We start from the raw sequence: 55,653 nt of genomic DNA on the forward strand, positions 1-55,653 counted from the left end.
GTGCGGGGGCGAGCCGTCGGGGCGGGCGACTCGGGCGTCGCGGGCGACTCGGGGAGGCGGAGGTCGGCGGTGTCGACGAGGGTCATCGTGTCCGCCTCCTCCGCACCGCCCTGATCGGGACGACGACCGCTCTGCTGGCCGTCCTGGTCGCGGCGGCGCTCCTGTTCCACGCGTCCGGCGGACGCTGGTTCATCGTGCAGACGCCCTCCATGGGCACGGCCGCTCCGGTCGGCACCCTCGTCCTCACCGAGCCGACGGCCCTCGAGGACGTCCGGGTCGGCGACGCGGTCAGCTTCCACCCCACCACCACGCCCGACGAGACCTACACCCACCGGGTCGTCGAGATCGCGGACGACGGCACGCTCCGCACCCAGGGCGACATCAACGGAGCCGTCGATCCGTGGGCCACCGGCCAGGACCAGCTCATCGGAGTCGTCACCACGGCGCTGCCGGTGCTCGGCTGGCTCGTGCGCGGCCTGCCGCTGCTGATCATCGGCGCCGTCCTCGTGCAGCTGCTCACCCGCTTCATCGCCTCGCCCACCCAGCGGGCGTCGATGCGGATCCTCGGCCTCTCGCTCGTCGCGTCCGTCACCGTCTTCGTGCTCCGCCCGCTGGTCGGCATCGTCGTCCTCGAGGCCACCGTCGACAGCGGCACGACGAACGCCACGCTCGTCTCGACAGGCGTCCTCCCCATCCGCGTGAGCGCCGAGGGCGCCGACCCCGTGGACCTGGTCTCCGGACAGGTCGGCCGCCTGCAGATCCCGGCGCACGACGGAGACGCCTACGCCCTCTCCTCCGCTCTGCACCTGCCGTTCTGGGGCTGGGTCCTCTTCGTCCTGCTCTGCGCGATCCCGGTGCTCTACACGGTCTTCGTCGGCCTCCCCGGGGAGCCGGAGCGGACCGCCGAGCGCGGCCGCCGCGCCGCCCGCGAGGAGGAGACGGCATGAGCCGGCACCGCCTCTCCTCCGCCTCGCCGGCCGCGCGGCTGCGCACCCTCCTCGCCCGCCCGAGGTCTGTCGTCGCCGCCCTCGCCGCCGCCGCCCTGGCCGCCGTGCTGCTCACCGCCCCTGCCACCTCCGGCGCGTACACCGCCTCGATCCTGAACTCGACCAACACGGTCGGCAGCGCCGCCGCGTTCTTCACCTGCGACGGCGCCCTCGCCGCCGACCGCGGGGCCGCGCTCTTCTCCTACACGCTCGCGCAGCCGAGCGGATCGACGACCGCGCCCGACACGGACTCCGGCCAGTACCCGGGCACCTACCGCTCCACCAGCCTCTTCCCGACCGCGATGGTCAGCTCCGCCGCGACGCCCAAGGCCTGCCCGCGCGACGCGGGCGGCTCGTGGACGCCGAACGGCACCAACCAGTACCTGAGCACGCCGCTGGAGATCAGGAACCCCGGCACCTTCAGCACCGAGATCTGGTTCAAGACCACGAACGCCGGCGGCAAGCTCTTCAGCTTCAGCGCGGGCGCCACCGCTCCCGGCGGCCAGTACGACCGCCACACCTACATCGGTGCCGACGGCAAGCTCGTCTTCGGCGTCTACAACGGCGCCGCGCAGACCATCACGAGCACCCGAGCCGTCAACGACGGGCTCTGGCACCACGTCGTCTCCACGCTCTCGCCGACGGCGGGCATCGCGCTCTGGGTCGACGGCGTGAAGGTCGCCTCGAACAGCACGTACCGCACGGCCGAGAACACGACGGGCACCTGGAAGATCGGATACGACAGCCTGGGCGGCCAGTGGCCGAACGTCGGCTCCTCGTACTTCGGCGGGAGCCTGCGCTACGCCGCGGTGTACTCGACGGTCCTCACGCCGGAGCAGATCCAGACGCACTACACGGCAGGACGCTGAGCGAACGGCCCGGTCGGCGGCGCCTCCGCAGCCCTAGGGTGAGCGGATGAGCACCCCCGCCCTCTCTCGCCGCGCCCGCTTCCACCAGCGGTTCCTCGTGGAGGAGCGCGTGATGGCCCCGGAGGCGCGCCGCGGCCTCGACCGGGCCGGCTTCGGCCTCATCGGCGTCGGCGTCGTCCTCTTCGCGGCCTTCACCGCGCAGGTCGCGAGCGGCACCGGCCTCACCGTCCTCGATCCGGTCGTCGCCGAGTGGTTCCGCGAGAAGCGCTCCGCCGAGGGCACGGTCGTGATGGACGCGCTCGCCACCGTCTTCGGGCCGGTCTACCTGCCGGTCATCATCCTGGCGGTGCTCGTGCTCTGGTTCGTCCTCGCGCGGCACCTCTGGCGGCCGATCCTCCTGGCCGGCGGCATGCTCGTCGGGATGCTCAGCGTGCAGCTGGCCGCTCACCTCGTGATGCGGATGCGCCCGCCGGTCGAGTACATGCTGCTCGGGCCCGACGGGACCTTCTCGTTCCCCTCCGGCCACGTCACCGGCGTGAGCGACTTCTTCCTGATCACCACGTTCCTCCTCGCCTCCCGCCGCTCCTCCCGGAGCTGGATGATCGGGGGCTTCGCGCTCTCGCTCGGGATGATCGCCGGCCAGATCGTCGCCCGGCTCTACCTCGGCTACCACTGGCTGACCGACACGCTCGCCTCGGTGTCGCTCGCCCTGATCGTGCTCGGCTCGGTGATCGTGATCGACACCCGCCGGACCGCGGTCGTGCGGGGCCACGCGGACTGACCGGCGCGGCGCCTCCCTCTGCGGCGAGGAGCCGACCGCGGGAGCAGGCCCTGTCGTCAGCCCCGGTCGGCCGGATCCTCCTCGGTGACGATCGGCACCGGCTCCGTCACGCCGATCGTGCTGACGATCGGGACGATCCCGGTGCGGGTGAACGGCTCCTCGGCGGCCGGCGCCGGCTCGTCGGGCAGCGGTGCGGGGTCGACCGCGGCCGGCGCCGACGGGTCGGACGCCGTGAGGCCGGATCCGCTGCCCGGCGCCGTGACGACCTGCGCGGTGTCCGCCTGCCCGGCCTCGGCGCCGTCGGGGTAGAGGACGTCGGCGGCGAGGGCCTGCTCGATCCCGCGGTCCCGGCGGGTCCGGGCGCGGACCGGCGCCACCGCCCGCACGATCGGGGTGCGCAGGCGGCGGTAGGCGATCCGGCCGAGCGTGACTCCGCCGGCGAGGCCCAGCGCGATCATGCCCGCCTGGAGCAGGAGCTCGATCCCGGCGCTCGGGCCGGCGTTCGAGGTGAGGCCGAGGACGCCGCGGTAGAGGGTGAGGCCGGGCAGGAGGGGGACGATCGCGCACGCGGTCGTCACCACGGCGGGCACCCGCATCCGCTCGGCCAGCATCTCGCCGAGCAGGCCGATCGCCAGCGCCGGGAGGGCGTTGGCCATGAGCGGCGCGAAGCCCGAGGTGGTCAAGGAGTCGGAGACGAGGAACGCGCCGGCTCCGGTGAGGGCGGCGATGAGCGTGGGCCGCGGCGGGGTGTGCGACGAGAGCGCCCAGGCGCCGGCCGCGACCCCGGCACCGAGCACCTGCACAGCGGCAGGCCAGGGGCGGGCGTAGGAGTCGACCAGCACCAGCTCGACCCCGAGCGAGCGCGCGCCGTCGAGCACCACGGCGATCCCGACGACGATGCCCAGCGTCAGCAGCCCGACCTCGAGCAGCCGGCCGCCCGCCGTGATCGGGAACCCGTTGATCGCGTCGTCCGCCGCTCCCACGAACGAGAGCCCGGCGAGGAGCACGACCACCCCCGACGCGACGACGAGCGCGGGCGGCAGTACCGCCAGCTCCACGGGCAGCCGCGGCACGACCGCGAGCAGCACCACCGCCACTCCGGTCGCCACCGCGGCACCGGCGATCTGCTGGAAGAAGGCGGGCAGGCCCCAGCGGGCGAGCAGCTGGTTGACCAGGTCGATCGCGGCGGCCGTCGCGGCGGCGAGGAGCACGACGAGGGGTCCGCCCCCGAGCAGGAGCGCGACGCCCGCGGCCATCAGCGCGAGCGTGAGGGTGACGACTCCGCGGCGGTAGCGGTGCGGCTGGACGAGGATCGCGTCGAGCCGGTCGTGCGCGGCCTCGAACTGGTGCCGGGCCTCCTCGCGGGCCTCGGCGGAATCGACGGCGTCGGCGACCCGCACCTCCGGCGAGCCCTCGGTGATGGCGGTGACGAGCGCCGTCACGCGGGCGAGCCGCTCGTAGTCGGCGCTGCGGGAGGGGACGACGCGCAGCACGCTCACGCTGGGGGAGTCGTCGCCTCCGTCGTGCACGACCAGGATCGACGTGAAGGTGAGGTCGACCTGGCACTCGATGCCGTACGCGCGGCACACCCGCTGGATCGTCTCGGTCACCTCGGCGGCCGCGGACCCCAGCGAGAGCAGCGTCTCGCCCAGCCGCACGGCCAGCTCGAGCACTCCGCGGACCGTCTGCTCGGCGAGGAGCGCGCGCTGCGCTCGACGGCTCACCGGGGCCGCGGGCCGCTGCCCGCCGAGCTTGCCGACGACCTGCTGCAGAAGACGAGGAGAGCGCACCGTCCAGGGTAGGCACGCGGGGGCCGGTCCGGGGACGGGTTGCGCCGGCTTTCCCGCGGATGTCCGAGCAGCAGTCCTCAGAAGCAGGCGAGCACCCGGGTCGTCAGCCAGAGGGCGGCCTCGAGCTCGGTGTGCAGCTCCCGGCCGAGGGCGAGCCAGCGCTCCTCCGCCTCGGCGCTCCTCCAGCCCTCGAACACGTCGCATCCGGACGCCCAGAGCTCCTGCCAGCGGAGCAGCGGTCCGTGCAGGGCCTCCGGGACGCCGATCGCACCCGGATCGTCGATCGGGCCGTCGACCGCCCAGAGCGGATACTCCGCGCAGTGGTCCGGGTACAGGCGGAGGTCGGCGAGCCGCCCCTCCCGATCGGCCCGCGCGCGGGCGAGGGTGTCCTCCTCGGTCGCGAACGGCGGGACGATCCACTCGATCTGCGTGACGGGATCGACGACTCGGCGTTCCACGGCTCCTCCTCCGCTCCTCGATGCGCGCACGACGGTAGCAGGGCCGTTCCGCGCCGCATCGGAGGGGGCCTGCCTACACTGGCGAGCGACTGCGTCCGCGAACGGGCGGGCGGGGCGAGGGGTGGGAGCGCATGAGGGTTCACGAGCGCGCGGTGCGGCACGGGCGGCTCCGGCGGCGGTCCGGGGTGCGGACAGTGGTGGTCGGGATCGCGGCGGTGGTCGGCGTCCTCGCTGTCAGCGCCACCTCGCTCGTGGCGATCGCGACGGTGAGCATCAGCCGGAACGTCGCCGACAACGCGGTCGACCTCGGCGTCGCTCCTCCCACCGCCGGGAACGTGCAGATGGGCGCGGTCGAGGGCGGTTTCGACGTCCTGGTGGTCGGCACCGACAACGACGCCACGCAGGGCGACACGTTCGGCGTCCGCGACGACACGCTCAACGACGTCAACATCCTGCTCCACGTCTCGGCCGACCATCGCAGCGCGACGGTGATCAGCTTCCCGCGCGACCTGATCCTGGACCGTCCCGCCTGCACGGACCCCGAGACGGGCGTCGTCACCGAGGCGGCCGCCGGCGTCCCGCTCAACTCCGCGTTCCAGTACGGCGGGCTCGCCTGCGTCAACGACACCCTGCAGCAGTTCACCGGCCTGACGGTGCCCTACGCCGGCTGGGTGTCCTTCAACGGCGTCATCGAGATGAGCAACGCCGTCGGCGGCGTCCCGATCTGCCTCACGGGTCCGATCCTCGACACCGACTCGGGACTCGACCTGCCCGCCGGCACCTCCACCGTCTCCGGGTCCATGGCCCTCTCGTTCCTCCGCAGCCGCCACGGCGTCGGCGACCAGAGCGACCTCAGCCGCATCTCGTCGCAGCAGCAGTACCTGGCCTCGCTGATGCGCACCGTCCGCTCGGCCGACACCCTCTCGAACATCCCCGCCCTCTACGGACTCGCGCAGGCGACCTCGTCGAACGTGCACCTGTCGACGTCGCTCACGAGCCCGGCGACGATGATCTCGCTCGCCCTCGCGCTGAAGGACGTCGACCTCTCGAAGATGGTGTTCGTGCAGTACCCGGCGCTCGACGACCCGGACTACCCGGGCAAGGTCGTGCCCAACGCCGAGGTCGGGGCCGAGCTCATGAACCGCGTCCTCAACGACCAGCCGGTGACCCTCGCATCCGACGCTCCGGCGGAGGAGGCGCCCGCGGCGGAGGCGCCCGCGGACGGCGGCGCGGCTCCGACGGATCCCGCTCCCGTCGCCGTCGACGCTCCGGGCCAGACCGCGGCGGAGGAGACCTGCGCGGTGCCGTCCGACTGACCCGACGGGTCTCGCGACGGCGAAGGCGCCCGGGCGGTGTGCCCGGGCGCCTTCGTCGTGCGTGGTGCGCGGCCGTCTACGCGCGGCGGCGGCGCACCGTCAGGGCGAGACCGCCGAGGATGCCGAAGGCGGCCAGGGCGAGCGGCGCGGTCGTCGAGACGCCGGTCGAGGCGAGGACGGGGCGGTGGCCGCCCGTCTGCGCAGCGGGTCCGGAGCCGGCCGGGTGCCCTGCAGGCGCGGCGCCGACAGGGTGCGCCGTGACCGCGGCGACCGCGGCGGAGCAGTCGGCCTCTCCGGCGATCGGGTCCTCCTCCGTCAGGGTGTAGTCGTAGGAGGTGCTCGCCACGAGACCGCTCGACGTGCCGCGGGCGATGACGCAGTAGATCTCGCTCGCCGGGTCCTGCAGCGGGTACTGGCCGAGGGAGATCAGGCTCCAGCCGAGCGCGTCGACGCCGACCTCGAGGCTCGAGCCGCCGCCCGTGAGCGTCTGGCGCGCACCCGAGGTCGAGAAGACGCCGATCGAGACGGTCTCGTCCGCGCCGAAGCCGAGGAGAGCGCCACCGCTGGTGGGCTGTCCGTCCGCCGGGGCGGGCTCGGGCGAAGCCCCCTGGGGCCAGATCCGGATCGCGGTGCGCGAGGGAACCTGCTCGAGCGACGACGTCACGGAGCGTCCGCTGGTCTCTCCCGCGGCGGTCACGGAGAAGGTGCCCAGCTGGTCCGCCATGGTGTCGGCGTCGAGCAGGACGAAGGCCTCGCCCGAGAGCGGGGTCGGCGCGGGGGGCACGAGGGCGGAGGTGCTGCCGTCGGGCGCGGTGAGCGTGACGGACACGTCCTCGCCGCGGTCGAATCCGCGGAACGAGGCGACGACGCCGTAGATCCGGAACTCACCGACCTGGATGTCCGCACCGGCCGGGAGCACCCCGCCGTCCTCCCGGTTCTGGAAGGCGACGCTCGTGTCGGGCTGCGTCACGGTCAGCTCGACGGCATCGGAGGCGACACGGGCGCCCGAGGCGTCGAGTCCCTCCGCGACGACGGAGATCGTCTCGCCGGGGAGCGGGAGGTGGGGGTCCACCGCGACGCCGTCCGCGTCGGTGGGGAGCCAGTCCTGGAGGCGGAGCTCGCCGGAGGCGGTGATCACGCTGGTGGTGACGGCCTCCTCCGAGGCGCCGTCGCGGAGCACGACGACGGCGACGGTGCCGGGCTGGAAACCGGTCCCGGACACGTCCAGGCCGCCGGCCCAGCCCTCCGCCGAGGGGATCGCGGAGAACGCCGAGCCCGCTTCGTAGGTGGTGCGGTCGAGGGCGATCGCCAGGGGCGACTGCGCGCTCTCGACGGGCGCGATGGTCGGAGCCGGAGTCGAGGCCGGGGTCGAGGCCGGCTGCGGCGTCGCCGTGGGCTCCGGAGTCGCGGTCGGCTCCGCGGTGGGAGCCGGCTCGGCCGGTGCGGGGCTCGAGGCGGCGTCAGGGACGACCTCGGTGGCCAGAGCGACGGACGGGAACGCGAGCGCCCCCAGCAGTGCCGCAGTGGTGATGACGGTGACGCCGTGGCGTCGTCGCGCAGAGCGCACGATTCCTGCTTCCTCCGAGCCGCTGATCGCGGTCGGCTTCCCCATGAGCGGGGGACGCTCGCCCCCTGTCGCTGAGTGTGTCCTATGCGGAACCTCAGCCGGTGCCGGATTCTGCAACGATCCGATCACGCCGCGCGGCGCGAGGTGACGGTCCGGTCACGGGCGCGCACTGCGACCCGGACAAGCCGGTGGGCGACGCTCCCCGGGGGGTCCTCAGACCGGCGGCACGACCAGCAGCACCACGCCGATCGCGGCGCTCATCGCGGCGACCACGCACCAGCGCTCCGCTCGGGTCCCCGCGGGACCGCGCGTCCGCGCCACGGCGCCGAGACCGATCGCGAGCACGGCGATGCCGACCTGCAGCGCCACGGTGGTGCGGATCAGCGTCCAGGCCTCGAAGGCGCTCGCTCCGGTCGATCCCGTGGCGAGCAGCGGCACTCCGCCGACGCCCGCCGGCACCAGCAGCAGGCCGGATCCGATCGCGAGCGCCGCGACCAGGTGGGCGAGCACGTCGTCCAGCGCGGTCCGTGGGGGCGCGCCGACCGGCCCGAGAGCGGCGGCGCCAGGCCTCATCGCGACAGTGCGGATGTGCATGGGGCGAGCGTAGGCCCGGACCGCACCCGAGCGGACCCCCTGCGGAGGCCCCTGTCCGGTGGGCATTCCGGAGGAGGATCGGCGCTGAGCGAGTAGTCGAGGGCCCCGCCCTCCGGTCGCTCGTCGACGCCGTCCGGGCGGCTCGCTTCACGCCCGTCAGTCGCTGCTCCCGGTCCAGGTCCCTTCGATCACCTGGATCAGGTCGTGCCGCTCATCGGGGCCCAGATCCGGTTCGAACTCGACGACGAGCCGGTCCGACCGGTAGACGTCCCTCGTGTTGTACACCGTCGCCTGGCGCGCGAGATCGAGGGAGTGGTAGCGGTGGATCGACGCCCCGGGCCCGTCGACGCCCTCCACGCACCCACGACGATCTCCGCAGGCCCCCCTGCTCGGAGCGGCAGCGCGCTCGAGTCCGTCCAGCTCCGCGCGGGTGACGTCCCGGATCGTGATCCTCGATCTCGAGTCGTCGAGGAGGAGCCCCGCTCCGAAGACGGCGGCTCCGCCGACGACGGCCCCGACGACGAGACCCGCAGCCCCGAAGACGACGGCGGTCCGGCCGACCGTTCCCGTGGCTCTGCTCGTCGCTGTCATGGAGGTCCTCTCTTCGGCCGGCTGCTCGGGCGGACGGCGGAGTGCCATCGCATCCGGAGAACCTCCCAGCGCTCATCGGCGGAGTCAAGAGCGCACACCTCGATGGCAGGAGATGTGGCGCGATCGTCGACGCAGAGGGTGCAGCAGCAGGCTCCGCATCCGCCCGGCGCCTCCGCCTCAGGCGCCGTCTCGGGCAGGATCAGGGGATGCGCCTGCAGACCCTCATCACCGGATCCGGACCGCGACACGTCGGGCTGGTGCACGGTCTCGGCGGGTCGGCGGCGACCTGGGGGCCGCTCGTCGAGCGGCTCGTCGCGACCGGCCGTCACACCGTCACCGCCGTCGATCTGCGCGGGCACGGCGAGAGCCCGCGGGCCGAGTCGTACCGGATCGACGACATGGCCGCCGACCTGGTCGAGACGCTGCCGGCAGGGCTCCACAGCGTGGTCGGCCACTCGCTCGGCGGCGCGGTGCTGCAGCGTGCCGTCGCCGGACTCGCGCCCGGCCGGGCCGTCTACCTCGATCCCGGGTTCGCCCTGTCGCTCCCCACGAGCGGCCTGCGCGGACGGCTGTTCTGGGCGGCACCGCTGCTGTCGCTCGGCGTCGCCCAGCTCGGGCAGGCGCGGGCGAGCGCCGCGGTCCGCGCCGCCTACAGCCCGGAGATCCGCGCGCTGCTCGACGACGCGAAGAAGAGGTTCGACGCGCGGATGGCCGTCGGCGTGTTCCGGGACGTCGCCTTCCACCCGGTCCCGGTCGAGGCGCCGGCGGTCCCGTCGACGGTCGTGCTCTCCGACCAGTCGCCGGCGGTGCTGCCGGACGCCCTGGCCGCGCGGTTCGAGCAGCGGGGCTGGCAGGTGCGCCGGCTCCCGGGCGTGCACCACGACATGCAGCTCGAGGACCCGGACGGGACGTTCGCCGCGATCGCGGACGTGCTCTAGCCGCCCCCTCCGCGGGTCGGGCGCCGGGGAACGGGGATTCCGGGTGCATCCGTGCCTCGCGGATCGAGACGGCGGGCGATCCCGGAGGCCCGCCCGCCGTCCTCCTGCGCCCGCGGTCAGCGGACGGTCGTCGCGGCGGTGTCGGCGTTGCTCCGGATCGACGGGTCCGGCGTCCTGACCGAGAACGCGGCGGCGAAGGCGGTCGCGGTGCCGGTGCCGGTGGCCGTGACGGTGATCCGCTCGGTGACGGTCCGCCCGTTCGCGAGACTCGAGCGCGGGAAGATCACGATGCTCCCGATGCGGCTGTACGAGCCCGTGGCGGAGACGAACTGCACGGTCGGGGGGAGGACCACCTTCGAGAAGACGGACGCCGACGTGGAGGGTCCGGCGTTCTTCGTGATGAGCGTGTACGTGAACGTCCTCCCCTTCACCGCGGTGGTCGGAGCGGAGACGTCGACGCGCAGGTCGGCCCTCGTGGTCGCCTTCTGCGGAGAGACGGTCAGCGTGCTCGCCGCCTCGACGGTGCCCGCCGGGTTCACCGCGCGGAGGGTGAAGCCGTACGTCCCCGCGGTGGTCGGGGTGCCGGTGAGGCGGCCTGAGCCGTCGAGGGCGAGCCCGGGAGGCAGAGTGCCCGACGCGACGGTGACGACCGGCGCCGGGGATCCGGTCGCCGTGTACGTGAAGTCGTAGGCGGAGCCGACCACGCCGGCCGCGGCCGTCCCCGAGAGGGTCGGAGCGGTCGCCGCCGGTCCGACGGTGAGGGTGTGGGGCGCGCCGGTGGTGGTGCCGAAGGTGGTGCGGGCGGACACGGTGAAGGAGGACGCTCCCTCGACGGTCGGGGTGCCGGAGAGGACGCCCGCGGAGGTGAGGGTCAGGCCGGCCGGGAGGGACCCGGAGGCGAGCTCGAACGTCGACGCGCCGCCGGTGGCGAAGGTGTAGGAGAAGGGCGCTCCGAGAGGCGCCGTCGCCGGAGGGGCGTCGGCCGTGAAGACGGGCCGAGCGCCGAGGGCGAGGCTGTGGAAGCTGCCGCCGGACACGGCGGTGGCGCCGGTGAGTCCCGCCGGCACGGAGGCCTCTCCGAAGCCGTCGTAGCCCCAGGCGGTGACGGTGCCGTCGCGGCGCACAGCGAGGCTGTGGTACCCGCCGGCGGCGACGGCGGTGACGTCCGCGAGGCCGTCGGGGACATCGGACTGGCCGTCGCTGTCGCTGCCCCAGGCGACGACGGTCCCGTCCGAGCGCAGCGCGAGGCTGTGAGAGGCTCCGGCGGAGACGGCGGTGACGCCGGTGAGTCCCGGGGGCACGTCGGTCTGCCCGAAGGCGTCGTATCCCCAGGCGGTGACGGTGCCGTCGCGGTGCAGCGCGAGGTCGTGGAATCGGCCGGCGGCGATGGCGACGACTCCGCTGAGCCCGTCCGGCACGGTCGCCTGGCCGTAGAAGTCGTATCCCCAGGCGGTGACGGTCCCGTCGCCGTGCAGGGCGAGGTTGTGGTAGCCGCCGGCAGCGATGGCGGTGACGTCGGCGAGCCCGTCCGGCACTGTGGCCTGCCCGTCGCCGTCGTCGCCCCAGGCGGTGACGGTCCCGTCCCTCCGCAGGGCGAGGCTGTGGTTCACGCCGGCGTCGACGGCGACGACGTCGTCCAGACCGGTCGGCACGGTGGCCTGCCCGCTGCTGTCCTCGCCCCAGGCGGCGACGGTGCCGTCGCTGCGCAGGGCGAGGCTGTGGGAGCCGCCCGCGGCGATCGCCGTCGCGTCGGTGAGCCCAGCCGGCGCAGTGACCTGCCCGCTGGAGTCGTCACCCCAGCCGACGACACCGGTCGCAGCGGGAGCCGCGGCGACCGCGGACAGGGGAGCCGTGGTCCCGAGGAGGAGCGCGACGGTCGCCGTCAGCGCGAGCAGGTCGAGCGCCGGCCGAGGCCTCGTCCTCCGCTCAGGGGTCGAGCGGGCCGTACCGGCGTCCGGGTCGGTCGGGCGGGAGGCGGAGGGAGAGCGCATGCTGGAGCCTTCGATCGGGTCGACCGTGGGCGGCCGTCTCCGAACAGTGGCACCCGGTCCCACCGCCGACAACAGCCTCTAGCGGACATGTCCGCAACAGGGCAGGGGCCGGTGCGCGGAGGATGCGTCGGCCTCGGAACGGGCCCGCGGAGCATCCCCCACCGGTGCCGGGGCCGGTCCCGACGGATCGCGCGCAGGCGTCTCGCGCGGACCGATCGCGGCGAGACGTTCTCCTCCCGGCCACCCGTGCCGGACGCCCCGGCCCCTACCGTGGCCGCATGACAGCAGCGGAGTCAGGACGTCCCGGAGCCCGAGAGCGCAGCTCGAGCCGGATCCTCGCGGCCGGCGCTCTGATGCTCGCCTGGGCCGGGCTGCAGCAGCTCGCCGCCGTTCAGCGCTGGGCCGTCGCCGGGCCGATCCTGGGCGAGCAGGCGATCGAGGACCACCGGTACGACTACTCGTGGCCCTCCGATCCGTGGGAGAACGTCGGATCGGCAGCGCAGCTGCTCGGGATCGGGCACCTCCTCGTCGCTCTCGCCGTCCTCGCCGCGGTCGGTCCGGGACGGCCGCGCCCGGTCGCGGTGATGCGGATCGTGGTCGCCGCGTCGTTCGGCTGCCTCGGCCTGCACGCGGTCCTGTCCGGGATCCTCGGAGCACCGACGATCCTGCAGGCGATGCTCCCGGCGGTCCTGCTGGGTCTGGCCGCACCCGCCGGCCTGCTCGTCCTCGCGGTCCTCGTGGCGAGGACGTCGCCCCTCCGCGCCGCGTCCTTCGTCCTCCTGATCGGATCGACGCTGCCCGGCTACCTCGTCGCGACGTTCGCGATCGCTCCCGCGCTCGTCGGCTCCCAGTCGTACGACACCACGCCCTGGACGGAGTCGGTGGTTGCCGCCTCGGTGGCGCTCGCCGGGGCGGCGCTCCTGCTCGAGGCGCTGATCCGCTCGATCGTGCATCGCGCGGGGGCCGTGCCGCGTCGCGAGTCGCCGGGAGCCGACGCGTCCTGATCGAACGGCGGGCTCACCCGGCCCGCTCGGTCGTGCCGATCCCCCCGGACGCGAGGAAGGGCCGCCCCGAGGGACGGCCCTTCCCGCGACTCGTCGGCCCGCGCTCCTCCAGAGGAGCCGGGCCGACGAGTGCTCAGTGCTGGCGGATCTTGTCGATCAGCTTCCCGCCGAGGTCCTTGACCTTGTCGGTGATGGGGGTGCTCGACTTCGGGCGCTCGGTGACGGTGAACGGCAGGGTGATCGCCTTGCCGGTCTGGTCGCCGGTCACCGTGACGCTGTAGTCGCCGGGCGTGGTGGGCGCCTTCGCCGTGACGGTGAGGCCGCCGCCGGCGAGGTCGCGGGTCGCGGTGCGGTCCGTGAAGAGGGGCGCGGAGCCGATCAGCTGCGTGTCCCCGTTGAAGCCCTTCGCGGTGAGGGTGACGTCGGCTCCGGGGGCGAACGACGAGCCGGAGAGCTCGGCGGTGGCTCCGAAGCTCATCGAGCGGATGTCGCGGTCCACTCCGAGCGCGTTCGTGATGGTGAAGAACGTGTCGGTCTGGTCGGTGAGCCCGGCGACGTTCGCCGCGCCCGGCCCGTAGGCGGCGATGCGCAGCTGCGTTCCGGTGTGCTGCTGCGATCCGCCCTCGGCGGCGGTGCCGTACGACACCTTCATGGTGCTGCCGTCGGCGGTCTTCAGCGCGGTGCTGAGCGAGGTCGGCGGGGTCGAGTCGACGATCTGGCTGGAGTGGGCGTGGTCGGCGGTGACGATGACGAGGGTGTTCCCGTCCGCCTCGGCGAACGCGAGCGCGGCCTGGACGGCCTCGTCGAGGTCGACGGTCTCGCCGATCTGGCCGCACGCGTTCGCGGCGTGGTCCTGCTTGTCGATGCTCGCGCCCTCGACCTGGAGGAAGAAGCCCTTGTCGCCCGTGTCGAGGAGGTCGATCGCCTTCTCGGTCATGGAGCGGAGCGTCGGCTGCTCGGCCGGACGGTCGGGGTTCGCGGCGCAGGTCTGCGGGGCGGCGTCCGCTCCGCCGACCGTCGCCGGGGTGGGCGCGTAGCGGACGGGCAGGTTGCCGGAGTTGAACAGTCCGAGCACGGGCGCGTCCTGGTCGGCGACGGTCAGCGCGTCGAGCTGCGCGGCGGTGGCGGGAGTCGTGGCGTCCCCGAGCACCTGGAAGCCGCGCTCCGCGGCCTGCTGGAACAGCGGCTCGCCGCTCCAGTCGCCGGCGCGGGCGACCTGCGCGAAGCTGGCCGAGCCTCCGCCGAGGGTCAGGTCGGCGCGGGTGTCGAGGATCTGCTCGCTGATCGAGCCGAGTCCGCCGTTCTCCAGCGCGTCGTCGCCGCAGCTCGCGCTGTCGGGTCCGTAGCAGCTGCGGGCGTCGACGTGGGCGGCCTGCACGGCCGGGGTGGCGTCCTGGATCTCGGCGGTGGTGACGTTGCCGGTCTTCAGGCCGTTCGCCTTCGCGATCTCGAGGAGGGTGTCCTTGCGCTGCTGGTCGATGTCGACCGAGATGGCGTTGTCGTAGGTCTTGGTGCCGGTGGCCCAGGCGCTGCCGGTGGCGGCGGAGTCGGGCACGTAGTCCGGGGCGCCCTTGACGGCGCCCGCCGCCGGGTCGTCCGCGCGGTAGAGCGAGTAGGTCGTGTACTGGCCGGTGATCGGCAGGGCGTCGATCCCGGGGAAGCGGCCGGCCGCTCCGTACTGGTAGTTGCGAGCGACGGTGATCTCCGAATCGCCCATGCCGTCCCCGATGAGGAGGATGACGTTCTTCGCGTCCTGCTCCTTCACCGCCGCGCGCAGCGAGTCGGAGAGGTCGGCGTCGACCGGGGAGATGCGGGCGGCTCCGCCGGTGGCGGAGAGGTCGGCGGCACCGACAGCAGTGGCGGCGCCGGGTGCGGCCAGGGCGGCGGCGCAGACCAGAGCAGCGGCCGAGAGGGCCAGAGCGGAGCGTCCGCGGTTCGCGGAGCGGAACAGTCGTGTCACGTCGTGGACTCCTTGAGAGGTGAGACCCCGGAAAGGGGCACGCTCATCTCACTCCTCATCGCCGCATCGGTGGGTGAACGGTGATGCATAGCTGAGTGAACTTTCCGACGAGGGCTCTCGGCCCCGGCGGCCCGCCGGAGCGTCCTGCCGACCGGCGTCCTGCCGACCGGCGCTCACCGGGAGCGTCGGTCGGCAGGGGCGCGGTCGCCGGAGCCTTTCGGGTCAGCGCTGGACGAGCGGGACGGCGATGTCCGTGACGTCCGCGCCGATGGCGCCGAGCGGAGTCGCCGTGCCGTTCAGCAGTCCGATCTCGTAGAGCGACCCGTTGACGGCGGCGAGGCCGACCGAGCCGATGGAGCTGCCGTTGCGGAGGACGGAGTAGATGTCGAAGCCGGTCGCACCCGCTGCGTCGAGGCCGAGCTTCCCGGTCGGCGCCAGGGTGCCGGCGTTGGCCGGGGACTGGATGGCGATCTGGTCGAGGGCCGTGTCGAGGACGAACAGGGTGGTCGCGCTGTTCGCGTCGAGGTCGTTGTTCGTGTACGCGGCCCCGGCGACACCGGTGGCCACGGCGGGCGCGGCGTAGCTGAGCGTGCCGTCGGCGACCGTCGCGGCGCCCGCGGTGGCGAACGGCTGACGGAGGTTCTGGCCCGTGTCGCTGACCACGCGGAGCGCGTTGGCGGCGGGGTTGAAGTCGACGCCGAAGGAGGTGCCGCTCAGCGCCACGGTGAGACGGGTCACCTGGGTGGCCGCGCCGGTGGACGGGTTGATGGAGTAGACGCCGGCGCTCGCCGCGTTGTCGCCGACGCCGTAGAGGGCGCCGTCCTGGACGCGGTAGTCGATGCCGATGAGCGCGGTGTCGCCGCCGGTCAGGCCGCTGACGGCGACGCGGTTCGTGACCTTGCCGGGCTTGGTCGGGTTGAACTGCACGAGCTTCGTGCCGCCGTCGGAGAGTCCGACGACCCGCAGCTTCGCCGCCACGGAGCGGACCGCGTTGATCAGGTTCCTGTCCGACGCGCTGCTGGAGTCGCTGGTCGCCGCGGCCGGAGCGACGCTGCTCGCACCGGCGAGCACGGGTGCCACCGCCATCACGCCCGCGACGGCGACAGCTGCGATACCGACTCTGATGTTCCTGGTCATCGTGCACTCCTCGAGACTTGCGGTCGCCGGAGATCGGCGGCTCGGAGGGGGATACCGTCCGGAGCGCGCGAGCGTTCATCCGATCCGGAGATCCGTGCCCCGTCACTCCAGAGAGCCGTCGGCGAACCGGCGGAGCGCGGCCGCGTAGCGGTCCGGGTCCCGGTGGTCGCTGTCGGTCAGGAGCAGCACCGAGCCGGAGACGGCGCGCGTGTACTCGCCGCGGCAGGGGAGGGTGACCACCGTCCTCAGTCCGGCCTCCCAGGCGGGGACGAGGGAGCCGAGGCAGCGCCGCTCCGGGGCGGCGTCCAGCGGGACGTCCCGCGCGTCCATCCGGGCGGACCGCAGCTCGTCGTGCCAGGCGCGGAACGGAGCTCCGAGGGAGTCGTCGCCGAAGCGCTCGCGCCAGCCGGGGCCGCGAGCGAGGTCGAGGAGGCGTGCGCGCTCGAGCGATCCGTCGGCGGTGCTGGAGAGCTGCCGGAGGAGCGGGCCGGTCTCGACCGCCAGATGCTCGACGCAGTCCTGCCACAGCTGAGGCCAGGCGCGCTGCTCGTCGGCGCCGGGCTCCGCCGACCCGACCCGTTCCGGGGACCGCTCGAGCGGCGGCGGCCCGTCGCCCGCCGGAGTGAAGCCCCACGCTTCGCGGATCCAGAGGAGCTCGAGCAGCGCCGCGGGGTTGTCCTCGACCGTGATGACCATCTCCGACGGCCAGGGGTCGCCGGGAAGAGGACGGGATGCGCGCATGAGAGGAGCTCCTTCCGAGGGGATGAGGTCGGATCGTGCCGGAGAAGGCTCCAGGGAGGCTGGACTCGCGTCGGCCGACGCGCCACTCCTCCGGGCGCCCAGCGGCGTCCCCGGTGATCGTCCCCGCGAGCGGTCCAGGACGGCGCCGAGCGCCTCCCGAATGTCGGTGCCCCCGACCTACACTCGGACGCGTTCGAACACACGTTCGATGAGACGAGGAGGGGGCCGACCATGAGCGTGACCGTCGTGGAGCGCATCGCGACCCCGGCCTCGGACGCCGTCGCCGTCATGTTCCTCGTCACCAGCGAGGCGGTGGCGGCCGGATTCCCGTCGCCGGCGCAGGACTACTTCGACGGGTCCCTCGACCTCAACGACCACCTGATCCGCGACAGGACGTCGACGTTCATCGTCCGCGTCTCGGGCGAGAGCATGGTCGGCGCGGGCATCAGCGACGGCGACGAACTCGTGGTCGACCGGTCGATCACGCCGACGCACGGGAGCGTGGTCATCGCGATCCTCGACGGCGAGCTGACCGTGAAGCGCCTCGAGCTGCACCCCGGGCGAGTGGTGCTGCGGGCCGAGAACCCGGAGTACCCGCCGATCCACGTCGCCGAGCTGAGCGACCTCCAGGTGTGGGGCGTCGTCACCGTCTGCCTCCACCGGCTGCACCGTGCGCTCTGAGCGGCGCATCGCCCTGGTCGACGTGAACTCGTTCTACGTCTCCTGCGAGCGGCTGTTCGATCCGAGGCTCGCGGGCCGCCCGATCGTCGTCCTCTCGAACAACGACGGCTGCGTGGTGGCGCGCTCCGACGAGGTGAAGAGGCTCGGGATCGAGAACGGCACGCCCTGGTTCCAGATCGAGCCGCTCATCCGCTCCGGTTGCCTCCCGGAGGTGATCGCCCGATCGAGCAACTACGAGCTGTACGGCGAGCTGTCCGCGCGCGTGATGGAGCTGCTGGGCCGCTACTCCGCCTGGCAGGAGGTGTACTCGATCGACGAGTCCTTCCTCGGCGTCGACGGCGACGTGGCGGAGCGGGCGAAGATCGGCCGGGCGATGCGGGCGGCCGTCGCGAAGAACGTCGGCCTGCCCGTCTGCGTCGGATTCGGGCCGAGCAAGACGCTCGCGAAGTTCGTCAACAAGGGCGGAGCGAAGAAGCACCCGCGCCTGGGGGGCGTCTGCGACACCGACTGGTACACGCCCGAGCAGCTCGACGCGCTCATGGCCTCCCAGCACGTCACCGAGCTGTGGGGCGTCGCCGGCCGCACAGGGAAGCGCCTCGCGGAGCTGTCCATCCACACCGTCCGCGACCTCCGCGACGCGGACCCCGCGCTGATCCGCAAGAAGTTCTCGGTCGTCCTGCAGCGCTCCGTCTACGAGCTGCGCGGCGTCGACTGCATCCCCCTCGAGGCCGCTCGCACCGTCCGCGACCAGCTGATCTTCTCCCGGTCGTTCGCCACTCCCGTGACGACGATCGCGGGCATGGAGCAGGTGCTCTCCGTCTACGCGCAGCGCGCCGCCCACCGCCTCCGCGCTCAGGAGTCGGTCACCAGGACGATGAGCGTGTTCGCGTCGACGTCGCCGTTCGCGGACGCGCCGTACGAGTCCGCCGGCGGCCTGGCCGGCTTCCCCGTCCCCACGGACGACCCGGTGGCGATGGTGAGGGCCGCGATCGGCACCCTGCGCCCGCGGCTGCGGGAGGGCGCGCGCTACGTGCGGGCCGGCGTCATCCTCACGAACCTGTCGCCTCGGAACTCCCACGCGCTGCTCGAGATCTTCGACACCGCCTTCGACACGAAGGGCCTCGGCGCCACCATCGACGCCGTGACGAAGCGCCACGGCCGGTCCGCGGTCGGCCTCGGGCTGGCGGGCATCCGCACGGGGCCGGTGTGGACGATGAAGCGCGACGCCCTCTCGCTCCGGGCGACGACGCACTGGGGCGAGCTGGCGACGGCCCACGCGCGGTGAGCCCGCCGGCGGGGAGATCGGGTCATCCGACGCGTAGGCGCCCGGGGCGCTCTCGGGCAGGCTCGTCGCCATCGACGGGTGTCGGTGCGGGGACGGCGGGAGGACCCATGGCCGAGAGCTGGCAGGACGCGTCGGTGCGGGGCGTCGCGATGATCGAGAACGAGCTGGTCGTGCGCGACTTCCTCGAGGTGTGGAGCGCTCGCGACAGCCGCCAGCTCATCCCGTTCCTGCATCCGGAGGTCGTCTACAGCGCGTCGAGTTCGCAGGAGATCGCGGGGCGGGCGCGGGTCCTCGAGATGTGCGACGAGGTCCACCGGGCGTTCACCGAGATCCGGATCGCCCTCGTCACGATCGCCGTCGCCGGCAGCGTCGTCCTCACCGAGCACGCCCTGCACCTCCGCTCGGACACGGGGGAGGGCCACTGGCTCCGCTGCTTCGGGAGCTACGAGCTCCGCGGCGAGCAGATCGTCACCTGGCGGCAGCTCCATGGGTGAGGGCCGCGCGTGACGGCGGTGACCGGCCCCGCGCGCCTCAGGCTCGCCCTGGTGCTGCTGGCCATCGCCTCGGGCGCGACCGACGCGTTCGCGTTCCTCCTGCTCGGCGGCATCTTCACCGCGAACATGACGGGCAACCTGGTGCTGCTGGGGCTGTACCCCCGCTCCGCCTGGCTGGCGACCGCGGCCGGAGCGGTCACGGCGATCGTCTTCTTCGCCGGAGCGGTCTACGCCGGGTTTCGAACGACCCGGGCGCGCACGCCGTCGACCGGCGACGGGAGACGTCCGCTCCGCTCGATCGCGCTCGTGGGGGTCGTCCTGCAGCTCGCCGTCGCGGTCGCCTGGCCGACGGTGCAGGGCGGCACGTCGCTGCTCGTGGACTGCGCGTTCATCGCGACCAGCGCGGCGGCGCTGGGGCTGCAGACCGTGCTCGCGAAGCGGATCTCCGGCGCCGCCGGCCTGACGACCACGTTCGTCACGGGCACGCTCACGAGCCTGATGCAGGAGCTCGCCGAGCGCTCGTCCGGATCGAGGACCCTCCAGGCGCTCATCGTCGCGAGCCTCGCGGGCGGGGCGGTCGTCGGAGCGGCGACCGTGACGCTCGCCCCGGCCTGGGCCCCGACGCCGGCCCTGGTGCTCTCGGCGCTCGCCGTCGTGCTTCTCTTCGCGCACCGCGCGCGAGCCGTGCCCGCGGGAGCGGAGCCCGGGGCCCCGCGTCCCGCGTGACCGGAATCAGGCGTCGAGCGCCCACTTCGGCCGGACCCAGTGGCAGGTGTAGCCACCGGGGTGCTTGCGCAGGTAGTCCTGGTGCTCCTCCTCGGCGTCCCAGAACTCGCCGGCGGGCTCGACCTCGGTGACGACCGGTCCGGGCCAGCGGCCCGACGCGTCGATCTCGGTGATCGTCTGGCGCGCGACCCTCTCCTGCTCAGGCGTGAGGAAGAGGATGACGGAGCGGTAGGCCGTGCCGATGTCGTTGCCCTGACGGTTCTTCGTCGTCGGGTCGTGCACCTGGAAGAAGAACTCGAGCAGGTCGCGGTAGGAGAGCTGCTCGGGATCGAACTCGATCTCGACCGCCTCCGCGTGGTCGCCGTGGTGGCGGTAGGTCGCGTTCGGCGTGCTGCCGCCCGCGTACCCGGCGCGGGTGCTGAAGACGCCCGGCATGTCGCGGATGAGCTCCTGGAGCCCCCAGAAGCATCCGCCCGCGAGGATCGCGCGCTCCTCGGCCATCAGACGCCTGCCTTCGTGTCGTGCGCGGACTCGCGCGGAGAGATCATCATGCGGGCAAGTCCATCACGACCGGGGACGTCGCGGCGAGCGTCGGACGACTCTCGGAGCAGACCGTCGGCGGGGGAGCCGAGCGTGTCCCGCCCGAGCGCTCCGTCACTGCGATCGGTACGCCGCCGGAGATGCACCGGTGGGAACGAGTCATCTGACCGGGTCGCTCCGGGTGCCCCCGTTCCTACGCTCGTCGGTACAACCGAGGAGAGAGCGGAGCCGACCATGGAGCAGCCGAACGTCGAGACGCGCAGTGCACGGCGGGTGATCGAGACCCTGACCGCCAACGGCGTGAAGTACGTCTTCGGGATCCCGGGAGCGAAGATCGACGCGGTCTTCGACGTCCTCGCCGACGAGGGGCCGGAGCTGATCGTCTGCCGGCACGAGCAGAACGCCGCCTTCATGGCCGCCGCGGTGGGACGGCTCACGGGCAGCCCGGGTGTCGTCCTCGTGACCTCCGGCCCCGGCACGACCAACCTCGCCACCGGCCTGCTCACGGCCAACACGGAGCAGGACCCGGTCGTCGCGCTCGCCGGGGCCGTGCAGCTCTCCGACCGCCTCAAGCGCACGCACCAGTCGATGGACGCGGCCGCCTTCCTCACCACCGTGACGAAGTACACGGTCGAGTCGACGGATCCGGACGACGTCTCGGAGGCGGTCAGCAACGCCTTCCGCGCCGCTGTCACCGAGCCCCGAGGCGCCGCGGCGGTCGTCCTGTCGGCCAGCGTGATGGCCGCGCCGACCTCGCAGGTCATCACCCGGGCGGCCACGGGGCCGACGAGCGGTCCGGCGCGCGCCGAGGACCTCACGCACGCCGCCGACCTGATCAACACCGCGGAGCGGCCCGTCCTCCTCGTGGGCCTCCGCGCGTCGGAGCCGGAGACCGTCGCGGCCCTGCGGGCCCTGATCAGCGAGACGGAGCTGCCGGTGATCGAGACGTTCCAGGCGGCCGGCCTCGTCTCCCGCGAGCTCGAGGACCACTACCTCGGCCGCGTCGGCCTCTTCAAGAACCAGCCCGCCGACCTCGCCCTCGCCGAGTCCGATCTCGTCGTCGCGATCGGCTACGACGCCGTCGAGTACGACCCGGTGATCTGGAACAGCGACGTCGACCGCCGGATCGTCCACATCGACTCCGTCGACGCCCCGCTGGACAACCACTACCTGCCGGCGCTGGAGCTGAAGGGCGATCTCGCGCAGACCGTCGCGGCCCTCACGCCGCTCGTCTCCGGCCTGCAGCTCGACGAGGACGCGGCCGACCGGGTCGCCCGGCACCGGAGCGAGCTGGAGCGGATCGACGACGCGGCGCGCACGGCCGAGGCTGCTCCCGGGACCGTCGATCCCGCCCGCCTCGTGCTCCTGATGCGCGACCTGCTCTCGGACGACGCCACCGTGGCGTGCGACATCGGCTCGAACTACATCTTCATGGCCCGGCACTTCCGCGTGTACGAGCCCAAGCACCTGCTCTTCTCGAACGGGCAGCAGACCCTCGGCGTCTCCTTCCCGTGGGGCATGGCGGCGAGCCTCCTGCGCCCCGGGACCCCGGTGGTCTCCGTCTCGGGTGACGGAGGGTTCCTGTTCTCCGCGACGGAGATCGAGACGGCGACGCGGCTCGGCCTCTCGTTCACGCACGTGATCATGCGGGACGACACCTACGACATGGTCGGCTTCCAGCAGCTGCTGAAGTACGGCCGCAAGTCCGGGGTCCAGCTCGGCGACTACGACATCGAGAAGTTCGCGGCGGCGTTCGGCGCCACGGGCAGGCGGGTGAGCGGCCTCGCCGAGTTCGAGGAGGCCTTCCGCGCCTCCCTCGCCGAGCCGGGCGTCTCGATCATCGACGTCGCGGTGGACTACAGCCGCAACGTCGACATCGCCGCCCACCTGGTCGAGGACGCCTTCGAATGAGCACGCACACGGTCGACTCGACCGACGACTACGCGATCTACCAGAGCTCGACCATGGCCGCGCTGCTGGCCGGGGTCTACGACGGGGACCTGACGATCGGCGAGCTGCTCACCCACGGCGACCTCGGGCTGGGCACCTTCAACCACCTGGACGGCGAGATGGTGATCGTCGACGGCGTCTGCTACCACCTGCGCAGCGACGGCTCCGTCCAGGTCGCGGACGGCGACGACCGGACGCCCTTCGCCGCCGTGCTGCCCTTCCACGCGACCACGACGTTCACGGTGGAGGAGCCGACCGGTCTCGCCGGCCTCACCCGGCTGATCGACGACGCGGTCGACGGCGGGAACATCCCCGTCGCCCTGCGGATCGACGGCCGGTTCACCGAGGTCCGAACCCGGACCGTGGGCGCGCAGACCGAGCCGTACCCGCCCCTGATCGAGGCGACCGCCCACCAGAGCGTCACCGGCATCGCCGACACCCGCGGCACGATCGCGGGCTTCCGCACTCCGCAGTTCGAGCAGGCCGTGTCGGTCCCCGGGTACCACCTGCACTACGTCGACGACGCCCGCGAGAAGGGCGGGCACGTCCTCGACGTGACCGTGGCCGAGGTGACGGTCTCGCTCACGACCGTCGCCGGACTGCACCTCGCGCTCCCGGAGACGGACCAGTTCCGCCGGGCGGACCTGGCGATGAAGGACATCGCGGCGCAGGAGGCGCGAGCGGAGGGGTGAGGCGGGCGGGACCTCCGGGGAGACGGGCCGGCCGCGACACGTCTCCCCGAAGGCCCGTCAGGGCGCGAGCTCCTCGCGGACGATCGCCGCTCCCGCGCTCAGCGCGCTGAGCTTCCCCCAGGCGAGGTCGCGGGGCAGCGGCGCCATGCCGCAGTTCGTGCTGGGGAGGAGCAGGTCCGCGTCGACGAACCGGAGGGCGCGGCGCAGGGTGTCGGCGACCTCCTCGGGCGTCTCGACGGTCCCGCTCGCCACGTCGATCGCTCCGAGCATGACCTTCTTGCCGCGGACGAGCTCGATCAGCTCCATCGGCACGTGGGAGTGGTGGCTCTCCAGCGAGACGATGTCGAGCGAGGACTGCTGGAGGAGCGGCAACGACTCCTCGTACTGCCGCCACTCCGACCCGAGGGTCGCTTTCCAGTCGGTGTTCGCCTTGATCCCGTAGCCGTAGCAGATGTGCACCGCGGTCTCGATGCGGAGTCCCTCCGCCGCCCTCTCCAGCGCGGCCACACCCCAGTCGTGCACCTCGTCGAAGAAGACGGTGAAGGCGGGCTCGTCGAACTGGACGATGTCGACTCCGGCGTCCTGGAGGGCTCGCGCCTCCTCGTTGAGGATGGTCGCGAACTCCCACGCCAGCTTCTCGCGGCTCCCGTAGTGCCGGTCGGAGAGGGTGTCGATCATCGTCATCGGGCCGGGCAGCGCCCACTTGATCGGCTGATCGGTCTGCTCGCGCAGGAACCGGGCGTCGTCGGCGAACACGGGCCTCTCGAGCCCTACGGCGCCGACGACGGTCGGCACGCTCGCGTCGTACCGGTCGCGGATGCGCACCGTCTCGCGCCGCTCGAAGTCGACGCCCGTGAGGTGCTCGATGAACGTCGTGACGAAGTGCTGCCGGGTCTGCTCCCCGTCACTGACGATGTCCAGGCCCCGGTGGTGCTGCTCGTGGACAGCGGCGCGCAGGGCGTCCTGCTTGCCCTCGGCCAGGGCGTCGCCGGTCAGCCGCCACGGGGACCACAGGGTCTCCGGCTGCGCGAGCCACGACGGCTTCGGCAGGCTGCCGGCGATCGAGGTGGGCAGGAGCGGGGGGGCCGTCGAGGATCCGCGCGCGCTCATCGGACCGCTCCCGCGTACCCGGCGGCCCACTGCCGCAGACGCTCCCCGTGCGGCTTCATGAGGTGCTCCTCCGCGAACCGCCCCTGCTCGACCGCGAGCCGGCCGCGCTCCTCGCGGTCGTAGGAGACCGCGGGCCGCACGTAGTCCTGCTGCTCCAGGTCCGGCCGGTAGACGTCGGCGGCGGCCGAGCGCGCGCCGTAGATCTCGGGCCGGTAGATCCTCTGGAACGTCTCCATCGTGCTGATCGTGGCGATGAGCTGGAGATCCGAGTAGTCCTCCAGCAGGTCGCCGCCGCAGTAGAACGCGAGCGGCGCCGTGCTGCCGGGCGGCATGAAGAAGCGGACCCCGAGGCCCATCTCCGAGAAGTACCGGTCGGTCAGCGAGAGCTCGTCCTGCCGGTACTCGACGCCGAGGACCGGATGGAGGGTCCCGGTGCGCCGGTACGTCCTGCTCGTCGAGACGCTGATGCAGATGACGGGCGGCGTCGACGAGAGCTCCGCGTACTGCGCGGAGTCCCGGAAGTGCTGGAAGAGCGCGCCGTGCAGGACGCCGAAGTCGTCGGGGACGGTGAAGCCGGCCTGCGCGGCGTTGACCGCCGGCAGCCGCACGCTGAAGTCGTGGTCGCGGAGGTAGGAGGAGAAGTTGTTCCCCAGTGTCCCCGGCTGACATCGGCCGGTGCGGCGGTCGAGGATCCGGGTGCGCAGGACCTCCAGCAGGGGGAACTCCCGGTCCTCGCCGTCCGCGGTGAGCCGCAGCCCGACGGAGACGATGTCGAGCCCGACCGTGTAGCGGCCGCGGCTCGGATCGTCGCCCGGCACGAGATCGTTCAACCGGTCGTCGATCATCCGCAGCGCGGTCCGGAGGTTCTCCCGGCGGCGCTCGCCGCGGGCCAGATTCGCGAAGTTGGTGGTGATCCGGGAGCTCTGGGCCGGCGAGTAGTCCTCGTCGAAGGGGGTGAGGGTGATGCTGAAGGCGGGTTCGTTCGTCATGATCGGCCGATCGGTAGGAGGGACTGGGGCGGGGACACGATCAGTGCGGGTGGTCCTCGGTCAGCTTGAAGCCGAGTCGGCCGTGCGCGAAGGCGGCTCCGGCTCCGATGGCGGCCGCGACCCAGGCTGATTCGGCGAGCTCGGTCTCGGTCGCACCGGCGCGCACGGCGTTCTGGCCGTGGCCGTCGATGCAGTAGACGCACTGCTTGCTGATGCCCACGGCGTAGGCGATGAGCTCGCGGTACTTGAGCGGGATCTCGCGACCCTGCGGAGCGAAGACGGCGGTGTCGAAGGCGGTGAACGCCGCAAGGACGTCGGGGGTCTCCTTCTTGTAGGCGGCGGTGTAGCGGCGGTCGGCTGCGCGGTCGTAGTAGGCGTCGGTCATGGTCTTCCTTCGGAGGTCGGAGAGGGGGCGGAGGGGATGAGGTCACGGCCGGGCGGGGATCTCCAGGCCGAGGTTCTCCCGCAGGGTCGTGCCCTCGTACTCGGTGCGCAGCGAACCGCGCTCCTGCAGCAGCGGCACGACGCGGTCGACGAACTCGTCCAGACCACCCGGGTGCAGGTGCGATCCGAGGACGACCCCGTCGCCGCCTCCGCTCTGCACGAACTCGTCGAGACGGTCGGCGACCTGCTCAGCCGTGCCCACGTACTCCGTGCGGTCGAAGACGGTCTCGGCGAGACCGCGGAGGGTGAGGTCGCGCTCCTGAGCGAGCGCACGCCAGGCGCGCACGGTCCCCGCGCGATCACCGTGGATCAGTGCGCGGCCCTCGATCAGCGGCGGCGCCTCGAGGTCGGGCTCGAGATCGGGTACCGGCCCGTCGACGTCGAAGCCCGACAGGTCCCGGTTCCAGACCTGCTCGAAGAGCACCTGGATCGTGCGCGGTGTGAGTTGCTGATCGCGGATCCACCGCGCTCTCTCCTCCGCCTCCGGAGCGGTGCCGCCGAGGACGACGGCGGCTGACGGGAGGATCCGCACGGAGCCGGCCGGGCGACCCGCCGCCGCGACCCGGGCCGCGATGTCGCGCGCGAACTCGTGCGCCTCAGGTCCCCGGTGGTAGGGGGAGAAGATCACGTCGGCGCTCGACGCCGCGAAGTCGCGACCCTGCGGAGAGACGCCCGCCTGCACGATCACCGGGCGGCCCTGCGGGCTGCGCGGCACGGTGAAACGGCCGGAGACGTCGAACTGGCTGCTCGAGACGGCGAACGACCCCGTCGACGAGTCGGCGAGGAACTCGCCGGAGGGGGCATCGGCTCGCACGGCGTCGGAGGTCCAGGTGTCCCAGAGCGTCGTCACCGCGCGGACGGCCTCCTCGGCACGGGCGTAGCGGTCGGCGCGGTCGAGGAAGCCGCCGCGGCGGAAGTTCGCGCCCGTGAAGGCGTCGAAGGACGTGACCACGTTCCACCCCGCTCGTCCGCCTGAGAGGTGGTCGAGGGTCGCGATCTGACGGGCGAGCTCGAAGGGCTCGTTGAACGTCGCGTTGAGCGTGCCGACCAGGCCGATGTGCTCCGTGACCGCGGCCAGCGCGGCGAGGAGCGGCAGAGTGTCCGGTCGTCCGGCGATGTCATGGTCGAACGGGCGCCCCGCGCGCTCCCGCAGGGCCAGACCCTCGGCGAGGAAGAAGTAGTCGAACCGCCCGCGCTCCGCGGTCTCTGCGACGCGGCGGAACGTCGAGAAGTCGACCTGGCTGCCGGCGTCGGGGTGCTCCCACAGGGTGTGCTCGTTCACCCCGCCCACGTAGGCGGCGAGGACGATCTGCTTCGGTCGCCGCGTCATGACTGCTCCTCGGAGGCGTAGCGGTTCGGGATCGACGTGGGCAGGCCCAGGGCTGAGCGGAGGGTGCGGCCCTCCTCCGTCCCGACGAGCAGACCGCGTCGGCGCAGCTCGGGCACGAGGTCGTCGGCGATCAGCGGCAGATCGGTGGCGAGAACCGCGGGTCGGAGGCGGACGCCGTCGTAGCCGAGCCGTGAGAGCTCGGCGATGCGGTCGGCGACGGACGCGGCCGACCCGGCGGCGACGGCGGCGTCGCCGGTGAGCGGTCGGCCGAGAGCGTCGAGGCGCGAGAGTCTGGCCGCGGCGGACTCCGCCGGGGTGTCGAGGACGACGACGAGGTCGGCGAGGACCCGCAGGCGCTCGCCCGTGCGCCCCGCCCCGCGCTCCGCCTCGGCGATCTCCTGGAGGATCCTCTCGGCGTCCGCTGCGTTCTGAGGCGTCGCGAACACGACGTCGGCCGAGCGCGCGGCGAAACGGTACGGGATGTCGGCGTGTGCGAGCGCGGCGACGACGGGCTGCCCCTGCGGCGGCCGGGGAGTGATCGCGGGGCCGCGCACCGAGAACCAGCGTCCTGCGAAGTCGACGCGGTGCACCTTGTCGGCGTCGAGGAAGCGATCGGTGGCGACGTCGCGGATCTCGGCGTCGTCCTCCCAGCTGTCCCAGAGTCTCCGTGCGACCTCGACGGCGTCGGCCGCCTCCTCGAAGAGCTCGTCGACGACGGCGCGGACCGCGGGGTCCTCGAGAAGGGGCGTGCCCGGCTCCGGCGGCACGATCGCCGCGATTCGTCGTCCGACGTGCGAGGCTTCGTCGACGCGTGACGACACCCTGACCTGCCAACCGCCCCGCCCCCGGCTCAGGTGGTCGAGCGTCGCGACGGCCTTCGACACGTGGAAGGGCTCCGTGTGCGTCACGGTGACCGTGGGCACGAGACCGATGCGGCTCGTGAGGGGGGCGACGTAGGAGGCGATCAGCAGCGCGTCGAGCCGGCCGCGGACCTCGTCGGTGCGGTCGTCGGCCAGGAAGGGGTCCGCCGATTGCAGGGCGAAGGAGTCCTCGATCGTCACGAAGTCGATCCCGCCGCGCTCCGCCCGCTGCACGATGTCCGCCCAGTACGCGCCGGTGAAGAGCGCGTCGGGACGGGCGCCAGGCTCGCGCCAGGACGCGGGGTGCCAGCCGGCGCCCTCGAGGGCGACGGCGAGGCTGAGGGGTGGGGCGGCGGTCATCGTGCTCCTCGGATCAGGGTGCCGGCTCGGACGAGCTCCTCGTCGTCGAGTGCGCGGAGGCGGCGCAGCAGCGCGCGCGCGACCTTGTCGTTCTCGCGGAACGACACCGCGTTCGTGCCCGGCCGGGAGAAGGCGCCGACGAACGGCGAGTCGGTGTACGGGCCGATCGCGTACCGGCGGCCGACGCGGCCTCCCGCCGTCGAGCGCAGCAGGGTGTCGTCCTGGTGCACGCGCAGCCTCCCGGTCGACAGGAGAGTGTCGCCGACGTCGACGAGGTCCTCGACCGCCGACCCCGACGCGACGAGCGCTCGCATCAGCGCGTCGTCACTCCTCGCAACGGACGTCCGGGGGAGGCGCGCGTCGACGAGAGCGTCAGCGAGGACGACCTGATCGGTCGCCCCGCCGCTCGCGACGAAGCGGCCCTCCTCTTCGGAGGACTCCACACGGATGCCCGGGCCGAGGAAGTCGACGACGCCCGCGTCCGAGAGTGCGAGCAGCTCCTCGAGACGGTGCGCGGGCGGCCCGCTCGCGAGGAAGCTGAACCAGCCGAGCCACCATCCGTGCAGATCCTCGATCCGCGAGCGGGGCGTCCACCTCGCGGACGCGGTGAGATCGGCGACGAGGAAGTGGCTGCGCAGAAGCGCGAGGAAGAGCGCCATCGTGGCGCTGTGCTCCTGCCGGCTGCGCAGAGCCAGGTCGTCCCGGATGTAGGCGCGCACCGCCTCCTGCAGCGCCGAGCCGTCGGCGAACCGCACATCGGCGAACGGGCGGTCGAGATCGGGGAGGAGCAGCCTGTCGAGGCTGTCCGGCACAGTGTCCGCGACGAGCGCGGTCAGGGTCCGCGCATCTCCGAGGACCCGCTCGGCGTCGGCCCCGAGTGCGGGGAGAGCGTACCCCTGTCCCGCTTCGGGTCGCGGGCCGCGGGAGCCGGCGAGGACCGAGGCGCGCGGGTCGAGCCGCGAGAACACCTCCGAGAAGTGCGTCCAGTCGGTGCTCACCCGGTCGGGGTGCCCGGTGAAGAGCTCACGGTAGTAGCCCCAGAGCATCTCCTGGGCGATCAGGGGCCAGACGTCCTCGCTGAAGTCGAGCGGGCGGTGTCGCGAGCGCAGCTCCTCGACGACGGACGCCGAGAACCAGCGGGGCTCGGGCGCGGCTCCCTGGAGCGTCGAGCCGATCTTCGAGTGGTAGGGGACCCCGCGGCGGCTGCCGATCAGGATGCGCGGCTCACGTCCCGACGGGTGGTAGCGCAGTCCGCCGGCGTCGTCCCGTTCGAAGCGGCCGCCCCGGCCCTCGGTGAGCAGCACCAGGAGATCGACCGCGACCAGGCCGAAGCCGCGCACGATCACGTCGCGTCCGGCGCGGAGGGATCCGAGGTCGGCGTCGGCCGTGAACGACGGCGGCAGGTAGGCGAGGCCGTGGCGCTCGGCGAACCCGGCCAGCCGGGTCTCGTCGACCGTCGGCAGAGCGCCGCTGTGCCCGAGCGAGAACAGGACCAGGTCCGCCTCGATCACGTCGCCGGAGTCGAGGACGACCCGCTGCGCACCGTCGTCGCGGCCGAGCACCTCGACGACACGCGCCGCGTGCTCGCGGACCTCGACGTCAGGGCGGAGAGCGGCGAGCGCCTCCCGGTGGAACCAGCGCAGATAGAGGCTCTGCAGCCGGCGGGTGGGGAAGCTGTCGGCGCGGAGCCCGTCGAGCTCGCGGCGCACGGCTTCGTCGCCCTCTGCGAGCGCGATCCGGCCGGCCCGCACCGCCTCCGCCCACTCGATCAGCGAGGGTCCGGGGCGCACCGGCCCCTCGATCGTCGCGCTCGCGTCGGTGAACATCGTCACGTCGGCTGCGAGCGAGTTGAGCTTCAGCAGCGGCGACTGCTCGTAGCGCCAGATCCGGCCGGGGCCGACGGGGTACGGGTCGACGACGTGGACGACGAGCGCGGCCGGCCCGAGGGCGTCCTCGGCGGCGTTCGCGGCGAGGCGCTCGAGGACCCCGACCGCGCGGGGACCTCCCCCGACGATCACGAGGGAGCGGGTCCCGTCCGATGGCGCTGACATGCGTCCACGATGACTCTTCCCCCGTGAGGACGCCGCTCTGTGACGACTCGTGACGATGTGAAGAAGTGTGTAGCGGCGGGTTGGAGCCGGGTGGCCGCGGACCCTAGCGTCGGCCCCCACGGCGTGCAGAACGGTGCGCCCCGACAGGCAGGAGCCTCGAGTGCCCATCGAATTCCTCGGCATCGCCGCGCTCAACGACGGCAGCGAGACACGAGCACGCAGCGGCGCGAGCTTCGACCCGGAGTACACGGTGCGTCTGGCCGCGGCTCATGAGGACAGCGGGTGGGACCGCATCCTGTTCGCCTACCACTCCGGAGCCCCCGACCCCGCCGTCGCCGCCGCTTTCATCGCGTCGCGGCTCGAGCGCATCCAGCTGCTGCTGGCGCACCGGCCCAACGTCTCCTACCCCACGGTCGCGGCGAAAGCCTTCGCGACCCTCGATCAGCTGAGTGGAGGCCGCCTGAGCGTCCACGTGATCACGGGCGGGTCGGACGCGGACCAGGCCGCGGAGGGCGACTACCTGAGCAAGGACGAGCGCTACGCGCGCACCGCCGAGTACATCAGGATCGTCAAGCAGGTCTGGACGACCCGTGAGCCGTTCGATCACGTCGGGGAGCACTACCGCTTCTCCCGGTTCGTCAGCGACGTCTGGCCGGTGCAGCAGCCTCGGCCGCAGATCTCGTTCGGAGGCTCCTCTCCCGCCGCTCTGTCCGTCGGTGCCGCCGAGAGCGACGTCTACGCGCTCTGGGGCGAGCCGCTGCGGGACACCGCCGAGCAGATCCGCAGCATCCGGGAGGCGGCGGCGGCGGCCGGCCGCGACGTCGCGCCGCGCATCCAGGTCGCCTTCCGACCCATCCTCGGGGCCACCGAGGAGCAGGCCTGGGAGAAGGCGGAGGGGATCCTCCGCCGCATCGAGGCGCGCACCCGCGAGACCGCCCCCGGAGGCCTCGCCGCGCCGGAGAACACCGGCTCGCAGCGCCTCCTCGCGATCGCCGCCGCAGGCGACCGTTTCGATCGCGCGCTCTGGACCAGGGCGGGAGTCGCCGCGGGAGCGCGCGGCAACTCGAACGCCCTCGTCGGGACGCCGGAGACGGTGGCCGCCGCGCTGCTCGACTACGTCGATCTCGGGGTCGACATCATCTCGGCGCGCGGCTACGACTACGTCGACGACACCCTCGACTTCGGTCGCCACGTGATACCGCTGGTGCGCGAGGAGGTCGCTCGACGCGACGCCGCGGCCGCCCAGGCCGCCGAGGAGGCCGCTCGTGTCCTCGTCTGACACCGTCGCGGCCGACGAGTTCGTCCATGTGCGGGCCGATGACCCGCGGGCCCGGCCCCTGCTCGACGAGCTCGAGCGCGAGTACGACACCCGCTACGGCACCGCCTGGGGCGAGCCGGCATCGGCCGAGCTCGCGCGCTACCCGAGCGAGGTGTTCGCCCCGCCGGAGGGATCCTTCGTCCTGCTTCTGCGCGACGGCACCGCGATCGCCGGAGGCGCGCTGAAGAGATTCGACGACACGACCGCCGAGCTCAAGCGCATCTGGACATCCTCGGCGCACCGTCGGCAGGGACTCGCCCTGCGCGTGGTCGCCGAGCTCGAGGCGGAGGCCCGCCGGCTCGGCTACTCGACCGTCTACCTCACGACCGGGCCGCTCCAGCCGGAGGCGCAGCGGCTCTACCTCACCGCGGGCTACACACCGCTCTACGACGTGACCCAGCCTCCGGAGGTGGTCGTCCTGCACGGCTATGCGCGGACGCTCACCGATCGGCCGCTCGACGTCGCGAGGATCCGGACCGCGCACGACGACTCCTTCGCGCAGCTCACCGCGTCCCTGCCCGACGGCGGAGCACGCCTGCGCGGTGGCGTCACGGGGCGTGCCTCATGAGCGGCACGATCGCGCCGCCTCGACCGCGGGACACGTCCGGCCCCCTTCCCGGAGGCATCGACCTCGCCCGACTCGGCGAGCGGCCGGTGCTGCCGCTGCGCCACCCGGTGCGCTGGGTGGTCGCCGCACTGGTCCTCGTGCTCCTGCTGAACGCCGGACAGACCCTCTTCACGAACCCGTCGTGGGAGTGGCCGAAGGTCGGGACCTGGCTCTTCAGTCCGGCGATCCTGAAGGGGCTGCAGCTGACACTCCTCGCCACCGCCATCAGCGCCGTGATCAGCTTCGTCGGAGGCATCGTCGTCGCCGTCGCCCGGCTCTCGGGCAATCCGGTGCTGTCGACGCTCAGCTGGGTCTACATCTGGCTGTTCCGCTCGGTGCCGCTGATCCTCGTCCTCATCTTCCTGTTCAATCTCGGCAACCTGTATCCGACCGTCGGCATCGGCATCCCCTTCGGTCCGCAGTGGTCGGTGCCGACGGTGTCGCTGCTGCCTCCGCTCGCCCTCGGCGTGATCGGCCTGAGCCTGTCCGAGATCGCCTACAGCGCCGAGGTCGTCCGTTCCGGGGTGCTCGCGGTCGATCAGGGGCAGCACGAAGCGGCGAAGGCGCTCGGGATCCCGCAGCGCCGCCAGTTCACCCGCATCGTCCTCCCGCAGGCGCTCCGCTCGATCGTGCCCGCCTACGTGAACCAGATCATCGGCCTGCTGAAGGCGAGCTCGCTGCTGTTCTACGTCTCGCTGCTCGACCTGTTCGGGGTCGCTCAGAACCTCGGCAGCACGTACCCGACGGACATCATCCCCCTGCTCGTCGTCGCGACGATCTGGTACCTGGTGCTGACCTCGGCGATCTCGGTCGTGCAGTTCTACATCGAGCGCTTCTACGCCCGCGGCGCGCACCGGGAGCTCGCGCCCACGCCCCTCCAGCGGGTGCGGCGCTCGCTCGCCGGCCTGAGGAGTGCGCGATGACCGCCGCCATCGAGATCCACAACGCGACCAAGTCCTACGGCGACCGGACCGTGCTCCGGGGAGTCGACCTGCGCGTCGAGGCGGGCACCGTCACGGTTATCCTCGGTCCGAGCGGCTCGGGCAAATCGACCCTGCTGCGGGCGATCAACCATCTCGAGAAGCTCGACGAGGGGTTCGTCTCCGTGAACGGCGAGCTGATCGGGGTGCGGCTGCGCGGCGGTCGGCTCAAGGAGCTGCGCGAGAAGGAGATCCTGCGCCAGAGGGCGAGGATCGGCTTCGTCTTCCAGAGCTTCAACCTCTTCCCGCACCTGACGATCCTCGAGAACGTCACCGAGGCGCCGATCTCGCAGGGGCAGCCGCCCGCGGAGGCCCGCGAGCGGGCACGCGCCCTGCTCGAGCACGTCCGTCTCGCCGACAAGGCGGCGGCCTATCCGAGGCAGCTCTCCGGCGGCCAGCAGCAGCGCGTGGCCATCGCGCGTGCGCTCGCGCTCGACCCCGAGGTGATCCTCTTCGACGAGCCGACCTCGGCTCTCGATCCCGAGCTCGTCGGGGAGGTGCTGCAGGTCATCCGGTCGCTGGCCGAGAGCGGCCGCACCCTCATCGTCGTGACCCACGAGATCGGCTTCGCCCGCGAGGTCGCCGACCGGGTGGTGTTCGTCGACGACGGCCTCGTCGTCGAGCAGGGCAGCCCGAGCGAGGTCCTCGACCGCCCGCAGAATCCGCGGACCCGCGACTTCCTCGGCCGAGTCCTCGGCTGAGCCCCCGCACTCCTCCTCCTCTCCATCCGCACGACAGACACAGGAATCGAATCATGACCAGACCGCACATCACTCGTTGGACCAGAGTCGGGGCGCTTCTCGCTGCCGCCGCGCTGACGACGGGCCTTGCGGCCTGCTCCGGTGCCGCCGCCTCCGACCCGGCCTCCCCGGGAGCCGCCTCCGGCACCACCACCGTCACCGTGGGTGCCCTCTCCAACGGAGCGGCGACCGAGACGGACATCGACGTGCCGGTCGTCGACGAGATCCGCGGCACGCTGCCGCAGGAGATCCTCGACCGCGGGACCCTGACGATCGGCGTCGGCGCTCTCCCCGCAGGCTTCCCTCCGCTCGCGTTCACCGGGACCGACACCGAGACCCTCACCGGCTCGGAGCCCGATCTCGGCCGCCTCGTCGCCGCCGTCCTCGGGCTGCAGCCCGAGGTGGAGAACTCCACCTGGGACAACCTCTTCGTGGGCATCGACACCGGAGGCAGCGACGTCGGCTTCTCGAACATCACCGTCACGGAGAAGCGCAAGGAGAAGTACGACTTCGCCTCCTACCGCGCCGACACCCTCGCGTTCCAGGTCCTCGCCTCGAACGACTGGGAGTTCGACGGCGACTACGAGAACCTCGACGGACTCACCGTCGCGGTCAGCAGCGGCACCAACCAGGAGAAGATCCTGCTCGAGTGGCAGGCCCGTCTGCAGTCCGAGGGCAGGTCCCTGGAGATCACGCGACTGCCCGATGCCAACTCCGTCACTCTCGCTCTCGGCTCCGGCCGGATCGACGCCTACTTCGGGCCCAACCCGACGACGGTCTACCAGAACCGGATCTCGGAGGACGGCGCCGACCCGACCCGCAACGCCGGCACGTTCTCCGGAGCGGGCGAATCGCTCGACGGGCTGATCGCGGCGACTGTGAAGAAGGACTCCGGACTCGCCGAGCCGATCGCCCAGGCCCTCGGCTACCTCATCGGGAACGGTCAGTACCAGGACTGGCTGTCGGCCTACGGCCTGCAGGACGAGGCCGTGGACGAGGCCCTGGTGAACCCGCCCGGGCTCCCGCTCGACAACAGCTGAGCCGCCCCCGCCTCGGGCGCCCCGATCGACCAGCGGGGCGCCCTCCGCCCGCTTCCCCGAGGACTCCCATGCACCTGTTCGACTCGCTCACGCGCGAACGACTCGACCGCCCGACGAGCCGCAAGTGGAGCCTCCGCCCCGGCGCCATCGGAGCCTGGGTCGCCGAGATGGACTTCGGTACGGCGCCGGCCGTTCGGAGGGCACTGCACGACGCCGTGGCCGGCGACGTGCTGGGCTATCTGTCCCCCTCGACTGCGGGCGAGCTGGGCGAGGCCGCTGCGGAGTACCTCGCTGAGCAGTACGCGTGGACGGTCGACCCCGCCCGCGTGCACTCCGTCTCGGATGTCATGGCCGCGCTCGGAGTGGCCGTCACCGAGTTCTCCCGCCCCGGCTCACCGGTGATCGTGCCTACCCCCGCTTACATGCCGTTCCTCACCTACCTGTCGGCCATCGGACGCGAGGTGATCGAGGTCCCGGGAACGATCGTCGACGGCCGCTGGGAGCACGACCTCGACGGGATCGATGCGGCCTTCGCGCAGGGAGCGGGCACCCTGGTGCTCTGCAATCCGCACAACCCGACGGGCTCGGTCCTGCCGCGGTCCGAGCTCGAAGGTCTCGCCGCTGTCGTCGAGCGCCACGGCGGGCGGGTCTTCGCCGACGAGATCCACGCGCCGCTGCGGTTCGACGGCGTCCCCCACATCCCTTACGCCTCGGTCTCGGAGGAGGCCGCCCGGCATTCCGTCACCGGAACGAGCGCCTCGAAGGCGTGGAACATCCCCGGCCTGAAGGCCGCGCAGCTGATCACCACGAACGACGCAGACGAGGACGTCTACTCGCGCTTCGGGTTCGCGGTGCAGCACGGCGCTTCGAATCTCGGCGTGATCGCCTCGACGGCCGCCTACCGGGAGGGCGGAGCGTGGCTCGACGAGGTCGTCGACTACCTCGACGGCAACCGGCGCCTCATCGCCGACTTCCTCGCCTCCGAGCTGCCCGGGATCGGGCACCGCACCCCGGAGGCGACGTATCTCGCCTGGTTCGACCTGGGTGCTCTCGGCCTCGCCGATCCCGCGCAGCACCTGCAGCGCGAGGCGGGAGTGACGCTCACCTCCGGACGCCTGTGCGGCGCCGGCTACGCCGACCACGTGCGTCTCGTCTTCGCCATGCCGCGTCCCCTCCTCCTCGAGACGCTCGAAGCCGTGCGGGCCGCCGTGTGAACGGCGGAGCGCCTTCGCGGGGACTCGACGAGGTGGGACGGCGGAGCACCGAGGCGGGCGGCATCGCACGACAGTGGCGAGGAGCCGTCCTTCAGCGCCTCCGCTCCCTCTGCACCCCCGATGAGGCCGGGCCGCCGGCGGTGGACCGGGCGGCCTCGCGTGTCGAGGCTGTGCAGCTCGCCCACGAGATCGAGCACGGATTCTTCCGCCCGGTGCCCGGCCGGGCGCAGGATCCGGAGTGAGACGGGGCGGACTCCCCCTACGTCCCGAAGAGGTTGGCGCGGGTCCCGCCGGGAGCGAGCTCGTCGCGGAGGATCCCGCGGCGGCGCAGCACGGGGACGAGGTCGTCGAGCATCCGGTGCAGGGTGACCGGGTGCAGGTCCCCGGAGAGGAGGAGCCCGTCGCTGCCGCCGTCGTCGCCGAGCTCCTCGACGAAGTCGGCGAACTCTTCCGCGGTGCCGACGAAGCCGGCGCGCTCGGCGACGCGGCCCTTGCGCGCCTTCCTGGTGAGCAGCTCCCGCAGCGGAGCGTCCTCCGTGCCGCCGTAGAGGCCGGCGATGGTGCCGTGCGAGACGTGCTCGCCGAACACCGACCGCGGGACGGGGAGGTCCAGGTCCAGCCCGGTGAGGTCGGTCTCCAGGTCGCTCGACCAGCCGAGCGCGATCCGCCGCAGCGCGTCCTCGTCGGGGTGGCGCGACGCCTCGACGACGCGCGCGGCCTCCTCCGGGCTCGACACGATCTCGGGCTTCACGACGAAGAGCACGCGCAGGTCGTCCGCCGTCCGCCCGTGCTGCTCGGCCGCGGCGAGCACGCGCGCCCGGTAGTCGCGCACCGCCCGGGCCTCCAGAGGGGCGAGCGCGAGCTGCACGTCCGACTGCGTGCCGGCGAAGGCCAGGCCGCGGGGGGAGCCGCCTGGGGAGACGACGATCGGGTCGCCGTTCGCGAAGGGGACGGCGTTCAGGGGTCCGTCCACGCGGAAGTGCTCCCCGCGGTGGCGGAACGCGTCGATCCGGGTGCCGTCGGCGTAGCGGCCCGACCCGGGGTCGGCGATCAGCGCGCCCTCGCCCCAGCTGCGCCAGAGCCGGCGGACGACCGCCATCCACTCGTCGGCCCGGTCGTAGGCCGCGTCGTGCGACAGCGGCTCCAGGCCCACGTGGCGGGCGCTGCCGACGTCGGTGACCAGGTTGATCCCGAAGCGGTCGGAGCTGAGGTGCTGCAGCGTCGCCGCCTGCCGGGCGGCGAGGTACGGGGGCGTGATGCCGGCGTTGATCGTCGGCGCCAGCCCGATCCGCTCGGTCGCCGCGAACAGGTACGGCGCCAGGAGGAGCGGATCGTGCTTCGGCCCGCCGTACGCTCCCCGCACCCGCAGGTCGAGCGTCTCCGGGGAGCCGAGCGAGACGGCGTCCTCCATCACGATCAGCTCGAAGCCGGCCTGCTCCAGCTCGCGGGCCGACTGCTGGTAGAGGCCGGGCTTCGTCCAGTCGTGGTTCCACTCCCGGTAGGGGTGCCCCCATCCCTGCGGTCCGAAGCCCCGGGAGAAGAACCAGCCGAAGTGCTGACGGTGCGCCACGCTCACACCTCCGCGAGCGCGGGGAGGGCGCGTGCGCGCACCGCGGCGAGCCCGCGTTCGAGGTCGCGGAGGAGGTCGTCGACGTCCTCGATCCCGATCGACAGCCGGAGGAGCCCGGGGTGGATCCCGGCGGCGGCGCGCTCGGCGGGGGTGCGTCCGGCGTGGGTGGTCGACGCGGGATGCAGCACCAGCGAGCGCACGTCGCCGAGGTGGGTCATGTGGCTGAACAGCTCGACGGCGTCGATGAAGGCGGCCGCGCCCGCCTCCCCTCCGGCCACGGTGAAGGAGAAGACGGAGCCCTGCCCGCGGGGGAGCAGGCGCTGCGCGAGGGCGAACGACGGGCTCGACTCCAGGCCGGAGTAGTCGACCGACACGACCTCGGGCCGCTCCTCGAGGAAGCGGGCGACGGCGAGGGCGTTCGCCGAGTGCCGCTCGACCCGGAGCGACAGCGTCTCGACGCCCTGCCGCAGCAGGAAGGAGTTCAGCGGTGACGGCGTCGGTCCGAGGCGGGAGACCACGATGTCCCGCGTGTACGAGACGAAGGCGCGCCGGCCGTGCTGCTCGGTCCAGCTGCGGCCGCCGAACGACCGCTCCTCCTGGTTGAGGTGCGGGAAGAGCGCGGGGCGCGCCGCCCAGTCGAACGTGCCGGCGTCGACGATCACGCCGCCGAGGGCGGAGCCGTGCCCGGCGAGGAACTTGCTGGTCGAGTGCACGACCACGTCGGCCCCGTGCTCGATCGGGCGGAGGAGGTACGGGGTCGCGAGCGTGTTGTCGACCACGAACGGGAGCCCGTGCCGGTGCGCGATCGCGGCCAGCGCCGGGAGGTCCAGTAGATCGTTCTTCGGGTTCGGGATCGGCTCGCCGAAGAGGACCCGGGTGTCGGGCCCGATCCGCCGCTCCCACTCGCCGAGGTCCGACGCGTCGTCGACGAAGTCCACGCCGATCCCGAGCCGCCCGAAGTTCTGCACCAGCAGCCCGCGGTTGCCCTCGTAGAGGCGGCGCGAGGAGAGCACCCGGTCGCCGGCCTGCAGGATCCCCAGGAGAGCGGAGGCGGTGGCCGCCTGGCCGCTCGCCACCAGGATCGCCTCGGCGCCGCCCTCGAGATCGGCGAGCCGACGCTCGACCTCCTCGGTGGTCGGGTTCCCGTTGCGGGTGTAGAGGTAGCCCTCGTCCTCGCCGGCGAACCGCTCGCGAGCGTGCTCGAAGCTGTCGAACACGAAGCCGGCGCTGAGGTGCACGGGGGTGACGCGCGCCCCGTGGGCGCCGTCGGGCGCGGCACCGGCGTGCACCTGGCGCGTGGAGAAGCCGGCCGCCGCGGAGGCACGGTCTTCGGGCGCCGGGGTCGAGGTCGCTGTGGTCGCCGCAGCAGTGGTCGCGGTGTTCGCCGGTGCAGTGATCGTCACGGTGTGCTCCTGTCCAGACGCCCGGAAGGCGGATGCCGGGAGCCTGTCAGGCCGGGGGGAGTGCGCGCCGGATCGTGACGGAGTGTGACTGCGAGGGGTGCTGTCGCGGGTCGTGGACGTCGACCGCTCGGCGTCCACGGGTCGTGCCTCAGCTGTGCGTCGTGTTCGCCCGGATCTCCTCGACGGACAGCTCCGGCGCACCGCCCGCCGCAGCCGCCGGGTCCATCCAGACGAAGTCCCAGTGGTGGCCGTCGAGGTCGTCGAAGCTCTTCGAGTACATGAAACCGTGGTCCTGCTCGCCGGCCGGGGTCGCGCCCGCGGCGAGGGCCCTGCCGTGGAGGGTGTCGACCTCCTCCCTGCTGTCGGCGCTGAGGGCGAGCTGCACCTCGGTCGAGGTGGTGGCGTCGATGATCGGCTTGCTGGTGAACTCGGCGAAGAACTCCCGCGTGAGCAGCATCGCGGTGATCGTGTCGCTGATCACCACGCTGACGGCGTTCTCGTCGCTGAAGCCCTCGTCGATCGAGTAGCCGAGCGACTCGTAGAAGGCCCTCGCCCGGGCGAGATCGGCGACGGCCAGGTTGACGAAGAGCATGGTGGGCATCGGTGCACCGTTCCTGTCGGGTCGCCGGTGGCGCGCCGCCGCCGGTCGTGACTGCATGATGATGACCGGCCGGCGGCGGTGTCAAGGAAGCGCCGTCGAGAAGGCGGCGGATGCCCGGTGCGGGGCGCCCGGGTGAGACTGCGGCGCGCGAGCGGGGAGCGGCTCATCGTCGTGAAGCCCTTTGGGAAGGGTCGTCACGGCTCCGCGTCCGCGTCAGTTCTGGTGGAAGCCGCGCCTGTACGGAGAAGGCTGTTGTTCCCTCGGCCGCTCGAACCTATGGTCGGCGATCGTGACCGCGGCGGCGGGGCTCCTCCTCCGTGACGGACCGCTCGGAAGGGTTGACCATGCGACGAAGCAGAACGTTCCACCTCTCGATCACCGCTGTGATCGCCTGCCTGACCGTCGGGACGGTCGCACCGGCCCCAGTCGCTCCTGCCGCCTCGACGAGTGTCCCGGTCGTCGTGAGCCGCGTCGACGGCATGTCCACGGGATTCCTCAGCGGTGTCGACGTCTCCTCCGTCCTCTCCCTCGAGGAGAGCGGGGTCGTCTTCCGCGAGAGGAGCGGCTCTCCGGCGGATCTCTTCGCCGTCCTCGCTGATGCGGGCGTCACGGCGGTCCGGGTCAGGGTGTGGAACGATCCGTTCGATGACCGCGGCCGAGGCTACGGCGGCGGGAACGTCGACGTCGGGCGAGCCGTCGAGGTCGGCAGACGCGCCACGGCTGCTGGACTGGGAGTGCTGGTCGACTTCCACTACTCCGACTTCTGGGCGGACCCCGGTCGTCAGCTGGCTCCGAAGTCGTGGGCCGGCTCGACGCCGGAGGCGACGGCAGCAGCCGTGCGAGGCTTCACGGTCAGCGCGCTGCGGAGGTTCGAGGACGCCGGCGTCGACGTGCGCGTCGTTCAGGTCGGAAACGAGACGAACACCGGGATGGCCGGCTACTCCCGCGACGCCACATCGATGGACGCCTCCCTCGCAGCGCTCTTCGCAGCGGGTGCTTCCGCCGTGCGGGAAGTGCTGCCGCATGCTCTTGTCGCTCTGCACTTCACGAACCCGGAATCCGTCGGGCGGTACTCGGCGATCGCCGCGGGGCTCCACCGCTTCGGAGTCGACTACGACGTCTTCGCGAGCTCCTACTATCCGTACTGGCACGGCTCGACCGCGAACCTCACCGAGGTGCTGGCCCAGGTCTCACGGACCTACGGCAAGAAGGTGATGGTCGCCGAGACCTCGTGGCCGTACACCCTGACGGACGGCGACGGGCATCCGAACGTCATCGCCACTGCTCCCTCTTCGAGCCGGTACCCGATCAGTGTGCAGGGCCAGGCGACGGCTCTCCGGGATGTCGTCGCAGCAGTGCGCGATGTCGGATCGACGGGCATCGGCGTCTTCTACTGGGAGCCGGCCTGGCTGCCCGTCGGTCCTCCATCGGCTCTCGCCGCGAACCGGTCGCTCTGGGAGCTCTTCGGCGCGGGATGGGCGACGAGCCGCGCCGCGGGCTACGACCCGGTCCACGTCGGCGGGAGTCACGGCGGATCGGCCTGGGACAACCAGGCCCTGTTCGCTGCGGACGGCCGTCCCCTTGAATCCCTGCGCACCTTCGAGTACCTTCGCGGCACCCGCGGTTCCCGCGAGGTCTCGACCTCGGAGTGAAGCAGGTGGTCGATCCTCAGTGGTCCCGCCGCACGACCCGGACGCCCTTCCCCGGAACGACCACGGTCCCGTCCACGGTGCTGCCGGTGATGAGCTCGAGCGTGCCGGGGCTCGCGAGCGCCGCGTCCGTCTCGGCATGGTTGATGAGGAAGGTGAAGTCCGCGACGTCACCGTGGCGGACGACGACTTCGAGCCCTTCCACTGTCTCGGCGGGTGGAGTGATGCCGGCGTCCGTGAGCAGGGTGTCGACGAAGTCCGCGAGGTCGTCGCCCCGGAGCCGCGTGGAGAGGTACCAGGCCGATCCGTCGCCGAGCACGTTGCGGGTGATCGCCGGTCCTCCGGCAGCTGGTCCGGTGGCGTACCGCGCTCTCTCGACCGCGCCCTCGAGGGCGATGTCGTCGGTCCAGCCGCTTCCTCGCGCTCCGGAGTCGAGCTCGACGACCTCGCCGTCGCGGAGCGGCAGGAACTCGGGGATCGAGAGGCCGAGGACCTCGCGAAGGGCGCCGGGGAAGCCGCCCTCGTGCACGGCGTCGTTCTCGTCGACGATCCCTGAGAAGTAGGAGGCGGCGAACGTGCCGCCGGCGCGGACGTACTCGGTCACGTTCGAGGACGACGTCCGGTCCATCAGGTAGAGCGAGGGGGCGAGGACGAGGCCGTAGCCGCTGAGATCGGAGTGGGGGTGGGCGAAGTCGACCGTGACACCGCGCTTCCAGAGCGCGGAGTAGAAGGCCTCGATCCGCTCGCGGTGATCGAGCTCGACCGAGGGCCGCCACTCCAGATCGTGCGCCCAGAAGGACTCGATGTCCCACAGGATCGCGACGCGAGTCCGGACGACGGAGCCGAGGACCGCTGAGAGGCGGTCGAGGTCGGCGCCGAACTCGACGACCTCCTTCCAGACCCGCGTCCGCGCCCCGGCGTGGGGGAGCATCGCGGAGTGGAACTTCTCGGCTCCGTACCGGGAGGCCCGGAACTGGAAGAAGAGGACCGCGTCGGCCCCGCGCGCGAGATGGCTCGCGGCGTTGCGTGCGAGCTCACCGGGGCGTTTCGCGATGTTGCGCGGCTGCCAGTTCACCGCCGACGTCGAGTGCTCCATGAGGATCCACGGACGCCCTCCGGCGAAAGATCGCGTGAGGTCGGCGTCCATCGCCAGCAGCACGTGGTTGTCGTGGCGCTCTGCGGCCAGGTAGTGGTCGTTCGAGACCAGGTCGACCTCGCTGCTCCATCTCCAGTAGTCGATCGAGGGGCAGTTGGTGGCCATGAAGTTCGTGGTGACCGGCTTGTCCGAGTAGCGCTTGATCGCGTCGCGCTCCGCCGTGAAGCAGGCGAGGAGCGCGTCCGAGGTGAAGCGGGCGAAATCGAGCCGCTGCGTCTGGTTCACGACGGTGGCCGCGACCCGTGGCGCGTCGATCTCGTCCCACTCCCCGTACACCTGGCCCCAGAAGAGCGTGCCCCACGCCGCGTTCAGAGCGCCGAGCGTCGCGTACTTCGCCTGCAGCCAGGCGCGGAAGGCCGCGACAGAGTAGTCGGAGTAGTCCTCGCTGACCGGAGCGCCGTACTCGTTGTGCACGTGCCAGAGGACCACCGCGGGATGCGCGGCGTAGCGCTGCGCGAGCTGCTCCGTGACGGCGACGGCCGCCGCCCGGTACTCGGGCGAGCTCGGGCTGACCATGCCGCGCGAGCCCCGGCCCAGGGTGACGCCCTCCCGGGTGACAGGGTGGGAGTCCGGGTACGCCTTCCAGAACCAGGCGGGCGGGACGGTCGTCGGGGTCGCGAGGTCGACATCGATCCCGGCGCCGTGCAGCAGATCGAGCAGCTCGTCGAGGAACCCGAAGTCGTACCGGCCCTCCTGCGGCTCGAGCAGTGCCCAGGAGAAGATCCCGACGCTGACGAGGTCGACGCCCGCCTCGCGCATCAGGGCGACGTCCTCCGCCCAGACCTCCCGCGGCCACTGCTCGGGGTTGTAGTCGCCTCCGTAACGCAGCCCCGGCCGCCCCGGGATCCACGGAGCCCGGGGGAGCGGACGCCCGTCGGCTCCGGGGAGCCGGTAGCGGAAGGCGGAGGGGGTGTCGCCGGTAGCGGTGGTCATGCGAGCTGTCTCCTTCGGCTGTGCGCGGTCCCAGTGTCGTGCCCTGGTGCGGGTGGCTGCGCCACTGTTGACAGGACCATACACGTATGGCTAACTGTAACCGCTCACAGGGCACGCCGCCGTCCTCCTCCCGAGCGGAGGCGCCGGGGATCGACGAACCAGCTTCTTCAAGGAGGACGAATGCACATCCCGTTCCGCAGGATCCGCTCCCTCGGCGCCGCCGCCGCTGTCACCGGAGCGCTCCTGCTCACCGGTTGCTCCACCGGCTTCGACGACGGAGCCTCGGGCCCTGTCGAGCTGACGTATTGGGCCTGGGCGCCGAACCTCGATCAGGTCGTCGACATCTGGAACGAGGACCACCCGGAGATCCAGGTCACCGTCAGCAAGCAGGACGGCGGCGACCCCGCCATCACCAAGCTGCTCACCGCCGTTAAGGCGGGCAGCGGAGCCCCCGATCTGGTTCAGGCCGAGTACCAGAAGATCCCCACCCTCGTCGCGGCGGATGCTCTGGCCGACATCTCCGACGAAGGCGCCGGCGATCTGGAGGGCAGCTTCTCCGACGGCACCTGGTCGGCCGTCACGCTCGGAGGTGACGCCGTCTACGCGATCCCCCAGGACTCGGGGCCGATGATGGCCTACTATCGCGCGGACATCCTCGAGAGCCTCGGCCTCGGCGTCCCGACGACGTGGGAGGAGTACGCCGCGGCCGCGGAGGCCGTCCACGCCTCCGACCCGGCCCGACACCTGGGCACCTTCTCCTCCAACGACGCGGGCTGGTTCGCCGGCCTCGCGCAGCAGGCCGGAGCCTCCTGGTGGTCGACGGACGACCGGAGCTGGGGCGTCGACATCGACGCCGGACCGACCGAGAAGGTCGCGGCCTACTGGGGAGAGCTCGTCGAATCCGGGGCGATCGGCAACACGCCGATGTACACGCCGGAGTGGAACGCAGGGTTGAACGACGGTTCGCAGGTCGGCTGGATCAGCGCCGTCTGGGCACCCGGCGTGCTCAGCGGCAACGCCCCCGACACGAAAGGCGCGTGGATCGCCGCAGCTCTGCCGCAGTGGGACGCCGCGAACCCCTCCAGCGGGAACTGGGGAGGAAGCACCACGGCAGTCACCAGTCAGACGAAGAAGACCGCGGCCGCTGCCGAGTTCGCGACCTGGCTGAACACGGATCCGGTGGCGGTCGCGGCACTCGCCGAGGTCGCGGGCGTCTACCCGGCGGCGACCGAGGCGGCGAGAGCAGCGCTCAGCAGCCCGCCCGACTTCTTCAGCACCCAGGGGGACTTCTCCGACATCGCCGCCGCCGCCTCCGAGTCGGTCGCTCCGTTCACCTACGGGCCGAACGTGAACGTCGCCTTCAGCGCGTACAACGACGAGTTCGCGAAGGCCGCCGCCGCGAGGACGCGGTCCGCCTTCGTCGACGCCGTGGCCGAGATGCAGCGGATCACCTCCGACGACCTCGTGAAGAGCGGCTTCTCCGTGGAGTGACCGGTGCGCGGCCCGCGTCCACCATCGGGCCGCGCGCCTCCCGGCGGCGAGGATCCGGCGCCGCTTCCCGACCGCTCTCGTTCCGAAGGACTCGGCATGGCTCCCCCACCCCTGACTCTCCCGACCGCGCCGCCGAGGAGAGGTCGACTCGGCACCGGCTTCCGCGCCCGAGTACTCGCTCCCTATGCGATGCTCGCACCGGCGATCGTGCTCTTCGCCGCCTTCATGGCCGCGCCGATCCTCTACACCGTCATGCTCAGCTTCCAGAAGAAGCAGGCCGTTGGGCTCGGCCTGGGTTCCGGCGGCCGGAAGCAGGTCTTCGCCGGCATCGAGAACTACCTCGGGTCGCTCAGCGATCCGGAGTTCGGGGCCAGCGTCGGACGGGTGCTCCTCTACGGGCTCGTCCTCATCCCGTGCATGCTCGGTCTCGCGCTCCTCTTCGCTCTCCTCCTCGACGCGAGGCGGGCCCGTGCGGTCTCGTTCTCGAGGGTCTCGATCTTCCTGCCTTACGCCGTACCGGCCGTCATCTCCTCGCTGCTCTGGGGATTCCTCTACCTGCCGGCCGTCTCGCCTTTCGCGTACGTGATTGAGCGGCTGGGCGGGGAAGCCCCCGACATCCTGTCCTCCGGCGCCGTCGTCTTCGGGATCGCGAACATCGCGCTCTGGGGCGGCGTCGGATTCAACATGATCGTCATCCACACCGCCCTCCAGGCCATTCCCTCCGACGTCTACGAGGCGGCACGGATCGACGGGGCGAGCGATCTGCAGATCGCGCTGCGCATCAAGATCCCGATCGTCACCCCCGCTCTGGTGATGACGGCGCTCTTCTCGATGGTCGCAACTCTGCAGGTGTTCGCCGAGCCGACGACGCTGCGACCGCTGACCAACAGCCTCTCGACCTCCTGGTCCCCGCTGATGCTCGTCTACCGGGACGCGTTCACCCGCGACGACATCCACTCCGCCGCCGCGACCTCCGTCGTGATCGCGCTCGCCAGTTTCGCCGTCTCCTTCCTCTTCCTCCGGGTCGTGCAGAAGCGAGCCTTCGGACAGGAGGACTGATCCGTGCCCGGCATCCTTCAGCGGCCCCCCGCCCGCACCGTCGGGCGGACACGGTCCAGGACCGCACGCCGCGACCCCGATCGCGGACGTCCGGGCTGGATCGCGACGACGATCCTGCTGATCGGCGCCGTCTACTGCCTCTTCCCCGTGCTGTGGGTGGTGACGGCGTCCACGAAGAGCGGCGGCGAGCTCTTCTCCACCTTCACGCTCGCGCCCGGCTCGCATCTGATCGACAACGTGGTCGCTCTCGCGCAGTACCGGGGAGGTCTGTTCTGGCGCTGGATGCTGAACACCGCGCTCTACGCGGGCGTCGGTGCAGTGGCCTCTACCTGGGTATCGGCACTGTCGGGATACGTGCTCGCGAAGTTCGACTTCCCAGGCAGGAAGGGCGTCTTCGCCGTCCTGCTGATGGGCGTCCTCGTCCCCGGCGTGATCCTCGCGATCCCTCAGTACTTCCTGCTGGCCGAGGTGGGGCTGACCAACTCGTTCTGGGGAGTGCTGCTGCCGCAGATCATCAGCCCCTACGGCATCTACCTCGCGCGGATCTACGCCGCGGCCGCCGTGCCGACGGAGGTCATCGAGGCCGCCCGGACCGACGGCGCCCGGGAGATAGGGATCTTCACCCGGATCGCCGTTCCGATGCTCCTGCCGGGGCTGGTGACGATCTTCCTCTTCCAGTTCGTCGCGATCTGGAACAACTTCATGCTGCCGTACATCATGCTCGGCGACGACTCGCTCTTCCCGCTCACGGTCGGCCTGAACGGGCTGCTCAACCAGGGCGCCTCCGCGCCGGCGCTCTACACGCTGGTCATCACCGGGGCACTCCTCTCGATCCTGCCGCTGATCGCGATGTTCCTCGTCCTGCAGCGGTTCTGGCGGGTCGACCTGGCGGCCGGGGCGGTGAAGTGACGCGGATGCCTTCGCGCGGAAGAGGCGGGACGCCCTCACGCCCCACGATTCAGGACGTCGCTGTCGAGGCCGGTGTCTCGCGCGGGACGGTCTCGCGCGTGCTGAACGGCGGAAGATGGGTCAGCCCCGAAGCGCACGCGCGAGTGGAGGCGGCGATCACGAGGACCGGCTACCGCGCCAATCCCCACGCCCGGAGCCTGTCCCGCAGCCGCACCGACACGGTGGCCTTCCTCCTCACGGAGGACGCGCGCTCGCTCTTCGAGGATCCGAACTTCGCCACTCTGCTCCGAGGCGCCTCAGCCGCACTCGCGGAGCACGACGTCGCCCTCGTCCTCATCCTCGCGGGGACGGAGCACGAGCAGAGGCGAGCCCTCGCCTACATCGACGCGGGCCACGTCGACGGGGTCCTGCTCATCTCCGCCCACGTCGGCGCACGGCTGCTCACGGACATCCAGAGATCCTCAGTGCCGGCCATCGCCTGCGGCGTGCCGGTCGGCTACGAGAAGCGCATGGGCTACGTCGCCGCCGACGACGAGGAGGGAGCGCGGGAGATGGTCGCTCATCTGCGGAGCCTCGGACGCTCGCGCATCGCCACGATCGCCGGACCGCCCGACACTACGGGAGGGATCGCGCGGCTCGCGGGCTACCGCGCGGAGGTGGGCGGTGCGGAGGCGGTGGAGTTCGGCGACTACGGACGGGCCGGTGGGGCCACTGCGATGGAGGCGCTTCTCGCCGCGCATCCCGACATCGACGCCGTCTTCGCCGCCAACGACCGCATGGCAGCAGGCGCTATCGACGCACTCGCCCGGCTCGGCAAGCGTGTGCCGGAGGACGTCGCCGTCGGCGGATTCGACGATTCGGCCGTCGCCCTCACGACGGACCCGCCGCTGACGACCATGCGGCAGCCCTTCGAGCGGATCAGCGCGGAGATGGTCCGCCTCCTCCTGCAGGCGATCGAGGGGGAGCGCCCGGCTGCCATCACCCTGCCTACGGACCTGGTGAGGCGCGGGTCGACCCAGCCCGGCGTGAGCCCCTGACGACGGCGGTGCCGGTCTGGGCCTCGCGATCACCCGGGCGATCCTCGCCCGGGCAGGCGGGACCGTCACCGTCTCGACGTCGTTCACCCGGCCCGCCGGGGGCCGGTCTTCACGGCGACCCTCTCGGTACCGGTCTGACGGCGACTGCCCGGCAGCGGTCATCATGGGAGGCGTGCGCCGGTGGTCGGGTCCGACACCGCAGCACGGGCAGGAGGGAGCGGGAGTGGTCCGGACCCTCGTCCTCACCGCCGTCGCGGCAGCCCTCCTCGCCGCCGCCTGGCACGCGATCGGACCCTCGCGCCCGGTCTTCGCCGCGGTCGCGCAGATGGTCCTCACCGGCTGGGCGGCACTGACCTTCGGTGCGCGCACCCGTCCGCTCGAGCAGTCCTGGTTCGACGTGGGCCGCCGCGAGCCGACGGTGCTGCGGGCGCTCGGGGTCGGCGTCTTCGGTCGGCTGCTCGACGTCGTCGGGTGGAACCGCCTCGTCACCCGCGAGCGCGGCTTCGACGGCACGCGCGCGGGGCTGGCCGCTCTCGATCAGCACACCCGCCGCTCCGAGGCGGTGCACGTCGCGTGCACGGCAGTCGGAGTCGCGCTCGCCCTCGCCGCGACAGTCACGGGTGCGACGGGCGGCGCGGCCTGGCTGCTCGGGTCGACGATCGCCGTTCAGCTCTACCCCGCGCTGCTGCAGCGGCTGGTGCGGGCGCGCATCCAGCGGGCGGGGCGGGCGGCGCGCGGTGCGCTTCACGTCGCGGACTCGGGAGACAGCGCCCCCGGCGGCGGACCGACCACGGCTCTGGAAGGGCAGTGATCACGGGGTCACCGACGCGCCGCGATCGTCACCGGGATCGGCCAGGGGATGGCGGCGCGCAAGGACATCGCGAGCCACGTCGGGCGGATCGCGCCGGTCGTCCTCCGCCGCCGTCAGCAGGAGAGCGAGGGCCGTGTCGGCGGGGACCCGCTGCGCTGCGCTGATGAAGCCGACGGCCTGCAGCACGGCGATCGTCCCCGGCGTGAGCGGGGCGCGGGACGCCGCCCAGCGACGGACCTCGGCGTCGTCCGTGTCCCCGGTCAGAGCGTCGGCCAGGGGGCGTGGAGGGAGGCCATGGGCGGGCCGGTCAGTGTCCGAAGCCGTGCTCGAGCTCGACGTCGAAGGTGATGTCGTCCTCGCTCGGCTGCACGGGGAACACTCCCGTGAGCGCCCTGGTGCGTTCGCGGATGCGGGCGACCTCGGCCGTGTTGTCCGGCTCGGGGAGATCGGAGGGAGTGGTCTCGGCGACCAGGGCGGCGCCGGCGTTGAGCAGGAACACCGCCTGCACGGTGCCGCCGTCGGCGCCGATGCCGGTGTACTCCACGCGGTCCGCCGTGCTGCTCGCGGCGAGGGCGACGCCGTACTCGACCAGAGCGTCCGCCGCGTCGTCTCCCACGAGGATCGTCTTGTTCGCGAAGAGGAGGTGCTTCATGCCCCCAGCGTGCGCAGCGCCGAGGCCGACGGGGGAGAGACTTGACAGCTCCTGGGGCGGTCGACAGACGCGACCGCGGCACCCGGTGACGCCCGGTCGTCCTCGGCGTCGCCGAGACGGCACCCGTGGCGTCGGCCGTCCTCTGAGCAGGTCCGCGTCACAGGAACGTGGATCGACGGACCCGTGCTGATGTCGGCCGCCGAGACACCCGGCCGAGAGCAGGGCGACGTGACAGGCGGTGTCAGCGGACCATTCGCCGACGCCCGCGCCGCTTCTCCCCTCTGAGGATCAGGGCCGCGAGGAACGCGGCGAGGAGTGCGCCGATGGTGTTCATGAACCAGTCGTTCGTGTCGCAGGAGCGGCCGATCGCCGGAACGCCCGCCTGGACCACCTCGATCAGGGCGGACAGGCCGGAGACGGCGGCGGCGACGAGCAGGGGCCGGCCGACCGCGACCGCGAGCAGCAGGGCCCCGGGGAGCAGGAGCGCGATGTTCGCGAGGGTGTCGATGCCGTCGAACGGCACCGAGAACTGCACGGTGCAGAAGACCCGCGGCGTCCCATCGGGCGGATACACGGTCAGCGCGATCCCCACGACGAAGGCGAGCGCGGCGAGGACGAGAAGAGACCTTTCCGCGCCGCGCCGGTGCAGCAGCCAGGCGATCGCCGTGACCACCGCGACCGCGATCCAGAAGGCGATCGGGACGAGCGCGGCGTGGTCGACGAGGAACGTGCTGATCACGGTGCTCCGCTCCGAGGTGTCGGGGTGGCGGGAGAGGAAGAGGTCTTCCGTTGACGGACGGCCCGCTCACTCCAGGTCGGCCTGTGCCGACGGCCGGCAGGCCTTCGGCGCGAGTCAGCTCCGGAGGGGAGAGCCTGCTGCGTCGAAGCGGTAGCCGCCGAAGGCGCCGCTGAGCAGCGGGCGCGCCGTCGCGATCGCGGCCTGGACCCGGGGGAGGGCGAGGGAGGCCCGATGCGCCTCGGCGCTCTCCCACAGCTCGACGACGAAGACGGTGTCGGGCTGCTCGTCGTCGACCCCGACCTCGTAGAGCAGGCAGCCGGCGTCGACGAGGTCGTCGTTGTGCTCGGTGAGGACGGCGACGAGCTCGTCGCGTCTGCCGGGGACGGCCCCGAGGGTGCCGACGTTCACGAAGGTCATGCCGCGAGGGTACCGCCGAGGACACCGGCGGCGGGTGGCCGTCCCGACGGTCGGAGTGCGGTCGGGACGTCACGCTGGACGGAGTCGCCGTGCTCCCGCCTGCGAACCGCAGACCGGTCGCGCTCGGCCCGACGCCACGCCCGCTCGGGAGGATCGCATCGCGAGAGAGGATCCCCGGTGGTCTCCGCGATCCCCGTCGGGTCCCACCGGCCAGGCGTGAGCGTGCTCGGACCGACGGAGTGCGCCCGATCAGCCCGCGGGCCTGCTGAACAGATTGACGATGTTCCCGTCCGGGTCGCGGACGAGGGCGGAGCGGTTGCCCCACGGCATGGTGCTCGGCGGGAGCACCACGTCCTCGCTCCGGGGTGCGAGCTCGGCGAAGGCGCGGTCGACGTCGGGCACCTCGAACTCGAGCAGGACGGAGCGGTTCGACGCGGGGACGACGGCGCCGTCCAGCATCGCGACCGTCGAGGTGTGGGCGATCGCGAGGGTCGCGCCCGTTCCGGTGAACTGCGCGAAGACCGGCGCCGAGCGCTCGGCCGGTCGGCCGACGACCTGCTCGTAGAAGGCGACGAGGGCGTCGAGGTCGTCGGTGACGAGGCGGAGGGAGGTGAACGACATGGGGCTCCTTCAGGGGCGGGGACGAGGTGGAGGCACCAGGCTCGCCTGTCGTCGCGACACCGTCCTGTCGGTGTTTCCGCAGATCGTCCTCGTCTCCGCGAGGTCCGCGGCGGCCGTCGACGTCCCGGAGAAGGTCAGTCGTCGACGACGGACCGCAGCCGTCCGTACTGGAGCGCGAGGTCCTCGGCTCGCAGGGTGCGCTGCGGAGGCCGCTCGTCGGTCACCTCGACCGACAGCATCCGGTCGCCGCGGAACGCCCGGACCCCCTCCCGCAGCCGGCACCACGCGATCAGGTACCAGTGCTCCTCCTTCCCTATCGAGCCCAGCGGTTCGACGTCGCGGACCGATTCCGCGCCGCTGCTGTCGCGGTAGCGGAGCCGGACGACACGATCCGCTCGGAGGGCCGTCGCGAACTCCGCCGGGACGGGCGCCTCCTCCTCGCTCTCGAGGAAGTGCACCCGGGAGGCGACCGCGCCGGCGCGGGCGGCCACGTCGTCGGGCAGGACCGCGAGCGTCTTCCGGGCGGCGGTCCGGGCCGCCTGCCGGAACGGACTGCGCCGCAGCGCGCTGAGGCCGATCAGCACGGCGACGGCCTCCTCCAGCGTGAACCCGGCCGGACCGAGGGTCGCCGACGCGTCGATGACGTAGCCGCCCGTGCGGCCGGGCTCCGCCCAGATCGGCAGACCCGCCTGCTGCAGCGCGGACAGGTCCCGCTCGATGGTCCGCACCGACACCTCGAACCGCTCGGCGAGACGGCGCGCGCTCCGCGGCCGGGGCGAGACCGCCCGCAGCTCCTCGACGAGCCCGTAGAGACGATCGGTGCGGTTCACCCGACCATCATCCGCCCGGGCCTTCCGGGTGGCGTCCGTCGCCGGACTCACTGCGGAGAGATCTCCGCGGCAGCGGCCGCCGCGGGGCGCCTGCGGGAGGAGCCGTCCTGACGGTGGGCCGCCCCTGGGAGTCGCCCGTCTACTCCGCGAGCGCGCGCAGGTGCACCGCCGCCCAGGAGCGGAACGGCGTCCACGTCTCGGAGATCTCGTCGATCGACCGGTCATCGCCGTAGCGCTTCGCGACTTCGTCGCTCAGCCTGCCCTCGTTGCGCGGCAGGACGTCGGGGAAGTTCGCGCCGCGGATCACGACGAGCTCGGCCGAGAACGGCCCCATCCCCAGGATGCTCTGCACCTGGACGAAGGCCTCGGCCGGCTGGAGCGAGCGCAGGTGGGAGCCGGAGAGCTGTCCGTCGAGGGCGGCCTCGGCGATCGCCTGCAGGTACTCCGCCTTGCGGTCGGGCAGGTCGAGGGACGCCGCACGCAGGACGGCCGGGGACGGGAAGGCTCCGTCATCACCGAGCTGCTGCGCGAGACGCGTCCTGACCGCCGCCGCCTGCCGGATCTGCAGCCGACGCGACAGGACCGTCCAGACCGCCGCCTCGTAGGGCGAGAAGAAGCCGCACGGCCGGAACCCGGGGAGCCGAGCCTGCGCGTCCGCGATGACCTCGTCGCGCGCCGCGACGTCGGGCCAGCTGCGCCCGTCGATGTCGATGGACAGCAGCCGACGGACCTGCTCGGTCGCGGCGTCCAGGTCGCCCGGGCCCTCGACCACGATGCGGGCGGACGGCCCGTCCTGGGTGACCACGACGTCCACTCGCTGCCAGTCGGCATCGCAGAGGAGGGCGGAGCGGATGCCCGCGGCCTGCGGCTGCGACGCGAGCCGGTTCGGGGCGAAGCCCTCCCAGAACCGCTGGGTGGTGGCCAACGACCAGGGCCCGAGGATCTCGTGAACGGTCTCGAGTCGAGTCACGGTCGGGCCTCGGGGCTCTGAGCGGTGGCAGGACCGTCGGTCCCGGAGGGGGTGGACGCGCCGTCGGGCGGTTCATCGGCGGGTGCCGCATCGGTCGACCGTTCTCCGAAGAGGAAGGCCTCGCCGTCGGAGTAATGGCTGTTCACGCTCAAGTGCTCGGCGAAGCGCTCGTCCCCGAACGCCGCTGTCAGGTCGTCGGCCGAGCGCCACTGCACGTACTCGATGATCCGATCGCTCCGGAGGTCGCGGAAGAAGCTCGTCGAGACGAAGCCCTCGAGCGTTCTGATGTGATCGCGCGTCTCGCTCTCGTTGTACTCGGCCATCCATGCCTGCTTGCCCGCGACGGGCGCCAGTCGGATGATCTCGTGGGCCGCCGTCGGGGCAGCGCGCACCGGATCGACGGGAGTCACGTCGTCCGGGCTCGCCGTCGCCGAGGTGGTGAACCGGTAGATCCCCTCGTCCACGACCCACGTCGATTCAGCGCGGCTCAGTTCCGCCGCGAAATCCTCGGCGTCGCGGCGGCTGCGCCAGAAGAGCAGCCCTAAGAGGAGCTCGGTGCCGGGGGAGGAGGGCGGGCCGAGCACGCGGCCCTGCGCCAGCCGGATCGCTCCGCCGTACCCCGTCCTCGGACGTGCGAGCGCTGCCGGCGAGGTGGCCGGATCGGACCGTTCCGACCCCGCGCCGCCCGGGTGCGCTTCTGCGCTGACCACGACGACGAAGGGGGACGCGTCACCGTCGACGGTGGTGCTTCGTGGGGACACTGACATGGGAGGACCTCCGGGCTTCGAGGACGCCGGAGGTTTTCAGCCCCGGATCGACACCGCCGGTGAGACGGGTCGACCACTCCGATGAGAATCGGTCAGGCGATGACGGTACACCACTTCCCTCCCGCCGTCCCGATCCCGGACGCCCGATTCGCATCCCTCGGGTGAGGCGGTCGGTCCCGCTCGGCGGTGACGGGGACAGCCGCCCGACCGGCGACCGCGGCTCAGTACTGCGCCTGCTCGTGCACCTCGACCGAGCCGTAGAGGGGGGCGCGTCGGGCGTACCGCACGGCGTCGTCCCGGGTCGGGCAGTCGAGCAGGTAGTAGCCGACGAGGGCTGACCGCTCCTCCGCTCGGGAAGGGGCCGGAGTGCCGCCTTCTCTTCGCGCCGCGGTCAGATCCGTCTCGACGGAGACGTCCCCGGAGGCGTCGGCGAAGCGTCCGGAGTCGACGAGGACGCCGTCCGCCTTCAGCGACGCGTCGTAGTCCGCCCAGGCCGCGTAGTCCTCGGGGGTATCGCCCCCGGCGTAGCTGCCGTCGGACCGCATCACGAGCATGACCTTCATCGCGCCTCCTGGTTCATCCGACCACCGTTCCCTCGGCGGCCGCCTCCGCGGTCGGATCGCCCCCGGGAACCGGCGCGCCGAGTCTCCGACCATTCTGGGTCGAGGCGACCGTGCGGGGAAGGGATCGCTACGGAGCGGGATCGTCTGCGTCGAGGGCCTGCTGGAGGAGCCGGAGCGCCTTCGGCCCGACTCCGTGGAGGGTTGCGAGACGGTCGAGGCCCACCCGCCTCACGTCGTCCACATCGTGCACGCCCGCGTCCTCGAGCGCACGGGTGGCCGGGGCGCCGACGGCGGGAAGCGGTCGCGGATCCATACGTCCGACACTACGAACCGGACGACCGTGCCGACAGCCGATCATTCGGCGACTTCTGGCGGCGGGTGATTCCGGCGGCTGCCGTCACGACAGCAGCGGCGGCGAAGGCGACCATCGTGCCCGGCCCGTCGAGCAGCGCTCCGAGCCCCACTGCGCCCACGGCCTGTCCGGCGATCAGCACTACGAAGAGCAGGGCCGTGCCGGTCGCCGCGCGGTCCGAGTCGAGAGCGGCGGTCCAGGCGATGAGCGACCCGGTGGCGGCGGTGTATCCCCATCCGAAGAGCAGGCAGGCCGCGAGGGCGGACGGAGTGTCGGCGGCGAGCGCCAGGCCCAGGGTTCCCGCGGCGGCGGTCGCGGTGGTGATGGTCCACGCGGTGCGAGGCGACAGGGTACTGGTCCAGCGGGCGGTGGCGATCGCGACGGCGGGGCGCGAGCCGCTGCGTCAAGCGAGACCTGTCGTCCGCCCGGCCCGTGCTCGTGGTGCCGGAAGGCCGTCGACCGTTCCGCCGATCGGAGGTCGGCACGACGCTCCGGAGGGACTCGAGGACGAGGGACGGACAAGACCACTGTCTCGATAGCCTCTGGATCGAGACGCCCGGTCTCACGCCCTCCTCCTGCCACCGAGGCAGGGCCCTGCAGCCCCGAGAGGACCGCTATGAGCTTCCCGCCTGTCGACTACGCCACGTACCAGGCCCTGCGTGACGAGGACATCAGCCATCCCGATGTCGAGGGAGGGGGCTGGAAGCTCGGGCACGCGACGTCCTGGGCGAGGTGGGGCGAGCGCGGTGACCTGGCCGGCCCCGTCACGGCGAGCAGTCCCGAGGAGTTCGTCGAGCTGCAGCCCATGACGACATCCGTCGTGCTGTTCGCGATCAACTGGGGCGGGAAGAACCCTCCCTCCGACCCGACGTTCTGGCAGACCTTCCATTCGCCCGGTCATCGGGGCGACGGCGCACTCCGGAACAGTGTGCGCGCCGCCTACGACGAGGTCCTCGACTCGAGTGCGCCTGTCGCCTACATGTCGGACG

Annotated in this window: 56 protein-coding genes (1 of these 56 only partly in view); 25 read left to right on the forward strand and 31 right to left on the reverse strand. The window is 72.3% G+C overall.

The window, feature by feature from the left end:
• From C5B98_RS16760 to C5B98_RS01295, 3 genes are all read left to right on the forward strand, one after another.
• The coding region (locus C5B98_RS16760) for a S26 family signal peptidase (RefSeq protein ID WP_104327177.1) at nt 1-947 on the forward strand (947 nt) is incomplete at its 5' end.
• Entirely contained in the window at nt 944-1,855 is a 912-nt protein-coding gene (locus tag C5B98_RS01290; RefSeq protein ID WP_104223320.1) for a LamG domain-containing protein, read from the forward strand. The genes C5B98_RS16760 and C5B98_RS01290, both read left to right, overlap by 4 nt.
• A 46-nt stretch (nt 1,856-1,901) precedes the next feature.
• Entirely contained in the window at nt 1,902-2,636 is a 735-nt protein-coding gene (locus C5B98_RS01295) for a phosphatase PAP2 family protein (RefSeq protein ID WP_104223319.1), read from the forward strand.
• A gap of 56 nt (nt 2,637-2,692) precedes the next feature.
• Here C5B98_RS01295 and C5B98_RS01300 read toward each other — a convergent pair whose 3' ends face one another.
• Together C5B98_RS01300 and C5B98_RS16765 are read right to left on the reverse strand one after the other, a co-directional pair.
• Entirely contained in the window at nt 2,693-4,426 is a 1,734-nt protein-coding gene (locus C5B98_RS01300; RefSeq protein WP_181065422.1) for a threonine/serine exporter ThrE family protein, read from the reverse strand.
• Between the two features lie 77 nt (nt 4,427-4,503).
• The gene (locus tag C5B98_RS16765) at nt 4,504-4,884 is read right to left on the reverse strand and encodes a hypothetical protein (protein ID WP_104324363.1); all 381 of its coding nucleotides are present in this window, start codon (nt 4,882-4,884) and stop codon (nt 4,504-4,506) included.
• Nucleotides 4,885-5,015: 131 nt separating this feature from the next.
• Here C5B98_RS16765 and C5B98_RS01305 point away from each other — a divergent pair, with 131 nt between their 5' ends.
• Nucleotides 5,016-6,200, forward strand: a complete 1,185-nt coding sequence (locus C5B98_RS01305) for an LCP family protein (RefSeq protein ID WP_146076854.1) — start codon at nt 5,016-5,018, stop codon at nt 6,198-6,200.
• Between the two features lie 76 nt (nt 6,201-6,276).
• Here C5B98_RS01305 and C5B98_RS01310 read toward each other — a convergent pair whose 3' ends face one another.
• The 3 genes from C5B98_RS01310 to C5B98_RS01320 form a co-directional block, all read right to left on the reverse strand.
• The gene (locus C5B98_RS01310) at nt 6,277-7,767 is read right to left on the reverse strand and encodes a hypothetical protein (RefSeq protein WP_146076855.1); all 1,491 of its coding nucleotides are present in this window, start codon (nt 7,765-7,767) and stop codon (nt 6,277-6,279) included.
• A gap of 213 nt (nt 7,768-7,980) precedes the next feature.
• Complete coding sequence (locus tag C5B98_RS01315) at nt 7,981-8,361, reverse strand: hypothetical protein (RefSeq protein WP_146076856.1); 381 nt, start codon at nt 8,359-8,361, stop codon at nt 7,981-7,983.
• 156 nt (nt 8,362-8,517) lie between these two features.
• A complete protein-coding gene (locus C5B98_RS01320; RefSeq protein ID WP_104223313.1) occupies nt 8,518-8,952 on the reverse strand; it encodes a hypothetical protein in 435 nt (144 codons plus the stop codon).
• Between the two features lie 206 nt (nt 8,953-9,158).
• Between C5B98_RS01320 and C5B98_RS01325 the strand changes: the two genes are divergently transcribed.
• Nucleotides 9,159-9,890, forward strand: a complete 732-nt coding sequence (locus C5B98_RS01325; RefSeq protein ID WP_104223312.1) for an alpha/beta fold hydrolase — start codon at nt 9,159-9,161, stop codon at nt 9,888-9,890.
• Between the two features lie 116 nt (nt 9,891-10,006).
• On the opposite strand, the gene C5B98_RS01330 is transcribed toward C5B98_RS01325, so the two are convergent.
• Nucleotides 10,007-11,881: a DUF11 domain-containing protein gene (locus tag C5B98_RS01330; RefSeq protein ID WP_104327178.1), complete on the reverse strand. Its 1,875-nt coding sequence runs from the start codon at nt 11,879-11,881 to the stop codon at nt 10,007-10,009.
• A gap of 278 nt (nt 11,882-12,159) precedes the next feature.
• Between C5B98_RS01330 and C5B98_RS01335 the strand changes: the two genes are divergently transcribed.
• The gene (locus C5B98_RS01335) at nt 12,160-12,885 is read left to right on the forward strand and encodes a hypothetical protein (RefSeq protein WP_146076857.1); all 726 of its coding nucleotides are present in this window, start codon (nt 12,160-12,162) and stop codon (nt 12,883-12,885) included.
• Nucleotides 12,886-13,018: 133 nt separating this feature from the next.
• Here the strand turns inward: C5B98_RS01335 and phoA are convergent, their stop codons facing one another.
• From phoA to C5B98_RS01350, 3 genes are all read right to left on the reverse strand, one after another.
• Entirely contained in the window at nt 13,019-14,845 is a 1,827-nt protein-coding gene (phoA, locus tag C5B98_RS01340) for an alkaline phosphatase (RefSeq protein ID WP_308471262.1), read from the reverse strand.
• A 222-nt stretch (nt 14,846-15,067) separates the two neighbouring features.
• Nucleotides 15,068-15,982: a DUF4394 domain-containing protein gene (locus C5B98_RS01345; protein ID WP_219813767.1), complete on the reverse strand. Its 915-nt coding sequence runs from the start codon at nt 15,980-15,982 to the stop codon at nt 15,068-15,070.
• A 102-nt stretch (nt 15,983-16,084) separates the two neighbouring features.
• Complete coding sequence (locus C5B98_RS01350; RefSeq protein ID WP_104327180.1) at nt 16,085-16,723, reverse strand: hypothetical protein; 639 nt, start codon at nt 16,721-16,723, stop codon at nt 16,085-16,087.
• Between the two features lie 288 nt (nt 16,724-17,011).
• On the opposite strand from C5B98_RS01350, the gene C5B98_RS01355 reads away from it, so the two are divergent.
• From C5B98_RS01355 to C5B98_RS01370, 4 genes are all read left to right on the forward strand, one after another.
• Complete coding sequence (locus C5B98_RS01355) at nt 17,012-17,404, forward strand: LexA family transcriptional regulator (RefSeq protein ID WP_258063416.1); 393 nt, start codon at nt 17,012-17,014, stop codon at nt 17,402-17,404.
• The gene (locus C5B98_RS01360; RefSeq protein ID WP_104327182.1) at nt 17,394-18,689 is read left to right on the forward strand and encodes a Y-family DNA polymerase; all 1,296 of its coding nucleotides are present in this window, start codon (nt 17,394-17,396) and stop codon (nt 18,687-18,689) included. The genes C5B98_RS01355 and C5B98_RS01360 overlap by 11 nt, the downstream gene beginning before the upstream one ends.
• Before the next feature lie 107 nt (nt 18,690-18,796).
• Nucleotides 18,797-19,183, forward strand: coding sequence for a nuclear transport factor 2 family protein (locus C5B98_RS01365; RefSeq protein ID WP_104247117.1), 387 nt, complete (start codon nt 18,797-18,799; stop codon nt 19,181-19,183).
• A gap of 9 nt (nt 19,184-19,192) precedes the next feature.
• Entirely contained in the window at nt 19,193-19,909 is a 717-nt protein-coding gene (locus C5B98_RS01370; protein ID WP_104317870.1) for a YoaK family protein, read from the forward strand.
• Between the two features lie 6 nt (nt 19,910-19,915).
• Here the strand turns inward: C5B98_RS01370 and msrA are convergent, their stop codons facing one another.
• Nucleotides 19,916-20,410, reverse strand: coding sequence for a peptide-methionine (S)-S-oxide reductase MsrA (gene msrA / locus C5B98_RS01375; protein WP_104317869.1), 495 nt, complete (start codon nt 20,408-20,410; stop codon nt 19,916-19,918).
• A gap of 273 nt (nt 20,411-20,683) precedes the next feature.
• Here msrA and alsS point away from each other — a divergent pair, with 273 nt between their 5' ends.
• Entirely contained in the window at nt 20,684-22,360 is a 1,677-nt protein-coding gene (alsS, locus tag C5B98_RS01380) for an acetolactate synthase AlsS (protein ID WP_104255917.1), read from the forward strand.
• Complete coding sequence (gene budA, locus C5B98_RS01385; protein WP_104226545.1) at nt 22,357-23,091, forward strand: acetolactate decarboxylase; 735 nt, start codon at nt 22,357-22,359, stop codon at nt 23,089-23,091. The genes alsS and budA overlap by 4 nt, the downstream gene beginning before the upstream one ends.
• A gap of 57 nt (nt 23,092-23,148) precedes the next feature.
• Here budA and C5B98_RS01390 read toward each other — a convergent pair whose 3' ends face one another.
• From C5B98_RS01390 to C5B98_RS01415, 6 genes are read right to left on the reverse strand one after another with little or no spacing between them, the layout of a single operon-like run.
• Nucleotides 23,149-24,201 (reverse strand): methionine synthase, encoded by a 1,053-nt coding sequence (locus C5B98_RS01390; RefSeq protein WP_104317875.1) that lies wholly within the window; start codon nt 24,199-24,201, stop codon nt 23,149-23,151.
• Nucleotides 24,198-25,190, reverse strand: coding sequence for a putative oxygenase MesX (locus tag C5B98_RS01395; RefSeq protein ID WP_104327183.1), 993 nt, complete (start codon nt 25,188-25,190; stop codon nt 24,198-24,200). The genes C5B98_RS01390 and C5B98_RS01395 overlap by 4 nt, the downstream gene beginning before the upstream one ends.
• 40 nt (nt 25,191-25,230) lie before the next feature.
• Nucleotides 25,231-25,575, reverse strand: a complete 345-nt coding sequence (locus C5B98_RS01400) for a carboxymuconolactone decarboxylase family protein (protein ID WP_104223293.1) — start codon at nt 25,573-25,575, stop codon at nt 25,231-25,233.
• Between the two features lie 42 nt (nt 25,576-25,617).
• Nucleotides 25,618-26,964 (reverse strand): NtaA/DmoA family FMN-dependent monooxygenase, encoded by a 1,347-nt coding sequence (locus C5B98_RS01405; RefSeq protein WP_104327184.1) that lies wholly within the window; start codon nt 26,962-26,964, stop codon nt 25,618-25,620.
• On the reverse strand, nt 26,961-28,184 hold the full coding sequence (locus C5B98_RS01410) for an LLM class flavin-dependent oxidoreductase (RefSeq protein WP_104327185.1): 1,224 nt from the start codon (nt 28,182-28,184) through the stop codon (nt 26,961-26,963). The genes C5B98_RS01405 and C5B98_RS01410 overlap by 4 nt, the downstream gene beginning before the upstream one ends.
• On the reverse strand, nt 28,181-30,235 hold the full coding sequence (locus C5B98_RS01415; protein WP_104327186.1) for an FAD/NAD(P)-binding domain-containing protein: 2,055 nt from the start codon (nt 30,233-30,235) through the stop codon (nt 28,181-28,183). The genes C5B98_RS01410 and C5B98_RS01415 overlap by 4 nt, the downstream gene beginning before the upstream one ends.
• Before the next feature lie 160 nt (nt 30,236-30,395).
• Between C5B98_RS01415 and C5B98_RS01420 the strand changes: the two genes are divergently transcribed.
• From C5B98_RS01420 to C5B98_RS01445, 6 genes are all read left to right on the forward strand, one after another.
• Nucleotides 30,396-31,514: an LLM class flavin-dependent oxidoreductase gene (locus tag C5B98_RS01420; protein ID WP_104223289.1), complete on the forward strand. Its 1,119-nt coding sequence runs from the start codon at nt 30,396-30,398 to the stop codon at nt 31,512-31,514.
• A complete protein-coding gene (locus tag C5B98_RS01425) occupies nt 31,501-32,121 on the forward strand; it encodes a GNAT family N-acetyltransferase (protein WP_219812286.1) in 621 nt (206 codons plus the stop codon). The genes C5B98_RS01420 and C5B98_RS01425 overlap by 14 nt, the downstream gene beginning before the upstream one ends.
• Complete coding sequence (locus C5B98_RS01430; protein ID WP_104233982.1) at nt 32,118-33,083, forward strand: amino acid ABC transporter permease; 966 nt, start codon at nt 32,118-32,120, stop codon at nt 33,081-33,083. The genes C5B98_RS01425 and C5B98_RS01430 overlap by 4 nt, the downstream gene beginning before the upstream one ends.
• A complete protein-coding gene (locus tag C5B98_RS01435; RefSeq protein WP_104223287.1) occupies nt 33,080-33,841 on the forward strand; it encodes an amino acid ABC transporter ATP-binding protein in 762 nt (253 codons plus the stop codon). The genes C5B98_RS01430 and C5B98_RS01435 overlap by 4 nt, the downstream gene beginning before the upstream one ends.
• Nucleotides 33,842-33,894: 53 nt before the next feature.
• A complete protein-coding gene (locus C5B98_RS01440) occupies nt 33,895-34,920 on the forward strand; it encodes a transporter substrate-binding domain-containing protein (RefSeq protein WP_104223286.1) in 1,026 nt (341 codons plus the stop codon).
• 68 nt (nt 34,921-34,988) lie between these two features.
• The gene (locus C5B98_RS01445) at nt 34,989-36,134 is read left to right on the forward strand and encodes a MalY/PatB family protein (protein WP_104327187.1); all 1,146 of its coding nucleotides are present in this window, start codon (nt 34,989-34,991) and stop codon (nt 36,132-36,134) included.
• A 259-nt stretch (nt 36,135-36,393) separates the two neighbouring features.
• Here C5B98_RS01445 and C5B98_RS01450 read toward each other — a convergent pair whose 3' ends face one another.
• The 3 genes from C5B98_RS01450 to C5B98_RS01460 form a co-directional block, all read right to left on the reverse strand.
• Nucleotides 36,394-37,704, reverse strand: a complete 1,311-nt coding sequence (locus C5B98_RS01450) for an LLM class flavin-dependent oxidoreductase (RefSeq protein ID WP_104223283.1) — start codon at nt 37,702-37,704, stop codon at nt 36,394-36,396.
• Between the two features lie 2 nt (nt 37,705-37,706).
• Complete coding sequence (locus tag C5B98_RS01455; RefSeq protein WP_258062240.1) at nt 37,707-39,107, reverse strand: O-acetylhomoserine aminocarboxypropyltransferase/cysteine synthase family protein; 1,401 nt, start codon at nt 39,105-39,107, stop codon at nt 37,707-37,709.
• A 148-nt stretch (nt 39,108-39,255) separates the two neighbouring features.
• A complete protein-coding gene (locus tag C5B98_RS01460) occupies nt 39,256-39,708 on the reverse strand; it encodes a VOC family protein (protein ID WP_104223282.1) in 453 nt (150 codons plus the stop codon).
• A gap of 344 nt (nt 39,709-40,052) precedes the next feature.
• On the opposite strand from C5B98_RS01460, the gene C5B98_RS01465 reads away from it, so the two are divergent.
• Nucleotides 40,053-41,360, forward strand: a complete 1,308-nt coding sequence (locus C5B98_RS01465; RefSeq protein ID WP_104317863.1) for a glycosyl hydrolase 53 family protein — start codon at nt 40,053-40,055, stop codon at nt 41,358-41,360.
• A gap of 16 nt (nt 41,361-41,376) precedes the next feature.
• Here C5B98_RS01465 and C5B98_RS01470 read toward each other — a convergent pair whose 3' ends face one another.
• Nucleotides 41,377-43,446 carry a beta-galactosidase gene (locus C5B98_RS01470; protein ID WP_104327188.1) on the reverse strand — a complete coding sequence of 690 codons (2,070 nt, stop codon included), beginning with the start codon at nt 43,444-43,446 and terminating at the stop codon, nt 41,377-41,379.
• A 180-nt stretch (nt 43,447-43,626) separates the two neighbouring features.
• Here C5B98_RS01470 and C5B98_RS01475 point away from each other — a divergent pair, with 180 nt between their 5' ends.
• The 5 genes from C5B98_RS01475 to C5B98_RS01495 all read left to right on the forward strand — a co-directional run bounded on the left by C5B98_RS01475 (nt 43,627) and on the right by C5B98_RS01495 (nt 48,753).
• The gene (locus C5B98_RS01475) at nt 43,627-44,937 is read left to right on the forward strand and encodes an ABC transporter substrate-binding protein (RefSeq protein WP_104223279.1); all 1,311 of its coding nucleotides are present in this window, start codon (nt 43,627-43,629) and stop codon (nt 44,935-44,937) included.
• Between the two features lie 96 nt (nt 44,938-45,033).
• Nucleotides 45,034-45,996 (forward strand): carbohydrate ABC transporter permease, encoded by a 963-nt coding sequence (locus tag C5B98_RS01480; RefSeq protein ID WP_104223278.1) that lies wholly within the window; start codon nt 45,034-45,036, stop codon nt 45,994-45,996.
• Between the two features lie 99 nt (nt 45,997-46,095).
• The gene (locus tag C5B98_RS01485; RefSeq protein ID WP_258063417.1) at nt 46,096-46,905 is read left to right on the forward strand and encodes a carbohydrate ABC transporter permease; all 810 of its coding nucleotides are present in this window, start codon (nt 46,096-46,098) and stop codon (nt 46,903-46,905) included.
• A gap of 5 nt (nt 46,906-46,910) precedes the next feature.
• Nucleotides 46,911-47,942, forward strand: a complete 1,032-nt coding sequence (locus C5B98_RS01490; protein WP_104223277.1) for a LacI family DNA-binding transcriptional regulator — start codon at nt 46,911-46,913, stop codon at nt 47,940-47,942.
• A gap of 223 nt (nt 47,943-48,165) precedes the next feature.
• Nucleotides 48,166-48,753, forward strand: coding sequence for a hypothetical protein (locus C5B98_RS01495; protein WP_104327189.1), 588 nt, complete (start codon nt 48,166-48,168; stop codon nt 48,751-48,753).
• Here the strand turns inward: C5B98_RS01495 and C5B98_RS01500 are convergent, their stop codons facing one another.
• The 11 genes from C5B98_RS01500 to C5B98_RS16775 all read right to left on the reverse strand — a co-directional run bounded on the left by C5B98_RS01500 (nt 48,754) and on the right by C5B98_RS16775 (nt 54,806).
• Nucleotides 48,754-48,939 carry a hypothetical protein gene (locus tag C5B98_RS01500; protein WP_104226536.1) on the reverse strand — a complete coding sequence of 62 codons (186 nt, stop codon included), beginning with the start codon at nt 48,937-48,939 and terminating at the stop codon, nt 48,754-48,756.
• Between the two features lie 121 nt (nt 48,940-49,060).
• Nucleotides 49,061-49,405 carry a hypothetical protein gene (locus C5B98_RS01505; RefSeq protein WP_104309647.1) on the reverse strand — a complete coding sequence of 115 codons (345 nt, stop codon included), beginning with the start codon at nt 49,403-49,405 and terminating at the stop codon, nt 49,061-49,063.
• A gap of 241 nt (nt 49,406-49,646) precedes the next feature.
• Nucleotides 49,647-50,144, reverse strand: coding sequence for a VanZ family protein (locus C5B98_RS01510; protein ID WP_104327190.1), 498 nt, complete (start codon nt 50,142-50,144; stop codon nt 49,647-49,649).
• 114 nt (nt 50,145-50,258) lie between these two features.
• Nucleotides 50,259-50,561, reverse strand: coding sequence for a putative quinol monooxygenase (locus C5B98_RS01515; protein WP_104226533.1), 303 nt, complete (start codon nt 50,559-50,561; stop codon nt 50,259-50,261).
• A gap of 249 nt (nt 50,562-50,810) precedes the next feature.
• A complete protein-coding gene (locus tag C5B98_RS01520; protein WP_104327191.1) occupies nt 50,811-51,182 on the reverse strand; it encodes a VOC family protein in 372 nt (123 codons plus the stop codon).
• A gap of 134 nt (nt 51,183-51,316) precedes the next feature.
• Entirely contained in the window at nt 51,317-52,012 is a 696-nt protein-coding gene (locus C5B98_RS01525) for a YafY family protein (protein WP_104281847.1), read from the reverse strand.
• Between the two features lie 139 nt (nt 52,013-52,151).
• The gene (locus tag C5B98_RS01530; RefSeq protein WP_104327192.1) at nt 52,152-52,982 is read right to left on the reverse strand and encodes a DNA-3-methyladenine glycosylase; all 831 of its coding nucleotides are present in this window, start codon (nt 52,980-52,982) and stop codon (nt 52,152-52,154) included.
• Complete coding sequence (locus tag C5B98_RS16770) at nt 52,979-53,749, reverse strand: hypothetical protein (protein WP_181065423.1); 771 nt, start codon at nt 53,747-53,749, stop codon at nt 52,979-52,981. Before C5B98_RS16770 ends, C5B98_RS01530 begins: the two co-directional genes overlap by 4 nt.
• A 221-nt stretch (nt 53,750-53,970) precedes the next feature.
• The gene (locus C5B98_RS01545) at nt 53,971-54,312 is read right to left on the reverse strand and encodes a YciI family protein (RefSeq protein ID WP_160033412.1); all 342 of its coding nucleotides are present in this window, start codon (nt 54,310-54,312) and stop codon (nt 53,971-53,973) included.
• Between the two features lie 127 nt (nt 54,313-54,439).
• The gene (locus C5B98_RS01550) at nt 54,440-54,625 is read right to left on the reverse strand and encodes a DNA-binding protein (protein WP_104223264.1); all 186 of its coding nucleotides are present in this window, start codon (nt 54,623-54,625) and stop codon (nt 54,440-54,442) included.
• A gap of 10 nt (nt 54,626-54,635) precedes the next feature.
• On the reverse strand, nt 54,636-54,806 hold the full coding sequence (locus C5B98_RS16775) for a hypothetical protein (protein ID WP_181065424.1): 171 nt from the start codon (nt 54,804-54,806) through the stop codon (nt 54,636-54,638).
• A 474-nt stretch (nt 54,807-55,280) separates the two neighbouring features.
• On the opposite strand from C5B98_RS16775, the gene C5B98_RS01555 reads away from it, so the two are divergent.
• Nucleotides 55,281-55,653, forward strand: the 5' portion of a protein-coding gene (locus C5B98_RS01555; protein ID WP_104223263.1) for a hypothetical protein. 362 nt of this gene lie beyond the right edge of the window; the window shows 373 of its 735 coding nt (coding positions 1-373); it begins with the start codon at nt 55,281-55,283; the stop codon falls past the right edge of the window.

The sequence above is a fragment of the Rathayibacter sp. AY1A5 genome (assembly GCF_002930875.1).
Taxonomy (GTDB): domain Bacteria; phylum Actinomycetota; class Actinomycetes; order Actinomycetales; family Microbacteriaceae; genus Rathayibacter.

What these genes read in the sequence shown, in the direction of transcription:
- C5B98_RS01550 (WP_104223264.1), bottom strand. Translation starts at nt 54,625, where the DNA reads ATGGATCCGCGACCGCTTCCCGCCGTCGGCGCCCCGGCCACCCGTGCG.
- C5B98_RS01520 (WP_104327191.1), bottom strand. Translation starts at nt 51,182, where the DNA reads ATGTCGTTCACCTCCCTCCGCCTCGTCACCGACGACCTCGACGCCCTC.
- C5B98_RS01445 (WP_104327187.1), top strand. Translation starts at nt 34,989, where the DNA reads ATGCACCTGTTCGACTCGCTCACGCGCGAACGACTCGACCGCCCGACG.
- C5B98_RS01475 (WP_104223279.1), top strand. Translation starts at nt 43,627, where the DNA reads ATGCACATCCCGTTCCGCAGGATCCGCTCCCTCGGCGCCGCCGCCGCT.
- C5B98_RS01505 (WP_104309647.1), bottom strand. Translation starts at nt 49,405, where the DNA reads ATGAAGCACCTCCTCTTCGCGAACAAGACGATCCTCGTGGGAGACGAC.
- C5B98_RS01480 (WP_104223278.1), top strand. Translation starts at nt 45,034, where the DNA reads ATGGCTCCCCCACCCCTGACTCTCCCGACCGCGCCGCCGAGGAGAGGT.
- alsS (WP_104255917.1), top strand. Translation starts at nt 20,684, where the DNA reads ATGGAGCAGCCGAACGTCGAGACGCGCAGTGCACGGCGGGTGATCGAG.
- msrA (WP_104317869.1), bottom strand. Translation starts at nt 20,410, where the DNA reads ATGGCCGAGGAGCGCGCGATCCTCGCGGGCGGATGCTTCTGGGGGCTC.
- C5B98_RS01515 (WP_104226533.1), bottom strand. Translation starts at nt 50,561, where the DNA reads ATGACCTTCGTGAACGTCGGCACCCTCGGGGCCGTCCCCGGCAGACGC.
- C5B98_RS01365 (WP_104247117.1), top strand. Translation starts at nt 18,797, where the DNA reads ATGGCCGAGAGCTGGCAGGACGCGTCGGTGCGGGGCGTCGCGATGATC.
- C5B98_RS01335 (WP_146076857.1), top strand. Translation starts at nt 12,160, where the DNA reads ATGACAGCAGCGGAGTCAGGACGTCCCGGAGCCCGAGAGCGCAGCTCG.
- C5B98_RS01440 (WP_104223286.1), top strand. Translation starts at nt 33,895, where the DNA reads ATGACCAGACCGCACATCACTCGTTGGACCAGAGTCGGGGCGCTTCTC.
- C5B98_RS01325 (WP_104223312.1), top strand. Translation starts at nt 9,159, where the DNA reads ATGCGCCTGCAGACCCTCATCACCGGATCCGGACCGCGACACGTCGGG.
- C5B98_RS01295 (WP_104223319.1), top strand. Translation starts at nt 1,902, where the DNA reads ATGAGCACCCCCGCCCTCTCTCGCCGCGCCCGCTTCCACCAGCGGTTC.
- C5B98_RS01290 (WP_104223320.1), top strand. Translation starts at nt 944, where the DNA reads ATGAGCCGGCACCGCCTCTCCTCCGCCTCGCCGGCCGCGCGGCTGCGC.
- C5B98_RS01460 (WP_104223282.1), bottom strand. Translation starts at nt 39,708, where the DNA reads ATGCCCACCATGCTCTTCGTCAACCTGGCCGTCGCCGATCTCGCCCGG.
- C5B98_RS01435 (WP_104223287.1), top strand. Translation starts at nt 33,080, where the DNA reads ATGACCGCCGCCATCGAGATCCACAACGCGACCAAGTCCTACGGCGAC.
- C5B98_RS01345 (WP_219813767.1), bottom strand. Translation starts at nt 15,982, where the DNA reads ATGACCAGGAACATCAGAGTCGGTATCGCAGCTGTCGCCGTCGCGGGC.
- C5B98_RS01355 (WP_258063416.1), top strand. Translation starts at nt 17,012, where the DNA reads ATGTTCCTCGTCACCAGCGAGGCGGTGGCGGCCGGATTCCCGTCGCCG.
- C5B98_RS01470 (WP_104327188.1), bottom strand. Translation starts at nt 43,446, where the DNA reads ATGACCACCGCTACCGGCGACACCCCCTCCGCCTTCCGCTACCGGCTC.
- C5B98_RS01330 (WP_104327178.1), bottom strand. Translation starts at nt 11,881, where the DNA reads ATGCGCTCTCCCTCCGCCTCCCGCCCGACCGACCCGGACGCCGGTACG.
- C5B98_RS01545 (WP_160033412.1), bottom strand. Translation starts at nt 54,312, where the DNA reads ATGAAGGTCATGCTCGTGATGCGGTCCGACGGCAGCTACGCCGGGGGC.
- C5B98_RS16770 (WP_181065423.1), bottom strand. Translation starts at nt 53,749, where the DNA reads ATGTCAGTGTCCCCACGAAGCACCACCGTCGACGGTGACGCGTCCCCC.
- C5B98_RS01430 (WP_104233982.1), top strand. Translation starts at nt 32,118, where the DNA reads ATGAGCGGCACGATCGCGCCGCCTCGACCGCGGGACACGTCCGGCCCC.
- C5B98_RS01415 (WP_104327186.1), bottom strand. Translation starts at nt 30,235, where the DNA reads ATGTCAGCGCCATCGGACGGGACCCGCTCCCTCGTGATCGTCGGGGGA.
- C5B98_RS01320 (WP_104223313.1), bottom strand. Translation starts at nt 8,952, where the DNA reads ATGACAGCGACGAGCAGAGCCACGGGAACGGTCGGCCGGACCGCCGTC.
- C5B98_RS01410 (WP_104327185.1), bottom strand. Translation starts at nt 28,184, where the DNA reads ATGACCGCCGCCCCACCCCTCAGCCTCGCCGTCGCCCTCGAGGGCGCC.
- C5B98_RS01350 (WP_104327180.1), bottom strand. Translation starts at nt 16,723, where the DNA reads ATGCGCGCATCCCGTCCTCTTCCCGGCGACCCCTGGCCGTCGGAGATG.
- C5B98_RS01305 (WP_146076854.1), top strand. Translation starts at nt 5,016, where the DNA reads ATGAGGGTTCACGAGCGCGCGGTGCGGCACGGGCGGCTCCGGCGGCGG.
- C5B98_RS01390 (WP_104317875.1), bottom strand. Translation starts at nt 24,201, where the DNA reads ATGAGCGCGCGCGGATCCTCGACGGCCCCCCCGCTCCTGCCCACCTCG.
- C5B98_RS01400 (WP_104223293.1), bottom strand. Translation starts at nt 25,575, where the DNA reads ATGACCGACGCCTACTACGACCGCGCAGCCGACCGCCGCTACACCGCC.
- C5B98_RS01315 (WP_146076856.1), bottom strand. Translation starts at nt 8,361, where the DNA reads ATGCACATCCGCACTGTCGCGATGAGGCCTGGCGCCGCCGCTCTCGGG.
- C5B98_RS01395 (WP_104327183.1), bottom strand. Translation starts at nt 25,190, where the DNA reads ATGACGAACGAACCCGCCTTCAGCATCACCCTCACCCCCTTCGACGAG.
- budA (WP_104226545.1), top strand. Translation starts at nt 22,357, where the DNA reads ATGAGCACGCACACGGTCGACTCGACCGACGACTACGCGATCTACCAG.
- C5B98_RS01465 (WP_104317863.1), top strand. Translation starts at nt 40,053, where the DNA reads ATGCGACGAAGCAGAACGTTCCACCTCTCGATCACCGCTGTGATCGCC.
- C5B98_RS01405 (WP_104327184.1), bottom strand. Translation starts at nt 26,964, where the DNA reads ATGACGCGGCGACCGAAGCAGATCGTCCTCGCCGCCTACGTGGGCGGG.
- C5B98_RS01490 (WP_104223277.1), top strand. Translation starts at nt 46,911, where the DNA reads ATGCCTTCGCGCGGAAGAGGCGGGACGCCCTCACGCCCCACGATTCAG.